General features: G+C 60.6%; 59 protein-coding genes, 1 tRNA gene, 1 pseudogene and 1 riboswitch (2 of these 62 cut by a window edge). Of the genes and pseudogenes, 28 read left to right on the plus strand and 33 right to left on the minus strand.

Annotated elements, in window-relative coordinates:
• Nucleotides 1-414, minus strand: partial view of an ABC transporter substrate-binding protein gene (locus tag AC1D35_RS01815; RefSeq protein ID WP_113310661.1) — the beginning only. It extends 669 nt beyond the left edge of the window; 414 of the gene's 1083 nt are visible here — the first part of the coding sequence; the start codon lies at nucleotides 412-414; its stop codon lies off the left edge, out of view.
• A gap of 172 nt (nucleotides 415-586) precedes the next feature.
• Here AC1D35_RS01815 and AC1D35_RS01820 point away from each other — a divergent pair, with 172 nt between their 5' ends.
• Nucleotides 587-1081: a flavin reductase gene (locus AC1D35_RS01820; RefSeq protein WP_113310660.1), complete on the plus strand. Its 495-nt coding sequence runs from the start codon at nucleotides 587-589 to the stop codon at nucleotides 1079-1081.
• Between the two features lie 31 nt (nucleotides 1082-1112).
• A complete protein-coding gene (locus tag AC1D35_RS01825) occupies nucleotides 1113-1430 on the plus strand; it encodes a TfoX/Sxy family protein (RefSeq protein WP_113310659.1) in 318 nt (105 codons plus the stop codon).
• Here the strand turns inward: AC1D35_RS01825 and AC1D35_RS01830 are convergent, their stop codons facing one another.
• The 5 genes from AC1D35_RS01830 to AC1D35_RS01850 form a co-directional block, all read right to left on the minus strand.
• Entirely contained in the window at nucleotides 1431-1853 is a 423-nt protein-coding gene (locus AC1D35_RS01830; protein ID WP_477938195.1) for an NUDIX domain-containing protein, read from the minus strand.
• A 7-nt stretch (nucleotides 1854-1860) separates the two neighbouring features.
• Complete coding sequence (locus tag AC1D35_RS01835; RefSeq protein ID WP_477855456.1) at nucleotides 1861-3426, minus strand: DEAD/DEAH box helicase; 1566 nt, start codon at nucleotides 3424-3426, stop codon at nucleotides 1861-1863.
• Between the two features lie 97 nt (nucleotides 3427-3523).
• Nucleotides 3524-4846, minus strand: coding sequence for a peptidoglycan DD-metalloendopeptidase family protein (locus AC1D35_RS01840; protein ID WP_113310691.1), 1323 nt, complete (start codon nucleotides 4844-4846; stop codon nucleotides 3524-3526).
• 106 nt (nucleotides 4847-4952) lie between these two features.
• Nucleotides 4953-5771, minus strand: coding sequence for a ferritin-like domain-containing protein (locus AC1D35_RS01845; protein ID WP_113310657.1), 819 nt, complete (start codon nucleotides 5769-5771; stop codon nucleotides 4953-4955).
• A complete protein-coding gene (locus AC1D35_RS01850; protein WP_113310656.1) occupies nucleotides 5768-6241 on the minus strand; it encodes a peroxiredoxin family protein in 474 nt (157 codons plus the stop codon). The genes AC1D35_RS01845 and AC1D35_RS01850 overlap by 4 nt, the downstream gene beginning before the upstream one ends.
• A 119-nt stretch (nucleotides 6242-6360) precedes the next feature.
• On the opposite strand from AC1D35_RS01850, the gene AC1D35_RS01855 reads away from it, so the two are divergent.
• Nucleotides 6361-9753, plus strand: a complete 3393-nt coding sequence (locus AC1D35_RS01855) for a DUF3971 domain-containing protein (RefSeq protein ID WP_113310655.1) — start codon at nucleotides 6361-6363, stop codon at nucleotides 9751-9753.
• Between the two features lie 173 nt (nucleotides 9754-9926).
• Here the strand turns inward: AC1D35_RS01855 and tyrS are convergent, their stop codons facing one another.
• The gene (gene tyrS / locus AC1D35_RS01860; RefSeq protein WP_113310654.1) at nucleotides 9927-11183 is read right to left on the minus strand and encodes a tyrosine--tRNA ligase; all 1257 of its coding nucleotides are present in this window, start codon (nucleotides 11181-11183) and stop codon (nucleotides 9927-9929) included.
• 120 nt (nucleotides 11184-11303) lie between these two features.
• On the opposite strand from tyrS, the gene AC1D35_RS01865 reads away from it, so the two are divergent.
• Complete coding sequence (locus AC1D35_RS01865) at nucleotides 11304-12428, plus strand: anhydro-N-acetylmuramic acid kinase (protein WP_113310653.1); 1125 nt, start codon at nucleotides 11304-11306, stop codon at nucleotides 12426-12428.
• The gene (locus AC1D35_RS01870; RefSeq protein ID WP_113310652.1) at nucleotides 12425-12952 is read left to right on the plus strand and encodes a GNAT family N-acetyltransferase; all 528 of its coding nucleotides are present in this window, start codon (nucleotides 12425-12427) and stop codon (nucleotides 12950-12952) included. Before AC1D35_RS01865 ends, AC1D35_RS01870 begins: the two co-directional genes overlap by 4 nt.
• On the opposite strand, the gene AC1D35_RS01875 is transcribed toward AC1D35_RS01870, so the two are convergent.
• On the minus strand, nucleotides 12945-13622 hold the full coding sequence (locus AC1D35_RS01875) for an alpha/beta hydrolase (RefSeq protein WP_025668882.1): 678 nt from the start codon (nucleotides 13620-13622) through the stop codon (nucleotides 12945-12947). The two genes, AC1D35_RS01870 and AC1D35_RS01875, sit on opposite strands and share 8 nt — an antisense overlap.
• 216 nt (nucleotides 13623-13838) lie before the next feature.
• On the opposite strand from AC1D35_RS01875, the gene AC1D35_RS01880 reads away from it, so the two are divergent.
• The 9 genes from AC1D35_RS01880 to AC1D35_RS01920 all read left to right on the plus strand — a co-directional run bounded on the left by AC1D35_RS01880 (nucleotide 13839) and on the right by AC1D35_RS01920 (nucleotide 21852).
• Nucleotides 13839-15005: a cysteine desulfurase family protein gene (locus tag AC1D35_RS01880; protein WP_113310651.1), complete on the plus strand. Its 1167-nt coding sequence runs from the start codon at nucleotides 13839-13841 to the stop codon at nucleotides 15003-15005.
• Between the two features lie 144 nt (nucleotides 15006-15149).
• Nucleotides 15150-16619: a Fe-S cluster assembly protein SufB gene (sufB, locus tag AC1D35_RS01885; protein WP_113310650.1), complete on the plus strand. Its 1470-nt coding sequence runs from the start codon at nucleotides 15150-15152 to the stop codon at nucleotides 16617-16619.
• A 1-nt stretch (nucleotide 16620) separates the two neighbouring features.
• Nucleotides 16621-16866: a hypothetical protein gene (locus tag AC1D35_RS01890; protein WP_113299413.1), complete on the plus strand. Its 246-nt coding sequence runs from the start codon at nucleotides 16621-16623 to the stop codon at nucleotides 16864-16866.
• Nucleotides 16867-16946: 80 nt separating this feature from the next.
• Complete coding sequence (gene sufC / locus AC1D35_RS01895) at nucleotides 16947-17702, plus strand: Fe-S cluster assembly ATPase SufC (RefSeq protein WP_113310690.1); 756 nt, start codon at nucleotides 16947-16949, stop codon at nucleotides 17700-17702.
• A 23-nt stretch (nucleotides 17703-17725) separates the two neighbouring features.
• Nucleotides 17726-19000: a Fe-S cluster assembly protein SufD gene (gene sufD / locus AC1D35_RS01900; RefSeq protein WP_113310649.1), complete on the plus strand. Its 1275-nt coding sequence runs from the start codon at nucleotides 17726-17728 to the stop codon at nucleotides 18998-19000.
• Nucleotides 19001-19012: 12 nt separating this feature from the next.
• Nucleotides 19013-20254 (plus strand): cysteine desulfurase, encoded by a 1242-nt coding sequence (locus AC1D35_RS01905; protein WP_477938196.1) that lies wholly within the window; start codon nucleotides 19013-19015, stop codon nucleotides 20252-20254.
• A gap of 10 nt (nucleotides 20255-20264) precedes the next feature.
• Complete coding sequence (locus AC1D35_RS01910; protein WP_113310647.1) at nucleotides 20265-20639, plus strand: SUF system Fe-S cluster assembly protein; 375 nt, start codon at nucleotides 20265-20267, stop codon at nucleotides 20637-20639.
• A 90-nt stretch (nucleotides 20640-20729) separates the two neighbouring features.
• Nucleotides 20730-21125 carry a Fe-S cluster assembly scaffold SufA gene (gene sufA, locus AC1D35_RS01915; RefSeq protein WP_113310646.1) on the plus strand — a complete coding sequence of 132 codons (396 nt, stop codon included), beginning with the start codon at nucleotides 20730-20732 and terminating at the stop codon, nucleotides 21123-21125.
• A 106-nt stretch (nucleotides 21126-21231) separates the two neighbouring features.
• Nucleotides 21232-21852, plus strand: coding sequence for a LysE family transporter (locus tag AC1D35_RS01920; RefSeq protein ID WP_113310645.1), 621 nt, complete (start codon nucleotides 21232-21234; stop codon nucleotides 21850-21852).
• Between the two features lie 15 nt (nucleotides 21853-21867).
• Here AC1D35_RS01920 and AC1D35_RS01925 read toward each other — a convergent pair whose 3' ends face one another.
• Together AC1D35_RS01925 and AC1D35_RS01930 are read right to left on the minus strand one after the other, a co-directional pair.
• Nucleotides 21868-22173 carry a flagellar basal body protein gene (locus AC1D35_RS01925; RefSeq protein ID WP_113310644.1) on the minus strand — a complete coding sequence of 102 codons (306 nt, stop codon included), beginning with the start codon at nucleotides 22171-22173 and terminating at the stop codon, nucleotides 21868-21870.
• A 124-nt stretch (nucleotides 22174-22297) separates the two neighbouring features.
• Nucleotides 22298-22882 carry a TetR/AcrR family transcriptional regulator gene (locus AC1D35_RS01930; RefSeq protein WP_113310643.1) on the minus strand — a complete coding sequence of 195 codons (585 nt, stop codon included), beginning with the start codon at nucleotides 22880-22882 and terminating at the stop codon, nucleotides 22298-22300.
• 135 nt (nucleotides 22883-23017) lie between these two features.
• Between AC1D35_RS01930 and AC1D35_RS01935 the strand changes: the two genes are divergently transcribed.
• The gene (locus AC1D35_RS01935) at nucleotides 23018-23986 is read left to right on the plus strand and encodes an SDR family NAD(P)-dependent oxidoreductase (protein ID WP_113310642.1); all 969 of its coding nucleotides are present in this window, start codon (nucleotides 23018-23020) and stop codon (nucleotides 23984-23986) included.
• 275 nt (nucleotides 23987-24261) lie between these two features.
• Here AC1D35_RS01935 and AC1D35_RS01940 read toward each other — a convergent pair whose 3' ends face one another.
• The 4 genes from AC1D35_RS01940 to gcvT all read right to left on the minus strand — a co-directional run bounded on the left by AC1D35_RS01940 (nucleotide 24262) and on the right by gcvT (nucleotide 29033).
• Nucleotides 24262-24507: a DUF982 domain-containing protein gene (locus tag AC1D35_RS01940; RefSeq protein WP_477836044.1), complete on the minus strand. Its 246-nt coding sequence runs from the start codon at nucleotides 24505-24507 to the stop codon at nucleotides 24262-24264.
• A 138-nt stretch (nucleotides 24508-24645) separates the two neighbouring features.
• Nucleotides 24646-27510, minus strand: coding sequence for an aminomethyl-transferring glycine dehydrogenase (gene gcvP / locus AC1D35_RS01945; protein WP_113310641.1), 2865 nt, complete (start codon nucleotides 27508-27510; stop codon nucleotides 24646-24648).
• On the minus strand, nucleotides 27510-27872 hold the full coding sequence (gene gcvH / locus AC1D35_RS01950; RefSeq protein ID WP_113310640.1) for a glycine cleavage system protein GcvH: 363 nt from the start codon (nucleotides 27870-27872) through the stop codon (nucleotides 27510-27512). The genes gcvP and gcvH overlap by 1 nt, the downstream gene beginning before the upstream one ends.
• Before the next feature lie 24 nt (nucleotides 27873-27896).
• Nucleotides 27897-29033, minus strand: a complete 1137-nt coding sequence (gene gcvT / locus AC1D35_RS01955; RefSeq protein ID WP_113310639.1) for a glycine cleavage system aminomethyltransferase GcvT — start codon at nucleotides 29031-29033, stop codon at nucleotides 27897-27899.
• A gap of 155 nt (nucleotides 29034-29188) precedes the next feature.
• Nucleotides 29189-29280: riboswitch (glycine riboswitch) on the minus strand.
• A gap of 231 nt (nucleotides 29281-29511) precedes the next feature.
• Here gcvT and AC1D35_RS01960 point away from each other — a divergent pair.
• Nucleotides 29512-29967, plus strand: a pseudogene (locus tag AC1D35_RS01960) (copper chaperone PCu(A)C); the annotation flags it as partial.
• A 65-nt stretch (nucleotides 29968-30032) separates the two neighbouring features.
• Here the strand turns inward: AC1D35_RS01960 and AC1D35_RS01965 are convergent.
• A complete protein-coding gene (locus tag AC1D35_RS01965) occupies nucleotides 30033-30296 on the minus strand; it encodes a hypothetical protein (RefSeq protein WP_113310638.1) in 264 nt (87 codons plus the stop codon).
• Between the two features lie 120 nt (nucleotides 30297-30416).
• Here AC1D35_RS01965 and crcB point away from each other — a divergent pair, with 120 nt between their 5' ends.
• The 7 genes from crcB to AC1D35_RS02000 all read left to right on the plus strand — a co-directional run bounded on the left by crcB (nucleotide 30417) and on the right by AC1D35_RS02000 (nucleotide 35987).
• Nucleotides 30417-30794, plus strand: coding sequence for a fluoride efflux transporter CrcB (gene crcB / locus AC1D35_RS01970; RefSeq protein WP_113310637.1), 378 nt, complete (start codon nucleotides 30417-30419; stop codon nucleotides 30792-30794).
• A gap of 96 nt (nucleotides 30795-30890) precedes the next feature.
• Nucleotides 30891-31880 (plus strand): RluA family pseudouridine synthase, encoded by a 990-nt coding sequence (locus AC1D35_RS01975; RefSeq protein WP_113299397.1) that lies wholly within the window; start codon nucleotides 30891-30893, stop codon nucleotides 31878-31880.
• Nucleotides 31877-32524: an HAD-IA family hydrolase gene (locus AC1D35_RS01980; protein WP_477938197.1), complete on the plus strand. Its 648-nt coding sequence runs from the start codon at nucleotides 31877-31879 to the stop codon at nucleotides 32522-32524. The genes AC1D35_RS01975 and AC1D35_RS01980 overlap by 4 nt, the downstream gene beginning before the upstream one ends.
• A 9-nt stretch (nucleotides 32525-32533) precedes the next feature.
• Nucleotides 32534-33319 (plus strand): ATP12 family chaperone protein, encoded by a 786-nt coding sequence (locus AC1D35_RS01985; protein ID WP_113310635.1) that lies wholly within the window; start codon nucleotides 32534-32536, stop codon nucleotides 33317-33319.
• A 68-nt stretch (nucleotides 33320-33387) separates the two neighbouring features.
• Nucleotides 33388-33840, plus strand: coding sequence for a calponin homology domain-containing protein (locus AC1D35_RS01990; RefSeq protein ID WP_113310634.1), 453 nt, complete (start codon nucleotides 33388-33390; stop codon nucleotides 33838-33840).
• Nucleotides 33841-33930: 90 nt separating this feature from the next.
• Nucleotides 33931-35463: an acyl-CoA carboxylase subunit beta gene (locus tag AC1D35_RS01995; protein ID WP_113310633.1), complete on the plus strand. Its 1533-nt coding sequence runs from the start codon at nucleotides 33931-33933 to the stop codon at nucleotides 35461-35463.
• A gap of 128 nt (nucleotides 35464-35591) precedes the next feature.
• A complete protein-coding gene (locus tag AC1D35_RS02000) occupies nucleotides 35592-35987 on the plus strand; it encodes a DoxX family protein (RefSeq protein ID WP_113299392.1) in 396 nt (131 codons plus the stop codon).
• 60 nt (nucleotides 35988-36047) lie between these two features.
• On the opposite strand, the gene sugE is transcribed toward AC1D35_RS02000, so the two are convergent.
• The 8 genes from sugE to lipB form a co-directional block, all read right to left on the minus strand.
• Nucleotides 36048-36362 (minus strand): quaternary ammonium compound efflux SMR transporter SugE, encoded by a 315-nt coding sequence (sugE, locus tag AC1D35_RS02005; RefSeq protein ID WP_113310632.1) that lies wholly within the window; start codon nucleotides 36360-36362, stop codon nucleotides 36048-36050.
• 171 nt (nucleotides 36363-36533) lie between these two features.
• Nucleotides 36534-36977, minus strand: a complete 444-nt coding sequence (locus AC1D35_RS02010) for a YaiI/YqxD family protein (protein WP_113299390.1) — start codon at nucleotides 36975-36977, stop codon at nucleotides 36534-36536.
• Nucleotides 36978-36987: 10 nt separating this feature from the next.
• Nucleotides 36988-37461 (minus strand): GNAT family N-acetyltransferase, encoded by a 474-nt coding sequence (locus AC1D35_RS02015; RefSeq protein WP_113310631.1) that lies wholly within the window; start codon nucleotides 37459-37461, stop codon nucleotides 36988-36990.
• On the minus strand, nucleotides 37461-38588 hold the full coding sequence (locus AC1D35_RS02020) for an S-(hydroxymethyl)glutathione dehydrogenase/class III alcohol dehydrogenase (RefSeq protein WP_113310630.1): 1128 nt from the start codon (nucleotides 38586-38588) through the stop codon (nucleotides 37461-37463). The genes AC1D35_RS02015 and AC1D35_RS02020 overlap by 1 nt, the downstream gene beginning before the upstream one ends.
• A 205-nt stretch (nucleotides 38589-38793) precedes the next feature.
• Nucleotides 38794-40803: an acetyl-CoA carboxylase biotin carboxylase subunit gene (locus AC1D35_RS02025; protein WP_113310629.1), complete on the minus strand. Its 2010-nt coding sequence runs from the start codon at nucleotides 40801-40803 to the stop codon at nucleotides 38794-38796.
• 101 nt (nucleotides 40804-40904) lie between these two features.
• Complete coding sequence (locus AC1D35_RS02030; protein WP_113310628.1) at nucleotides 40905-41609, minus strand: hypothetical protein; 705 nt, start codon at nucleotides 41607-41609, stop codon at nucleotides 40905-40907.
• 97 nt (nucleotides 41610-41706) lie between these two features.
• Nucleotides 41707-42633, minus strand: a complete 927-nt coding sequence (locus AC1D35_RS02035; protein ID WP_113310627.1) for a DMT family transporter — start codon at nucleotides 42631-42633, stop codon at nucleotides 41707-41709.
• A 92-nt stretch (nucleotides 42634-42725) separates the two neighbouring features.
• Nucleotides 42726-43451 (minus strand): lipoyl(octanoyl) transferase LipB, encoded by a 726-nt coding sequence (lipB, locus tag AC1D35_RS02040; protein WP_113310626.1) that lies wholly within the window; start codon nucleotides 43449-43451, stop codon nucleotides 42726-42728.
• A 261-nt stretch (nucleotides 43452-43712) separates the two neighbouring features.
• Here lipB and AC1D35_RS02045 point away from each other — a divergent pair, with 261 nt between their 5' ends.
• Nucleotides 43713-44399 carry a dimethylsulfonioproprionate lyase family protein gene (locus AC1D35_RS02045; RefSeq protein ID WP_477938198.1) on the plus strand — a complete coding sequence of 229 codons (687 nt, stop codon included), beginning with the start codon at nucleotides 43713-43715 and terminating at the stop codon, nucleotides 44397-44399.
• A 349-nt stretch (nucleotides 44400-44748) separates the two neighbouring features.
• On the opposite strand, the gene AC1D35_RS02050 is transcribed toward AC1D35_RS02045, so the two are convergent.
• The 4 genes from AC1D35_RS02050 to AC1D35_RS02065 all read right to left on the minus strand — a co-directional run bounded on the left by AC1D35_RS02050 (nucleotide 44749) and on the right by AC1D35_RS02065 (nucleotide 46777).
• Nucleotides 44749-44833, minus strand: a tRNA-Leu gene (locus AC1D35_RS02050).
• A gap of 174 nt (nucleotides 44834-45007) precedes the next feature.
• A complete protein-coding gene (locus tag AC1D35_RS02055) occupies nucleotides 45008-45379 on the minus strand; it encodes a hypothetical protein (protein WP_113295465.1) in 372 nt (123 codons plus the stop codon).
• Between the two features lie 327 nt (nucleotides 45380-45706).
• Entirely contained in the window at nucleotides 45707-46204 is a 498-nt protein-coding gene (locus AC1D35_RS02060; RefSeq protein ID WP_113310624.1) for a BON domain-containing protein, read from the minus strand.
• Nucleotides 46205-46282: 78 nt separating this feature from the next.
• Entirely contained in the window at nucleotides 46283-46777 is a 495-nt protein-coding gene (locus tag AC1D35_RS02065) for a peptide deformylase (RefSeq protein WP_113310623.1), read from the minus strand.
• A 237-nt stretch (nucleotides 46778-47014) separates the two neighbouring features.
• Between AC1D35_RS02065 and mgtE the strand changes: the two genes are divergently transcribed.
• Nucleotides 47015-48427, plus strand: coding sequence for a magnesium transporter (gene mgtE, locus AC1D35_RS02070; RefSeq protein ID WP_113295468.1), 1413 nt, complete (start codon nucleotides 47015-47017; stop codon nucleotides 48425-48427).
• Nucleotides 48428-48491: 64 nt separating this feature from the next.
• Nucleotides 48492-48884, plus strand: a complete 393-nt coding sequence (locus AC1D35_RS02075; RefSeq protein WP_113295469.1) for a MerR family transcriptional regulator — start codon at nucleotides 48492-48494, stop codon at nucleotides 48882-48884.
• On the opposite strand, the gene AC1D35_RS02080 is transcribed toward AC1D35_RS02075, so the two are convergent.
• Together AC1D35_RS02080 and AC1D35_RS02085 are read right to left on the minus strand one after the other, a co-directional pair.
• The gene (locus tag AC1D35_RS02080) at nucleotides 48885-49904 is read right to left on the minus strand and encodes a heparan-alpha-glucosaminide N-acetyltransferase (protein WP_113310622.1); all 1020 of its coding nucleotides are present in this window, start codon (nucleotides 49902-49904) and stop codon (nucleotides 48885-48887) included. It lies immediately after the preceding gene.
• Nucleotides 49905-50672, minus strand: a complete 768-nt coding sequence (locus AC1D35_RS02085) for a DUF599 domain-containing protein (protein WP_113295728.1) — start codon at nucleotides 50670-50672, stop codon at nucleotides 49905-49907. It abuts the gene before it with no gap.
• A gap of 212 nt (nucleotides 50673-50884) precedes the next feature.
• Here AC1D35_RS02085 and AC1D35_RS02090 point away from each other — a divergent pair, with 212 nt between their 5' ends.
• A complete protein-coding gene (locus tag AC1D35_RS02090) occupies nucleotides 50885-52291 on the plus strand; it encodes an L-serine ammonia-lyase (RefSeq protein ID WP_477938199.1) in 1407 nt (468 codons plus the stop codon).
• 154 nt (nucleotides 52292-52445) lie between these two features.
• Nucleotides 52446-52883 (plus strand): DUF1489 family protein, encoded by a 438-nt coding sequence (locus AC1D35_RS02095; protein ID WP_113310620.1) that lies wholly within the window; start codon nucleotides 52446-52448, stop codon nucleotides 52881-52883.
• Nucleotides 52884-52889: 6 nt separating this feature from the next.
• On the opposite strand, the gene AC1D35_RS02100 is transcribed toward AC1D35_RS02095, so the two are convergent.
• The 4 genes from AC1D35_RS02100 to AC1D35_RS02115 form a co-directional block, all read right to left on the minus strand.
• Entirely contained in the window at nucleotides 52890-53165 is a 276-nt protein-coding gene (locus AC1D35_RS02100; RefSeq protein ID WP_477938200.1) for a hypothetical protein, read from the minus strand.
• A gap of 112 nt (nucleotides 53166-53277) precedes the next feature.
• Nucleotides 53278-54870 (minus strand): serine hydrolase, encoded by a 1593-nt coding sequence (locus AC1D35_RS02105; RefSeq protein WP_113310618.1) that lies wholly within the window; start codon nucleotides 54868-54870, stop codon nucleotides 53278-53280.
• A 119-nt stretch (nucleotides 54871-54989) separates the two neighbouring features.
• Nucleotides 54990-55736: a hypothetical protein gene (locus AC1D35_RS02110; RefSeq protein ID WP_113310617.1), complete on the minus strand. Its 747-nt coding sequence runs from the start codon at nucleotides 55734-55736 to the stop codon at nucleotides 54990-54992.
• A 217-nt stretch (nucleotides 55737-55953) separates the two neighbouring features.
• Nucleotides 55954-55961 carry the 3' portion of a transglutaminase-like cysteine peptidase gene (locus AC1D35_RS02115; RefSeq protein WP_113295476.1) on the minus strand. It continues 598 nt past the right edge of the window, so 8 of the gene's 606 nt are visible here — the last part of the coding sequence; the start codon falls outside the window, past its right edge; it ends in the stop codon at nucleotides 55954-55956.

Below are 55961 nucleotides of genomic sequence, written 5' to 3' on the forward strand. Positions count from 1 at the left end.
ACTATCCTGCGGGCCGAGGCGGAAGAGGGGCCAGCCGTTTTTCAGCGAATCTTCCATCAGGATGCGTGAGCGTACTGATACGGTGATGGCAGGGATACTGGCGTCCTTCAGCTTCGGCAGGGCGCCTTCCAGCGTCTCGCTGCACAGGAAGCCGATCGCGATCTGGACCTTGGCAGCGATCAGCGCATCGGCGATCGCCTGGCCGCTATTGTCCTGGCAGGTCTCGTTGATAGGGACGACCGTATCGCCCGCCTGCTGGATCTGGAAATTCGCTCCTGCGAAGATCTGGGCGCCGAGCGAGGCAAAAGTGCCCCCCTGCGGCGCCACGACTCCGATCGTCACGCCGGCCGCACGGCTTTCGGCCGTCAACGCCATCAGCGACAGAAGGGCGGCTATGACACGCAGGGTCGTCATGAAAGGTGCAGGTCTCTCGTCTTGTCCATGCCCTTTTATCCGCACGGCGACAATCGTCAAAGAAAAACAAGCAGGTTCCGCAGCTTTTCGCGGGTGCCATTGTAGAAAAGGTAACCGATGCCCGCCATATTGGTGAAATAACAAGAACAAGACACCGAACGCGGAGAAGCATGTGTTGAACAGGCAGCATATCGATCCCGGCCTCTATCGCGACGCCATGAGCCGCTATGCCGGCCACGTGCAACTCGTGACGACGGCCATGGGTGAGGCCCGCCGCGGCGTCACCATCACGGCCGCCTGCTCGGTATCCGACCATCCGGCTTCCGTCCTCGTCTGTCTCAACAATACCAATGCGAAGAACGAGATCTTCTTCCGCAGCGGCATCTTCGCGTTGAACTCACTCGGCGCCCATCATCAGGCCGTTGCCGATGCTTTTTCAGGCCGTACGCATCTGGAAAACGAGGATCGTTTCTCGAGCGCCCGCTTCGAAACGCTGGCAACGGGCGCCCCGGTGCTTGCCGATGCGCTTGCCGTCTTCGACTGCCGAGTGACCGACATCAAGGAAATGCCGACCCATAACGTCATCTTCGGCGAGGTCGCCGCCGTTCGTTTCACCGAGATCCACCCGGCGCTTCTCTATTTGAACCGCGGCTATCATTCGATTTAGCTGGCTCGCCACGCAAGAGGAGCGACAGGCCATGGACAATGCCGGCATCGAGGAAATGTTTCAGTCGCTTGGGCCTGTCACCATCAAGCCCATGTTCGGCGGCAAGGGCATCTACCACCTCGGCCGGATCCTGGCACTGGAAGTGCGCGACGAGATCCTGCTGAAGGCCGACGAGAAGAGCGCGGCGGAATTTACGGCGGCCGGCGCCAGCCAATGGTTCTACGAGGGCAAGAAGGGTGCGCCGGTGAAGATGCCTTACTGGAGCATTCCTGAAGAGGCCTATGATGACCCTGACGTCATGGCGCGCTGGGTGCGGCTTGCCTATGAAGCCGCATTGCGGGCTGAATGATCAGCGCAATTGCCCGGCCGGAAGAGATGATATCGCAACCCTGGTAAACGCTGACAGCGGCTCCGGCAGATCGGCAAGGCCGAACCAGCCGAATTCCGACAGCTTGTCCGGTTCCGTGAGCTGCGGCTCGCCCGTCACGTCACGGGSGATATAGAGAAGGGAAATCCAGTGCTGGCGGTCGGCTTCGATGATCTGCTCAGTCGAGCCGATTCGTTCGATGCGACCGATGGTGAGCCCCGTTTCTTCTTCCGCCTCGCGGCGCGCGGCTTCCTCAGCCGGCTCCATATGATCGACCTTGCCGCCGACAATATTCCAGTAGCCGGCTTCAGGTGGACGCATACGCTTGTAGAGGAGGATTTTGCCGTCGCGCAAAATCACCAGGCCTACACCGAGGCCTGGGAAATCGATGCCGGGCGTGCCCATCGGGCAATCAGGCCTTTGCGTAGCCGGCGATCAGCATGAAAGCGGGAATATCGTCACCAAAGCCAACCGGCGTCGGGCCATCATCGTGGTCACGATGGCGACGGCGCTCGCGATTGTCATCGTTCGCCGGATACTGCCGAGCGTTGCGCGCGTTGTTCTGCGGCTTCGGTTCTGCTTTGCGCTCGTTCTTCACGGTTTCGGCCCTTGCTGGTCTTGCTGGTGCTGCTTCCACGACTTCAATGCCATTATCTTCGGCATTGATATCAGATTTATGACTCGCAGGCCGGCGTTCACGCTCGCGGCCACGATCCTTGTCCCGTTCACGGCCCTTGCCGCGGCGGGGAGACCGCTCGCTGTCGCGGCTTTCTTCGGCCGGCGGCAGAGAGGACAGATCGCCACTCTGCCATTCGACCTTTTCGCCGATCAGCTTTTCGATCGCGTCGGCATGTTTCTGGTCGCGGCGGGTGACGATGGTGAAGGAAGCACCCGAGCGACCGGCGCGGCCGGTGCGGCCGATACGATGAACATAGTCTTCCGCGTGGATCGGCACGTCGAAATTGAAGACGTGGCTGACATCGGGAATATCGAGGCCGCGGGCGGCGACGTCGGAAGCGACGAGCAGTTGGATGTTGCCGTCCTTGAAGTTGGCAAGCATGGCCATGCGCGAGCGCTGGTCCATGTCACCATGCAGGGCGCCGACCGAGAAGCCATGACGCTCCAGCGAACGGAAGAGATCAGCGACATCCTTCTTGCGGTTGCAGAAGATGATCGCGTTCTTCAGATCGGTCTGAGCGCGGACGAGGTCACGCAATGTAGCGCGCTTCTCGTAATCCTTGTCGTGAGAGGCGACAAAACGCTGCGTGATGGTGACCGATGCCGAAGCCGGCTTGGAAACTTCGATCCGCTCCGGGTTCTGCAGGAAGCGGTCCGCGAGCTTCTGGATTTCCGGCGGCATGGTGGCCGAGAAGAACAGGGTCTGGCGGGTGAAGGGGATCAGCTTGGCGATGCGCTCGATATCCGGAATGAAGCCCATGTCGAGCATGCGGTCGGCCTCGTCGATGACGAGGATTTCCACGCCGCTCATCAGGAGCTTGCCGCGCTCGAAATGGTCGAGAAGGCGGCCGGGGGTGCAGATCAATACATCTGCGCCGCGCTCCAGCTTGCGGTCCTGGTCTTCAAAGGATACGCCGCCGATGAGAAGGGCGACGTTGAGACGATGATTCTTGCCGTATTTCTCGAAGTTTTCGGCAACCTGGGCGGCCAGTTCACGGGTCGGTTCCAGGATCAGCGTGCGGGGCATGCGGGCCCGGGCGCGGCCCTTTTCCAGAAGCGACAGCATGGGAAGAACGAAGGAGGCCGTCTTGCCGGTGCCGGTCTGCGCGATGCCGCAGATGTCACGACGTTCAAGCGCGAAGGGGATTGCCCCAGCCTGAATGGGAGTGGGGATCGTGTAGCCCGCATCGGTAACAGCGGAGAGCACTTTGGGGCTCAAACCAAGATCAGCAAATGTCGTCAAAGGGAAAACTGTTTCCGTTCCGTTCGGCCGGTCTCTGGCGAGTCGGCGGGATTGCATGCCGCAATGCTGCGCGACATAGTCCGAAACGGCCGGCAAGTCAAGGAATAGCGGCTTCACCCCGGGGTTGAGGTGAAGTGTTCGTTACCCAGATCGGCTATTTTATATAAGTGGCAAGTTTAAGGCCGGCATTCATGAAATAGATCGGGTCGACGGCATGCCCATCCTGACGCACCTCATAATGCAGGTGCGTGCCTGTGGAGCGGCCCGTGCTGCCGGCCAAACCTATGACATCGTTGCGGTCGACCGTGTCGCCGACCTTCACCAGAATCTCGGACATATGGCCGTAGCGTGTCGAAATGCCGTTGCCGTGATCGACCTCGACCATGTTGCCATAACCGCCGGTCCAGCCGGCCGCGACCACCTTGCCGGGCGCGGTGGGGCGGATCCTCTCGCCGGGCGAGAAGCGGAAGTCGATGCCGGAATGAAGGGCAAGCCGGCCGAGGAACGGATCGCGCCGGTTGCCGAAGGGGCTGGTGACTTCCTTGCCTATGGCCGGGTTACGGAAGGGCAGGGCTTCGGCGGTGCTGCGCACGGCTTCCAGACGCGTCAGCGCGCCATCAAGCTGGACGAGCGAATTGTTGAAGTCGTCGTTGCTTTCAGGTTCCACATAAGGACCGCCGACGGCGCTGTCCTCGTCTTCCTTGGCGGCAATGGTCTCTGCCGGGATTTCGATATGGAAACGATCGAGCACGCCTTTGATCGTATCGGCGGCATTGCCGGCATCGCTCGTCAGCTGCTCGATGCGGCTCTTCTGGTCCTGCTCGACGGTCTTCAGCGAGAGTGTGACCTTGGAAAAGACACGGTCGGCGCGGTCGCCGACGGTTTCCTCCGATGGAACATAGGCGAGGGTGGAATTATCGGGTGCCCCGGCATCGGCTGGCTGATTATCGCCCGCCAGAAGCTTTTCAATTGCTTGTGCGCCGCCGGTCAGCGAAGCGCGCTTGTCCTTGATATCAGGCGCATAGGATTGTGCAGGCACGTCCGCGGCGGGCGCATCCTTGCCGGTCAGACCGGAGCTTTCAGCACGGTCGAGCAGGTTGTCGAGCTTTCCGTGACGCGAGGTCAGCGCCATCTGCTGCTCCATCAGCTTGTCAACCTTGTCCTCGACGACCTGCTGGTCGAGAAGCTGGCGGGAGGTGATGCGGTCGACCTGTGCGCGGAGCGCTGCGATGCGGTCTTCATAATCATGCTGCATGCGGGCCTGGCGGGCCATGGTCGCGCCAATCAGATCGTCGCGCAGCACGAGGTAGGAGGTGGCAAGCAAATAGCCTATGGAAAAGACACCGACGAAGCAGAAGGCGACGGCAGCCATCCACGGCTTCACCGTCATGTGGCGCACTCTGTCGCCACTTGCGAGAATGAGGATGTGTTCTTGTGCCCTCTTGCCGAATACCCGACTGTGATGTCCGCTCGTCACGGAGGGCCCCCCAAAGATGCGCGGTTCCAGCGCCCGCGTCATTGGGATTAATTACATATAGTTATGGTTAATAAGTGGTTTACGCAACGTTAGGGAACTTTGCCGTTCAGCTTTGGCTCGTCGATGTCAGCGCGCGATAAAAGGAGGGCGTCAGCCCGGCTTCGGCGCGCGCCACATCGTTGAACGGCGCCTTCAGCGGACCGCGGAAATTAGCCCGCACCAGCTCCTGAAACGTCCTTGCCGGATCGCGCTTTTCCCGGGCGCAGAGGAAGCGGAACCATTTTGCGCCGACGGCGACATGACCTTTCTCGTCGTTGTAGATGACGTCGAGAACGGCAGCACTTTCGAGGTCGCCGGTCTCGCGCATCTTGGCCTGCAGTGCAGGCGTCACATCAAGGCCGCGCGCTTCGAGAATCAGGGGCACGACGGCAAGCCGGGCCGTCAGGTCGTTGCGGGTCGAATGTGCCGCCTGCCAAAGACCGTCATGGGCGGGAAGATCGCCATAATCGGCGCCGAGATCATTCAGCCGCTTGCGCACCAAGCGAAAGTGCTTGGCCTCTTCGAAGGCCACCTGCATCCAGCCATCGAAGAAGGAGTTCGGCACATGTGCCGAGGCGAATCGCGCAACGATATCGAGCGCCAGATCGACAGCGTTGAGTTCGATATGGGCGATCGCGTGCAACAGGGCGACGCGGCCATGCACGGTATGGAGCGAGCGTTTTCCAACCTGGGTCGGCGGCACCAGCAGCGGCTTTTCCGGCCGGCCGGGACGTTCCGGAAGGGGTGCGTCGAGCGGCGAGCGCAGCGAGATGCGCCGCGCGAACCACCTGTTAGCGCTTTCCTGCGCCAGATCGGTCTTGCGATCGAGATCGGCGGAGCGGATCGCATCGATCGCGCCGCCGCGCAGCGAAGTGATGGTCGTCACGCGGCAAGATTCCTGACGGCTGCCAGCACCGTTTCGGCATGGCCCGCGACCTTCACCTTCTGCCAGATGGTGGCGATGGTGCCGTCCCTGCGGATCAGGAAGGTCGTACGCTCGACGCCCATGAAGGTGCGGCCATACATCTTCTTTTCCTTCCACACACCATAGGCCTGCAGCGTCGTCCTGTCCTCGTCGGAGGCAAGGGCAACCGTCAGCTTGTGCTTCTTGACGAAGCGGTCGTGGCACGTCGCCGAATCGGGCGACATGCCGACGACGATAACTCCGGCAGCCGCGAACTCATCGGCAAGTGCTGTGAAATCAAGTGATTCGGTGGTGCAGCCCGTGGTGTCATCCTTGGGGTAGAAGAACAGGACCACCGGCTTTCCCTGAAAATCCGAGAGTGAAATGCGGCCGCCGCCATCGCGCGGGAGGCTGAAATCGGGAGCAGCAGAACCAATACCGGGAGCAGTCATTCTCAAAACTTTCTTTTGCCGGGTTTAGGAGAGATACTATATCAGACGGGTTATATAGTGGACGAAACGGTGTCCCGCCCAGAGTGATTCAAATCAGATCCAGGAGTTTCCCAAGGCGCATGTCAGCCATCCGCGGCGAAAAAGTCACGTTTCGCAAGAAGGATATCGTCGCCTTGCACAACCTGCCTTCCGCGCAAGCGGAGGATCCCCTCATCGTGCATTGCCCGCCGCCGCGCTCACGCATGCGCGGCACCGCAAAAGCCGCCAGCGGCTTCTGCGCAGTGATCCTGTTCATCCTGGCGGCGATCGTCTTCACCATCGAAAGCGGAATTATCGACGCGCCGCTGTCACAGCAGGCGCAAGCGGCGCTGAACGGTGCACTGGGGCCGCGCTACCGGGCCGAAGTCGGCTCCACCGTCATCCGCTTCACCTCCGGCCTGCGGTTGGCGCTCGAAGCGCGCGACGTCAATATGATCGACCAGCAGAGCGGCCAGCATCTTTCCACCACATCGTCGATGCGCATGGCGCTGGATCCGCTGCAGCTCTTCCGCGGCCGCATCGCCGTGACGTCGGTCGAGGCGGACGATATCGCGCTCGACACCTCACTGCTTCCCTCGGGCGATCCGGTAAAGCTCGACAATCTGCGTGTGGATGCGATTCCGGCGGCAATGGAGGCGATCTTTTCGCATCTCGACATGTTCCGGACCTTCGTCGAGCGCGGCGGCACGGACTCGGTGCGCATCTCGGGTATCGACATAAAGCTCGCAGACACGGCAAACGGGCCGGTCTCGCTGGTGGTCGACAACCTCGCCTTTGAACATGCCGGGCCGAGCTCGCTGCAGCTGAGCGGACAGATCTCGATCAATGGCGAGACCGCCGATCTCAACGTCATCACCGAGGAGGCGGGCGGCCATGCATCGCGGCTCGTCGCCACGCTGACGCATGTCGACCTGGCGCCTTTTGCGCTGAAGCGCAACGAGCAGGGGGATATCCGCCAGGGCCTCAACTCATTCGGCAACCTCACCCTGTCCGCCGTGCGGGCCGCCGATGGCGTCAAGCCGACGCTCAATGCAGCGCTCAATCTCGACCCCGGCCTGATCTATGTCGATGGCGATTCGCAGGAACTGACGGACGGCCAGTTCAATCTTGCCTATGACTTCGACAGGCAGACACTGGAGATCGCCAAGTCGCGGTTGCATCTCGGCCCGACCGTGCTGCCGATCAGCGGTGCAGTGATCGACCTCGACAAGCTCGATCCCAATGCAGGCAAGGGGTTCGGCATCGATGCGCTTATCAGTGGCGGCACGGCGGCGCCAAACTCCGGCGAGCAGCCGCTGTCCTTCGACCTGCAGGCGACCGGGCGCTATCTCGTCGCCGGCCGCGAGTTCCAGTTTTCCAACATGGTGGCTTCCTCGCCGCTCGGTTCGCTCTACGGCGCTCTGCATCTTCGGCTGAACGACAAATCGCCCGAAATCAGCTTTGTCGGCCAGTCGCAGCAGATGCAGACGACAGCGATCAAACAGCTCTGGCCCTATTGGATGGCGTCCAAAGCGCGGGTATGGGTGCTTGCAAACCTCTTCGGCGGCGTGGTGACCGACGCTTCCATTTCCGTCTTCATTCCGCCGGGCCGGCTGGATGAGGCTGCGAGAGGACGCGGCCTGCGGCTCGACGAAAACCAGCTCCGCATCGCCTTCGACATCGCCGGGACGCGCATGAATGTCGCCGGCGAAATCCCCCCGATACGCGATACGGCGGCGCATTTCGACCTGACAGGCGGGCGGGCGGCGATCTCGCTCAAGAGCGGCACCTCCTATTTCCCGTCCGGGCGTTCAGTGGCGGTACAGCCGGGCACCTTCGTGCTGCCGTCGGTCTATGACAAGCCGCTGATGGCCGTTGCGGACATTTCCGTTTCAGGTTCTGCCGATGCGGTGGGCGAGCTTCTGACCTACAAGCCGATCAAGGTGCTGCAGCGCGCGGGCTTCGTGCCCGACGACCTCAAGGGCAATATCGACGCGCATGTGCAGGCGCAGTTCGGGCTTCTGTCCTCGCAAAATCCGCCGCCGCCTGAGTGGACGGCGCAGATGAAGCTCACCGACATTGCGCTTGCCAAACCGTTCTCGGGACGCATCATCACCAATCTCGACGGTACGCTCGACGCCGATCCGCAGCAGGTGAAGGTCAAGGGCAAGGCCGACATCGACGGCGTATCCGCCGATATCGATATGCTGGAGCCCGTCGACAAATCTTCCGGCATCGAGCCGCAGCGCGTGATTACGGCAACACTGAACGGCGACCAGCGCGACAGGCTGTTGCCTGGCCTGTCCGGCATCCTTGGCGGCAGCGTCAAGCTGGTCCTGACGCGCCTCGACGAGGATCGTCAGGACGTGCAGCTCGATCTCGGCAAGGCATCGCTCGAACTGCCCTGGATCGGCTGGTCGAAGGGCAGCGGCATTCCCGCCAATGCCGAATTCGAGGTTTCCGGCCCGCCTGACAATACGCAAGTCAGGAATTTCCGCCTGAAGGGTGATGGCTTCGGGGCAACGGGCGCACTCGTGATCGGCAAAAGCGGCCTGATGTCGGCGGATTTCGACAGCGTGAAGCTTTCCTCCGTCGATGATTTCGCGCTGTCGCTGAAGCGCGGGAAGGGCAGCTACGATATCTCCGTCTCCGGCGCCAGCGCCGACGTGCGGCCGATCATCGACCGGCTGAAATCGGACTCCGGGGGCGATGGTGACGGCGGCGATGCCACTGGCGTGAGCGTGCGGGCGAAGCTGCAGAACATCATCGGCTTCAACGACGAGAAAATCAGTAATTTCCAGGCGCAGATCGGCTTGAGCGGCAGCCGGCTGCAATCATTGAATTTCTCCGGGATCACCGACAGCGGCGAGGCTGTCGTCAGCCAGATGCAGGGTGGCGGCGTCATCAACGTCACCAGCGGCGATGCCGGCTCGGTGTCGCGCTTTGCCGATCTCTACCAGCATATGCAGGGCGGCCTGCTCAATCTGGCGGTCCGCCTCAATGCAGGCGGCGGCTGGGATGGTTCGGTCGATGTACGCCGTTTCTCGATCGTCAACGAGCAGCGCCTGCGCTCGATCGTTTCCACACCTGTCGGTTCGGACCAGCGCACGCTGAACGAAGCCGTCAAACGCGATATCGATACCTCCTCGCAGCGCTTCCAGCGCGGCTTTGCCCGTGTCGTCTCGCGCGGCGGGGCGATCTCCATCGAAAACGGCGTGCTGCGCGGCGACCAGATCGGCGCGACCTTCCAGGGCGTGGTGCGCAATGCCAAGGGCAACATGGACATGACCGGCACCTTCATGCCGGCCTATGGCCTCAACCGTCTCTTTGCCGAGTTGCCGCTGATCGGCATCATCCTCGGCAACGGCTCGGACCGCGGCCTGATCGGCATTACCTTCAAGCTGACCGGTAAGTTCGACCAGCCGAACCTGCAGATTAACCCACTGTCGGTGATTGCGCCCGGGGTCTTCCGCCAGATCTTCGAATTCCAGTAAGGAATTGGAAAGCCGAGACAGGCGCCCGCTTCAAACTGCTGACAAGATCGGCCAACTCCTCTTTCGTCATGCTCGGGCTTGTCCCGAGGATCTGCTGAGGAAAAGACGAAGTTTGTCTGCAAAGAAAAAGCCGGCGCGAAAGCCGGCTTTTTGGATCCTATCGCTTGCGCGGTTTACGCTGCACGGCGGATCAGGATGTGCTTCTTCTTGCCGAGCGACAGCTTGATGACGCCATCGGCGGTGATTTCCCCGCTGCCGATCATCCGGCGCTCGTCACTGACGGCCTGGTCGTTGATGCGCACGGCGCCACCCTGCACGTGACGGCGGGCTTCACCGTTCGACGCGGCGAGGCCGGCACGGACGATCAACGACAGAAGGCCGATGCCGGCGTCGAGCTCGGAGGCGGGAACCTCGACGGACGGCAGGTTGTCGGAGAGGCCGCCTTCCTCGAAGGTCTTGCGTGCCGTCTCGGCTGCCTGTTCGGCAGCTTCGCGGCCGTGCAGGATCGCGGTGACCTCGGTCGCCAGGATCTTCTTGACCTCGTTGATCTCGGAGCCGCCGAGTGCGGAAAGGCGGGCGATCTCGTCCATCGGCAGCGTCGTGTAGAGCTTGAGGAAGCGCTCGACGTCGGCGTCCTCGGTGTTGCGCCAGTACTGCCAGAAATCATAGGCCGAGAGCATGTCGGCGTTCAGCCAGATCGCGCCGGTCGCAGACTTGCCCATCTTGGCGCCCGAAGATGTGGTCAACAGCGGCGAGGTCAGCGCATAGAGCTGCTTCGTCCCCATGCGGTGACCGAGGTCGATGCCGTTGACGATGTTGCCCCACTGGTCCGAACCGCCCATCTGCAGGCGGCAATCGTAGCGCTTGGCAAGCTCGACGAAGTCATAGGCCTGGAGGATCATGTAGTTGAATTCCAGGAAGGAGAGCGACTGCTCACGGTCGAGGCGGGTCTTGACGCTGTCGAAGGCCAGCATGCGGTTGACCGAGAAATGCCTGCCGACATCGCGCAGGAACTCGAGGTAGTTCAGCGAGCGCAGCCATTCGGCATTGTTGATCATCAGCGCGTCCTTCGGACCGTCGCCGTAATCAAGGTAGTTCGAGAAGACGCGCTTGATGGAGGCGATGTTGCCTTCGATCGTATCGACGGTCATCAGCTGGCGGGCCTCTTCCTTGAAGGAGGGGTCGCCGACCATGCCGGTGCCGCCGCCCATCAGCGAGATGGCGCGATGGCCGGTCTTCTGCATCCAGTGCAGCATCATGATCTGGATGAGCGATCCGGCGTGCAGGCTGGGTGCGGTCGGATCGAAGCCGATATAAGCCGTCACGGTTTCCTTGGCGAAGAGATCGTCGAGGCCGCTTTCATCGGAAATCTGATGAATGAAGCCGCGCTCTTGTAGCGTGCGGAGGAAATCGGACTTGAACTCGGGCATGGGCTTCGTCTCTTGAACGTCGAACAGGAATGGGATTGACGCTTGTTGAACCGTCGCGGCGCGTTTAGCACTGTTTTTCCAAAAGTGCATCCGGGAATCGCATGAAAGGCGCGCGGCGCAATGGATATCGTCAGGACTGCGATCGGCTTGATGAGCGGCACCTCGATGGACGGCATCGATGTGGCACTGCTCAGAACCGACGGGCGAGGCTTCATCGAGCGCGGTCCGTTCCTGGGTGTGGCCTATGATGCCGGTTTTCGCGAGCGGCTGAAGCGTGCGCTCGACCTGGCGCGGCCGCTGAGCGATCGCAGCGCACGGCCCAATGAACTTCGTGAGATCGAAATTGAACTCACCCTACGTAATGAAGATGCCGTTACGGCATTTCTCCAGAAATTCGGGCTCGCTAGCGGCGATATCGACGTGCTCGGCTTCCACGGCCAGACCGTGCTGCACCGACCAGGCGATGCGCTGACGATCCAGATCGGCGATGGAGAGTTGCTGGCGGAACGCACCGGCATTCCCGTCGTCTACGACATGCGCGCCAACGATATGGTGCATGGCGGGCAGGGTGCGCCGCTGGTGCCGGCCTATCATGCAGCCCTTGCCGGCCGCTTCCAGCAAGAGGGACAGACGGTCTGCTTCGTCAATATCGGCGGCATTTCGAACCTCACCTATATCGGCGTGGATGGGCGCATCGCAGCCTTCGACAGCGGCCCCGGCAATACGCTGATCGACCAGTGGGTTGAGATGCAAACCGGCAAGACTTACGATCCCGGCGGAGAGATCGCCGGGCGCGGGCAGGTGGTGGCTGATATCGCCGCCCGTTATCTCGGCAGCCCTTTCTTCCAAGGCAATATCCGCCGCTCGCTCGACCGCGGCGATTTCAAGCCGCTTGTCGATGGCGAGGCGAGCCTTGAGGACGGCGCGCGCACGCTTGCGCATGTCGCCGCCGCCTCGATCGTCAAATCGGCCGGCTATCTGCCGGAAAGCCCCTCCGTCTATATCGTCTGCGGCGGCGGCCGGCTGAACGGCACCATCATGGCGGAATTCGCCGACATGGCCGGCGAGAGGGGCTCGGCAGTCATGAGCGCCGAACAGGCGGGTTTCGATGGCGATGCGATGGAGGCAGAGGCGTGGGCCTATCTGGCGGTACGCTCGCTGGAGGGGCTACCGCTCACCTATCCCGGCACGACGGGCGTCAGCCAGCCAGTGACCGGCGGCGTGTTGGCGGAGCCGGCGAGATGACGGACGGGATTATCTTCGAAACGCCGCGCCTCATCGCGAAAATGTGGGACGACGGTGATGCGGGCCTGATTTTCGACCTGCATTCGACGATCGAAACGACGCGATACATGTCTGGCGCCGCCCCTTGGTCGCGAGAAAAATGCGAAGAGCGGTTGGCGACATATCTTGCCGAGCAGGGGCGCGACGGCACGACGAAATACAAGATCGTCGGCCGCGAGGATGGCCGCTTCATCGGCCGTGCCGGGATCTCGCTCTACCACACCGGCGAATATGAGATGGGCTATGCCCTTTACGCTCGCGAATGGGGCAAGGGATATGCGACGGAAATTGCCGGAAGCCTTGCCGACTGGTTCTTTTCCAGGGATTTTCCGCCGCATTTCATCGCCTTCACGCACCCGGACAATCTCGCCTCGCAGCACGTATTGAAAAAGATCGGCATGCGGGTGCGCGGGCCGATCTTTATCGAAGGTATCAAGGGCGTTGAATTCGAGATGACGGCCGCCGTGCGGCAGGCCGTTACCTGATCCGCTTGGCTGCCGGTTCCGGCACCAGCTCGCCGTTGAGGCGGCGGTCGAGATAATCCTCGCACTCGGCCATCAGCGTGTCGACCTGACCGTTGAAGAAGTGGTTGGCGCCCGGCACGGTGCGGTGGGTGATGAGAATGCCCTTCTGGGTCTTGAGCTTCTCGACGAGACCGTTGACGTCCTTTTCAGGTGCCACCTTGTCCGCCTCGCCATTGATGATCAGGCCGGAGGACGGGCAGGGGGCAAGGAAAGAGAAGTCGTAGGTGTTCGGCTGCGGCGCGATCGACATGAAGCCTTCGATTTCCGGGCGGCGCATCAGAAGCTGCATGCCTATCCAGGAGCCGAAGGAGTAACCGGCGACCCAACAGGTCTTCGAATCGGGATGGAGGCTCTGCACCCAGTCGAGCGCGGAAGCCGCATCCGAAAGCTCACCCGCGCCATGGTCGAATTCGCCCTGGCTGCGGCCGATGCCCCGGAAATTGAAGCGCAGTGTCGTAAAACCGCGCTTCTGGAACATGTAGAAGAGCTGGTAGACGATCTGGTTGTTCATCGTGCCACCAAACTGCGGATGCGGGTGCAGAATGACGGCGATCGGTGCGCTTTTTTCCTTGGAGGGCTGGTAGCGGCCTTCAAGACGGCCGGCTGGGCCGTTGAAAATAACTTCGGGCATCGGTACTCCGGGTTTTATTTCGCGTTCACGCTACGTTTGGTGACAACATGACTTGACGATTGTTGTCAGCTTTTCTAAAACGCAGTTTAGAACAATTCGAAACTTGCATGGCGATCCACGCAGCGTGGAATGTGTCATAAGGCAAGCCCGGCGGAAATTTCAAGAAAAATGCGCCGCCGCGCCTGAGCAAGCTCGTCAAGCGCAGGACCGAAGACAATGGCGCCGCCACGCCTTTATCTCGATTGGAACGCAACATCGCCGATGCACCCTGCAGCGCGTGAAGCGATCATGCGCGCCATGGACATCTTCGGCAATCCTAATTCCGTTCACGGCGAAGGCCGTGCTGCCCGTGCGGCCATCGAGGGCGCGCGCCGCAAGATCGCACTGCTGACCGGTGCCGATCCCTCCAATGTTATCTTTACCAGTGGCGCCACGGAAGCTGCCAATATGGTACTGACGGCGGAATTCAGCATGGGCCGCACGCCGATGAAGCTTGGCCGTCTGTATCATTCCGCCGTCGAGCATCTGGCGGTCCGCGAGGGCGGCCGCTTCCCGAAAGACAAGACGACCGAGATCCCGGTGACCGATGCCGGCATCGTCGATCTGAAGGCGCTCTCCGAACTTCTCGATGCCCACGACAAGGCGACAGGCCTGCCGATGGTGGCGATCATGTTCGTCAACAACGAGACGGGCATCGTCCAGCCGGTCGAAGAGGCGGGCAGGATCGTGCGCGCCCATGGCGGGCTCTTCGTCGTCGATGCCGTCCAGGCGGCCGGCCGCCTGCCGACCGAGATCGATCGGATCGGCGCGGATTTCATGATCATTTCGTCGCACAAGATCGGTGGGCCGAAGGGTGCGGGCGCACTGATTGCCCGTGGCGAAGCGCTGATGCCGAAGGCGCTGATCCGCGGCGGCGGCCAAGAGAAGGGTCACCGCTCGGGGACACAGAACTCGCTGGCATTGATCGGCTTCGGGGCGGCGGCGGAAGCCGTGCTGCAGAATCTTGAGGAACGCAATGCCGGCATTGCCGTGCTGCGCGACAGGCTGGAAGCCGGCATGCGCGTTGCGGCGCCCGATGTCATCATCCACGGCGCCGGTGGCCCGCGCGTCGCCAATACCATCTTCTTCACCCTGCCTTGCATGAAGGCGGAGACCGGGCAGATCGCCTTCGATCTCGAAGGCTTAGCCCTTTCAGCGGGCTCGGCTTGTTCTTCAGGCCGGGTCGGTGAAAGCCATGTGCTGACGGCGATGGGCCGCGATCCGAAGCTCGGCGCTCTGCGCATCTCGCTCGGGTTTTCGACGACGGCTGATGACGTGGACAGGGCGATTGCCACCTTTACGAAAATTGCCTCCCGGCGAAAGCTGGCGGGCGAGGCGGCCTGACCGCCTCACAAACTTGCGGAAACGCAAATTTCTACTTGCCAACAGGGCTGAAAAGTCCCTTTTGGCCGCTTATATCAGGGGCAAAAGAAAATTGCCCGCACGACAAGCTGCCGGACCTTTTCTCCGGCAAGATTGGAGAACGACATGCCTGCTGTCCAGGAAACCGTCGATCGCGTCCGCCAGATCGACGTGGACCAGTATAAATACGGCTTCGAAACAGTCATCGAGATGGACAAGGCACCCAAGGGCCTTTCCGAAGACATCATCCGCCTGATCTCCTCCAAGAAGCAGGAACCGGAATGGATGCTCGAATGGCGCCTCGAAGCCTACAAGCGCTGGCTGACGATGGACGAGCCCACCTGGGCCCGCGTCGACTATCCGAAGATCGATTTCAACGCGATCCACTATTACGCGGCGCCGAAGAGCACGCCGGGTCCGAAGTCGATCGAAGACGTCGATCCTGAAATCCTCAAGGTCTACGAGAAGCTCGGCATTCCGCTGAAGGAGCAGGAAATCCTGGCCGGCGTGCAGAAGCCGAAGATCGCGGTCGATGCGGTGTTCGATTCCGTTTCCGTCGTCACGACCTTCAAGGAAGAGCTGAAAAAGGCCGGCGTGATCTTCATGTCGATCTCGGAAGCGATCCGCGAATATCCCGAGCTGGTACAGAAATACCTCGGCTCGGTCGTTCCGACCACCGACAACTATTATGCGACGCTGAACTCCGCTGTCTTTACCGACGGTTCCTTCGTCTTCGTGCCGAAGGGCGTGCGATGCCCGATGGAGCTTTCCACCTATTTCCGCATCAACGAGAAGAATACCGGCCAGTTCGAGCGCACCCTGATCATCGCCGAGGAAGGCGCTTACGTCTCCTACCTCGAAGGCTGCACCGCACCGCAGCGCGATGAAAACCAGCTGCACGCCGCCGTGGTCGAGCTCGTTGCCCTCGACGATGCCGAAATCAAATATTCGACGGTCCAGAACTGGTATCCGGGCGACAAGAACGGCAAGGGCGGCATTTACAACTTCGTTACCAAGCGCGGCGATTGCCGTGGCGACCGTTCGAAGATCTCCTGGACGCAGGTCGAAACGGGCTCTGCCATCACCTGGAAGTACCCGTCCTGCATCCTGCGCGGTGATGATAGCCGCGGCGAGTTCTACTCAATCGCCGTTTCCAACGGCCATCAGCAGATCGACAGCGGCACCAAGATGATCCATCTCGGCAAGAACACGTCGAGCCGCATCGTCTCCAAGGGCATTGCCGCCGGCGTTTCGCAGAACACCTATCGTGGCCAGGTCTCGGCCCACCGCAAGGCGTCCAACGCCCGCAACTTCACGCAGTGCGACTCGCTGCTGATCGGCGACAAGTGCGGCGCCCATACGGTGCCTTACATCGAAGCGAAGAATTCGACGGCGCAATTTGAACACGAAGCGACCACCTCGAAGATTTCCGAAGACCAGCTGTTCTACTGCCTGCAGCGTGGCATTCCGACCGAGGCGGCGATCGCGCTGATCGTCAACGGCTTCGTCAAGGAAGTGCTGCAGGAGCTGCCGATGGAATTCGCCGTCGAGGCGCAGAAGCTGATCAGCATCTCGCTGGAAGGCTCAGTCGGCTGACATGAGCGAGGCGGACAAGAAGCGAATTCTTGAACGCCTGACGAATATGCGCGGAGAGATCCTGTCGAAGATAGGCCCCCGCGAGCAAAGATACGAGACGGAGATGCCGCCGGAGCAGCCCTATGTGTTTCTCCGGCAGCGCATGGAAAAATCGGCAAAGATGTTTCCGGATATCCCGGAATTTCTCAAATGGCCTTGGCTCATCGTGGTCGCGTTTGTCCGTGTCATTCGTTTCTTCTGGCCATAGCACAGAGCACAACGTGTCAATGCCCTTAGAAATTACGCGAGGCTCCGATGAGCTACGCAGAGAAAACGCAGGAACCAAAGATGCTTGAAATCAAGAACCTCCATGCCCGCATCGCCGAAGACGGCACCGAAATCATCCGTGGCCTGAACCTCACCGTGAAGGCTGGCGAAGTTGCCGCCATCATGGGCCCGAACGGCTCCGGCAAGTCGACACTCTCCTACATCCTCTCCGGCCGCGAAGATTACGAAGTGACCGAGGGCGATATCCTCTACAACGGCGAGAGCATCCTCGAGCTCGACGCTGCCGAGCGCGCCACCAAGGGTATCTTCCTGGCCTTCCAGTACCCTGTCGAGATCCCCGGCGTTGCGACCATGCAGTTCCTGAAGGTGGCGATGAACGAGCAGCGCAAGGCACGCGGCGAAGCCGAACTGACGACGCCCGACTTCATGCGCCGCGTCAAGGACGCTGCGGGCAAGCTGCAGATCAACACCGAGATGCTGAAGCGCCCGCTGAACGTTGGTTTCTCCGGCGGCGAGAAGAAGCGTGCCGAAATCCTGCAGATGGCGCTGCTCGAGCCGAAGCTCTGCGTGCTCGACGAAACCGATTCCGGCCTCGACATCGACGCGCTGAAGATCGTGGCCGACGGCGTCAACGCGCTGCGGTCGCCCGATCGTGCCGTCGTCGTCATCACCCATTACCAGCGCCTGCTCGATTACATCGTGCCGGATACGGTCCACGTTCTCTACAAGGGCCAGGTCATCAAGTCCGGCGACAAGACGCTCGCCCATGAGCTGGAAGCCAACGGTTACGCCGATATCATCGGCGCCGCAGCCTGAGCGTGGCGGAAAGGACGACGTCCATGAACATGCAAACGACGAGCCGCCTGACCGCGGCCGAATCGGCGCTGATTGAAGCGTTCAACCACCAGATCGGCGAATTGCCGGGCAATGGCGCGGTCACCGCGTTGCGCGACCGGCTGCTCGACGACCTGAAGAAGGAAGGCCTGCCGACGCGCCGCGTCGAGGCCTGGCACTATACCGATCTCAAGAACCTGCTGCGCAGCGTTCCGGCGCAGGCGGGTGACGCCGGCTCGGAAGCGCTGCCGCCGCTGGTTGAGGGTTCTCCGGTGCTTGCCGTCATTCAGGGCAGGGCCGCCAACAAGGCCGCAATCGGAGATCTCTCGGTTTCGGTCTATTCCGAAAAGCTGACCGACGGTTCGGCCGCTGCCAATCTCGATGCGCTCGGTCGCGACGACGCTGTCGGCCGCATCAATGGCAGCTTCGTCAAGGATGGCTATGTCGTCGACGTGCCCGATGGCACGGAGCTCGAAGAGCCACTGGAAATCCAGTTCGTGCATGCCGGCGGCGACATTCATACCCGCCTGCCTGTAACCTTCGGCGCCAATGTGAAGGGTGTCGTCATCGAGCGTCACCAGTCGGTGACGGGTGACGCCGCGCTCGTGTCGCATGTCAGCGACATCACGGTGGGTGAGGGCACGGAGCTCACCTGGATCATTCTGCAGCAGCAGGGTGGCGAAGATACGCATCTCGGCCAGATCCGCATCGATCTCGGCGCTGACGCCAAGCTGAAGCTCTTCGTCATCAATGCCGGCGGCAAGCTGGTGCGCCAGGAGCTGAATATCAAGGTAACGGGCGAGGGCGCCGATCTGACGCTGCGCGGCATCAACCTGCTCGGCGGCGAGACACATACCGATGTGACGATGGTGCTCGGCCATGACGTGCCGCATACCGGCTCGACGGAAGTGATCCGCAACGTCGTCTTCGATCGCGCCAGAGGCGTCTTCCAGGGCATGATCCGGGTTGCGCCCGATGCCCAGAAGACCGATGCCAAGATGGCCTGCAACACGCTGCTGATGTCCGACGATGCCGAATTCTCGGTCAAGCCTGAGCTCGAAATCTTCGCCGACGACGTGCAGTGCGGCCATGGTGCGACGGTCGCCGATATCGACCACAACCATCTCTATTACCTGATGGCTCGCGGCATTCCGGAGAACAAGGCGCGCGCCATGCTCGTCAACGCCTTCGTTGCCGAGATCGTTGAGGAAATGGAAGACGAAGCCCTGGTCGAGGCGCTGGAAGGCGTCATTTCGGCCTGGCTGGAAAAGCACGCCTGATCGGATAGCGCCATGGACAAGATCGTGCCGGCAACCACCTATGATGTCGAAGCCATCCGCAGGGATTTCCCGATCCTTGCGGAGAAGGTGCACGGTAAGCCGCTGGTCTATCTGGACAACGGCGCCTCCGCCCAGAAGCCGCAAGCGGTGATCGACGCGATCTCGCATGCCTACAGCCATGAATATGCCAATGTGCATCGCGGCCTTCACTACCTCTCCAATGCGGCCACGGAAGCCTATGAAGCGTCGCGCGAAAAGGTTCGCCGTTTCCTGAACGCACCTTCGGTTGATGATATCGTCTTCACCAAGAATTCCACCGAGGCGATCAACACAGTTGCCTACGGTTGGGGCATGCCCAAGATCGGCGAAGGCGACGAGATCGTGCTGACGATCATGGAGCATCACTCCAATATCGTGCCCTGGCATTTCATTCGCGAGAGACAGGGTGCCAAGCTTGTCTGGGTGCCCGTCGATGACGAAGGCGCCTTCCATATCGAGGATTTCGAAAAGAGCCTGACCGACAAGACCAAGCTCGTCGCCATCACCCATATGTCGAATGCGCTCGGCACCATCGTTCCGGTCAAGGAAGTCTGCCGCATCGCCCATGAGCGCGGCATTCCCGTTCTGATCGACGGTTCGCAGGGTGCCGTGCATCTGCCCGTCGACGTGCAGGATATCGATTGCGACTGGTACGTCATGACCGGTCACAAACTCTATGGCCCGTCGGGCATCGGCGTGCTCTACGGCAAGAAGGACCGGCTGAAGGAGATGCGGCCGTTCCAGGGCGGTGGCGAAATGATCTTCGAAGTGAGCGAGGATATCGTCACCTATAATGATCCGCCACATCGTTTCGAGGCCGGCACGCCGCCGATCGTGCAGGCGATCGGGCTCGGTTATGCGCTCGACTATATGGACAAGATCGGCCGCGAGAATATCGCAGCCCATGAGGCGGATCTGACGGCTTACGCAGAAGAGCGGCTGAAGGCGGTCAATTCGCTGCGCGTCTTCGGCAATGCTCCCGGCAAGGGCGCCATCTTCTCCTTCGAATTGGCCGGTATTCACGCCCATGACGTCTCGATGGTGATCGATCGCCAGGGCGTTGCCGTGCGGGCCGGCACGCATTGCGCCATGCCGCTCTTGAAACGCTTCGGCRTGACCTCCACATGCCGTGCATCCTTCGGCATGTATAATACCCGCGCCGAGGTGGATGCGCTTGCAGATGCGCTCGACTATGCGCGCAAGTTCTTTGCTTGAGGAAGAAGCCATGAGCCTGAATGAAGAGAAGATCGACGTGCGCGAAGGCATCGTGCATTCCAGCATTCCCCAAGAGGAGCTGGCGCGTCTCAGCGACGACGTGATCGGCGCTCTCAAGACCGTCTACGATCCGGAGATTCCGGCTGACATCTTCGAGCTCGGCCTCATCTACAAGATCGATATCGAAGACGACCGGATGGTAAAGATCATGATGACGCTGACCGCACCCGGCTGCCCGGTTGCCGGCGAAATGCCGGGCTGGGTGGAAAATGCCGTCGGCGCTGTCGAAGGCGTTTTGGGCGTCGAGGTTTCAATGACCTTCGATCCGCCGTGGACGCCGGAACGTATGTCCGAGGAGGCGCAGGTCGCAGTTGGCTGGTACTGACCGGCTGGTATTGATCGATTAAGGTGATCACCTTACATTGATTCATGAAGCGCCGGATCTTGACCCCGGTTTCGGAAGGAGATTGAGCCCATGGGCTTTGCAGTAATGAGCATGACGGAAGCCGCCGCAGAGCGCGTGAAGGCGCTCGTCAGCAACGGCGGCCCGGATGCCAAGGGCATTCGCGTCGGCATCAAGAAGGGTGGTTGCGCCGGGATGGAATATACCATCGACATGGTGACGGAGCCCAATGCCAAGGACGACCTGATGGAGCGCGACGGCGCGAAAGTCTGGATTGAGCCATCGGCCGTTCTCTACCTGCTCGGCACCGAACTCGGCTTCGAGACAACGACACTTCGCTCCGGCTTCATTTTCACCAATCCGAACCAGACTTCATCCTGCGGCTGCGGTGAGTCTGTCGAGCTGAAGCCTGCCGATCTGGCAGCGCTGGCCGCGCGCGGCGATGCCGTGGTGCCGGCACAGCACTAACCGCTTTTCGTTGAATATGCCTGATGGCCGCCATAGTTGGCGGCCTTTTGATTTAGACGAGCCTGTCCAAAGACCGACAAGCGACCAAGAAGAAGAAAAGCGGACAATGCTCCTTCTGTTCCTGAAAGGCGCCCTGCTGGGCGTCATCATCACAGCGCCGCTTGGGCCTATCGGAACGCTCTGCATCAACAGAAGTCTCGAGAAGGGCTTCTGGTTCGGCTTTTCCGGCGGGCTGGGGACGGCATTGGGAGACGCGAGTTATGCACTGGTCGCAGTGACGGGGATTGCGGTCTTCTCCGAAACCATGTCGATGGCCACCATTCCGCTGGCACTTGGCGGCGGGCTGATGTTGTTGTGGCTCGGCTTTCGGGGACTGAAGAACAAAGGGAAGATGAAGGCGGCGAAGATCGATGCGGCCGACTTCCTGCACACGACCGTCTCGACCTTTCTGCTGACCATTTCCAATCCGGCGACAATCCTCTCCTTCGGGGCGCTGTTTGCCGGGCTTGGCCTGACCGAGGAGACACGGCGCTTCAGCTCGGCTGCCATCGTGTCGGGCGTTTTCATGGGATCGCTGCTCTGGTGGTTCTGCTTGAGCGGTGCCGTCAGTCTCGCGAGGGAGCGGCTGTCGGCCGATTTCGCGGCCAAGGTCGGCCGCGCGACGAGCTATATGCTGATCGCCTTCGGCGCGGTGGCGCTCGGTTCGGTGGCTTATTCGATCGTTTGAAAAGGTGAGGTGCGATCAGTCGCGCTTGATGCTCATCAGCACGTCCCAGAGATCGGCACCGGTCTCGAAGACCGCGGCATTCGCCTTGTAGCTCTGTTCGGTCTCGATCAGGTCGGTGAGCTCGGTCGCAAAATCCACGCCCTGATCCGTCGCGCTAACGCTTGCCCGAACGCCCGAGGGTTCGACGGACTGAAAGCTGGTGTTCAGGCGGCCATAGCCCGGCGTGCTTGCATTGGCGACGTTGTTGGCGATCGCGCTTGCGCGCGTCGTCTGCGCCAGCATTCCCGAAAGAGCCGTATGCGTGACTGCAGAAATGCTCATCGACCGTTTCCCTGTTTCCGGACCTCCACGGTTTTACCGGCAAGGGTTTAGGGAAAGCTGAACGGTTTCGGTTAGCGAAAGGCGAGGGGGCCTGCGGCGGCTGTACCGGAACGGCACGTATGCCTCATCGACCGGGCCTCATACCTGCAATCAGGATATCGATAAGCTGCCGTGCCGCAACCCGCCAAGCCGGGCCACAGCTGATGCTCGCGCCACCGGCAAGTGCCCGCAGAAGATCGAGCGGGTCCATCGTCAGGCGGATTTCGCCGGCTGATGTAGCGCGGTCGATAAGCAGATGGATGGCGTCGGTGATCGGGGTAACAGAATCAGCATAGAGCTCGGACGTGCCTCCAACAAGCGAATCCAGCAGCTCGGACATGCCGTGTTTCGTCACGACATAATCAACGAACTGCACCAGCCACAGGCGGAGCGCTTCAACAGGTGGATGCGTTTCAGACAGGCTCCTGGCCGCAGCGGCAAGCTGCGTCGTCTCGTTGCGATAGACGGCGGAAACCAGCGCATCGCGCGTCGGAAAGTGGCGATAAAGCGTTCCGATGCCAACGCCGGCTGCGCGGGCAATTTCCTCCAGACTGGCGCCGGAACCCTTGCCGGCAAACACGGTCTTTGCGGTTTCCATCAGCAAAAGACGATTGCGTTCGGCATCCGCACGCGGCTTTCGGACGGTGGACCCGTCACTTTTTCCGGCCATTTCCGAGAAGTCCCCTTGATAAACGGAGGTGCCCTCCGTATTTATCTGGAGGCATCCTCCTTTTATTCCATTAGAGGCCGGTGGGCAATGGTCCACCAGCCCGGAGCGGTGCGTCCATTGATCTAGGAGATAATCATGAGTGGAGTTTTTGGCGCGAAATCGACTACGGATGAGGTGCTCGCCGGCGTCGATCTCAAGGGCAAGCGTGTTCTGGTAACCGGTGTTTCGGCCGGCCTCGGCGTCGAGACCGCGCGGGTACTGGCAGCCCACGGAGCACAGGTGGTGGGGACGGCCCGCGACCTCGAAAAGGCGAGGGCGGCCACGGATGTCGTGCGTGCCGATGCGGCCGATGGCGGCAGCCTTGATATCATCGAGCTCGATCTTGCTTCGCTCGCAAGCGTGCGGGCCTGTGCCGATGCGCTTATCAAGGACGGCCGTCCATTCGATGTCGTCATTGCCAATGCCGGCGTGATGGCGGCCCCCTTCGGCCGTACCGCCGACGGTTTCGAAACGCAGTTCGGCACCAACCATCTCGGCCATTTCGTGCTGGTCAACCGCATCGCACCGCTCGTCAAATCGGGCGGCCGTGTTGTGATCGTTGCATCGTCAGGCCATCGCATGGCGCCCTTCAGCCTCGACGACCTCAATTTCGAGAACAGGGCTTATGAACCCTGGGCGGCCTATGCGCAGTCGAAGACGGCTAACATTCTTTTTGCTGTGGAACTCGACCGGCGTCTCGGCGAGCGCGGCATCCGTGCTGTGGCGCTGCATCCCGGCGGCATCAGCACCGAACTCGGACGTCACCTTGACCCCGGCATGATCGAAGGCATGATGGCGCAGATCAATGCAGCACTCGCCGCCGAGGGCAAGCCGCCCTTCCAGTGGAAGACGATCCCGCAGGGTGCGGCTACCTCCGTCTGGGCAGGTTTCGTCGCTCCGGCTGATGTGGTCGGCGGCAGATATTGCGAGAATTGCCACGTTTCCGAAGTGACGGATGCCGCGATCAGCCCGATTTCCGAAGGCGTGCGTTCCTACGCGCTCGATCTCGAGACGGCCAGGGCATTGTGGGCCAAAAGCGAGGATATGGTCGGCGAGCGCTTCTAAAGCATGTCGCGCCAGGAGCGTCTTTTCCCTATGCCGGATATGACGTTCGCAAACTCGTTGCTATGAGACTGACAAAGGAGAAGGGCGCCCGGTACAGGGGCAGGCAACCCTTCTCCTGCTGGTTTTGCAGTATCCAGCAAAGATGATTACGCAGCGAACCGAAATTGGTTCACCGTTCCCAATGAAAATTCCGAAAAGTCTGGCGGCTTTCTTTCATCGTCGGGAATGCGTCGTCGCGTATTATCCATCTGCGGCTCTCGGCCAACAGCCGCAATTCACGCCTTGATATCGAGGCCCGCTTCGACTGCAGCGGCGATGAATGCCTTGCGCGCATCCTCACCGGTACGCTTGCCCTTGATGACATCGGCGCAGACCAGCAGTGCCTGGTCGAGTGCGGCACCATCTTCCGTCGGCCAGTCCTCGATCATCGCCCAGGAAGCCGCCTGGGTATTGTCGATGGTCTCATATTGGCCGGGCTCTTCGAGGGCGACGAGCACAGGCTTCGACCAGGGCGCCTGCATTCTTGCTTCGCTTTGATCCTGAGACATGGTGTGACCTCCTTCGTGTATTTCTATCAGAATTAGGAAAGCCCCTCCCGTGAAGGAAGGGGCTTTGATTGTCCAGCCCTTTGCTTGCGCTTCGGGCGTCCGGCCTGAGCTTTACTCAGCAGCCTCGGCGTAAGCCTCGACCGGCGGGCAAGTGCAGATCAGGTTGCGATCGCCATAGACGTTGTCGACGCGGTTGACCGGGGACCAGTACTTGTCCACGCGGAAGGCGCCGGGCGGGAAGCAGGCCTGTTCGCGCGAATAGGGGCGATCCCATTCGCCGACGAGGTCTTCCACCGTATGCGGGGCGTTCTTCAGCGGGTTGTTGAGCTTGTCCGAACGTCCCTCTTCGATGTCGCGGGCTTCCTGACGAATCGCCAGCATCGCTTCGCAGAAGCGGTCGAGTTCGGCCTTGGTCTCGGATTCCGTCGGCTCGATCATCAGCGTGCCGGCAACCGGCCAGCTCATGGTCGGCGCGTGGAAGCCGCAGTCGATGAGGCGCTTGGCAACGTCATCGACGGTCACGCCGCAGCTGTCGACCAGCGGACGGGTATCGATAATGCATTCATGCGCCACGCGGCCGGCAGCCGACTTATAGAGCACGTCGTAAGCGCCCTTCAGGCGAGCCGCGATATAGTTGGCGTTGAGGATCGCCACCTTGGTTGCCTGCGTCAGGCCTTCGCCGCCCATCATCAGGCAGTAGCTCCAGGAGATCGGCAGGATGGAGGCCGAACCGAAGGCTGCTGCCGAAACCGCGCCCGAACGACCGTCCGTTTCCGGATGACCCGGCAGGTGGGGCGCCAGATGAGACTTGACGCCGATCGGGCCCATACCGGGACCGCCGCCGCCATGCGGGATGCAGAAGGTCTTGTGCAGGTTGAGGTGCGAGACGTCAGAGCCAATGTCACCGGGACGGGACAGGCCGACCATGGCGTTCATGTTGGCGCCGTCAAGATAGACCTGGCCGCCATGCTGATGCACGAGATCGCAGATTTCCTTGACGGTTTCCTCGAACACGCCGTGCGTCGACGGATAGGTGATCATGCAGCAGGACAGATTGTCCGCATACTGCTCGGCCTTGGCGCGGAAATCGTCGAGGTCGATATCGCCGTTTTCGCGAACCTTGACGACGACCACCTTCATGCCGACCATCTGGGCCGAGGCCGGGTTGGTGCCATGCGCCGAGGTCGGGATAAGGCAGACGTCGCGGTGACCCTGGCTGTTCGCGATGTGGTAATTGCGGATGGTCAGCAAGCCTGCATATTCGCCCTGTGCGCCGGAATTCGGCTGCATGGAGAAAGCGTCGTAGCCGGTGACGGCGCAGAGCTTTTCCGTCAGGTCATCGATCATTTCGCGGTAGCCCAGCGCCTGGTCGGCCGGCACGAAAGGATGGATGTCGGAAAATTCCGGCCAGGTGATCGGCAGCATTTCCGCTGTCGCATTCAGCTTCATCGTGCAGGAGCCGAGCGGGATCATCGAGCGGTCCAACGCCAGATCGCGGTCGGAGAGCCGGCGGATGTAGCGGGTCATTTCGCTCTCGGCGCGGTTCATGTGGAAGATCGGATGCGTCAGGTATTCGCTCGTGCGCAGCAGATCTTTCGGCAGGCGATAGGACGGCTCGAAATCGGCGATCTGGAAATTGCCGCCGAAGGCACGCCAGACAGCCTCAAGCGTTGCCGGACGCGTGCGCTCGTCGAGCGACATGCCGATCTTCGTCTGGCCGACCTTGCGCAGGTTGACGCCTTCGGCGACGGCCGCGCGCAGGATGAGGCCCTGCATGTGGCCGACATCGACGGTGATCGTGTCGAAGAAGGTTTCCGGTTCAACCTTGTAGCCGAGCTTTTCCAGACCCTTGGCCATCAGCACGGCCTTCTGATGGACCTGCTGGGCAATTGCCTTGATGCCCTTCGGGCCGTGGAAGACGGCGTACATCGAGGCCATGACGGCGAGCAGAACCTGCGCGGTGCAGATGTTCGACGTCGCCTTTTCACGGCGGATATGCTGTTCGCGTGTCTGCAGCGACAGGCGGTAGGCGCGGTTGCCGCGGGCATCGACGGACACGCCGACGAGACGGCCGGGCATGGAGCGCTTGATGGCATCCTTGACCGACATGTAGGCGGCATGCGGGCCGCCGTAACCGACCGGAACGCCGAAGCGCTGCGAGGAGCCGATGGCGATATCGGCACCCATTTCACCCGGTGACTTCAGAAGCGTCAGCGACAGGATATCGGCGGCGACGACGGCGATGGCGCCCGTCTGGTGCAAGCGGGAGATCAGGCCGGTGAAATCGCGCACATGACCATGGGTGCCCGGATACTGGAAGATCGCGCCGAAGACATCGACAGGATCGAGATCCTTGAAGGGGTCGCCGACGATGACGCTCCAGCCGAGCGGCTCAGCACGGGTCTTGATCAGCTCGATCGTCTGCGGGTGGCAGTCGGCATCGACGAAGAATGCCTTGGCCTTCGACTTGGAGACGCGTTCGGCCATGGCCATGCCTTCGGCAGCAGCCGTCGCTTCGTCGAGCAACGAAGCGTTGGCGACATCGAGGCCGGTCAGGTCGCAGATCATCGTCTGGTAGTTCAGGAGCGCTTCGAGGCGGCCTTGCGAGATTTCCGGCTGGTATGGCGTGTAAGCCGTGTACCAGGCCGGGTTTTCCAGGATGTTGCGCTGGATGACCGGCGGCGTGATGGTGCCGTAATAGCCCTGGCCGATCAGCGAGGTCAGAACCTTGTTCTTGTTGGCGGTTTCGCGCAGCTTGTCGAGCGCCTCGCGCTCCGTCATCGGTGCGCCCCAGAGGAGCGGCGCCTTCTGGCGGATGGCGGGCGGCACGGTTGCGTCGATCAGCGCATCGAGGCTCTTGTAGCCGATGACGCCGAGCATATCCGACATTTCAGACGGCGAGGGGCCGATATGACGACGGTTGGCGAAGTCATAAGGCTGATAGTCGGTGAACTGGAATTCGGTAGGCGTCGTCATTACGCAGTCAGCTCCTTATAGGCTGCTTCGTCGAGCAGGCCATCGGCATCGGAGAGGTTCTTGAGCTTGAGCTTGAAGAACCAGCCAGACCCTTGAGGATCGGAATTGACGAGCGACGGGTCGGCGACAATGGCCGGATTGACTTCGACGATCTCGCCATCGAGCGGACAATAGACATCCGAAGCAGCCTTGACGGATTCGACTGTCGCAGCATTGCCATCCTTGGAGAAGGTAGCGCCGACTTCAGGCAATTCCACGAAAACGAGGTCGCCGAGCTGCTCGACAGCATAGGTGGTGATGCCAACGGTCGCGACATCGCCTTCGAGCTTCAGCCATTCATGTTCAGCAGTAAATTTCAGCATGGAAAAATCCTCTCGCAATAAGGGTCAGCGTTTGTAGGTCGGCGTGATGAAGGGAAGGGCAGAGACTGTGACGGGCAGGTACTTGCCGCGCACTTCGGCATAGACCTGCGTGCCCGCTGCAGCGTGGGAAACCGGCAGGTAGCCCATGGCGACGGGGCCTTCGACGGAAGGGCCGAAACCACCCGAGGTGACTTCGCCGATCTCGGTCTTGCCTTCGGCATCGGCATAGAGCTTGGCATGGCCGCGCACAGGCGCCTTGCCCTCGGGCTTCAGGCCGACGCGCTTGCGGGAAACGCCATTGTCGAGTTCGCCGAGAATGCGCTCAGCACCGGGGAAACCGCCGGCGCGGGCGCCGCCCGTACGGCGAGCCTTCTGCATTCCCCACTCGATGGCGGCTTCGACAGGCGACGTGGTCGTGTCGATATCGTTGCCATAGAGGCAGAGGCCGGCTTCGAGGCGCAGGCTGTCGCGCGCTCCAAGGCCGATCAGCTCGACATCGGGATGCTCGAGCAACCGGTTGGTGACATCCTCGGCCTTGTCGGCGGGAATGGAGATTTCGAAACCGTCCTCGCCGGAATAGCCCGAGCGCGAGACGAGACAGGAAACGTCGTGCAGGCGGCAGTGGCGTACGTCCATGAATTTCATGGCGGCGACATCGGCCCAGAGTTCGGCGAGCACGTCGACGGCGCGTGGGCCCTGCAGGGCGATCAAGGCGCGGTCGAGGACGGTGATCTCGCAGGTATCGGAGAGATGCTTCTGCAGGTGCGCGAGATCGGCTTCCTTACAGGCAGCGTTGACGACGACGAAGAGGTGGTCGTCGAGATGTGTAATCATCAGGTCGTCGAGGATGCCGCCGTTCTCATCGGTGAAGAAGCCGTAACGCTGGCGTCCCTCGGCGAGGCCGAGGATATCGACGGGCACGAGGCTTTCGAGCGCAAGCGCCGCATCCTCATACGTGCCGGACTTCGCCTTGATGATGACCTGGCCCATGTGAGAGACATCGAAGAGGCCGGCGGCAGTACGGGTCTGCAGATGCTCCTTCATGACGCCGGCAGTATATTGCACCGGCATGTCATAACCTGCGAAGGGCACCATGCGGGCGCCGAGCGACAGGTGCAGCGCGTGAAGCGGGGTTTTCTTAAGGGCAGCAGTATCGTCCAAACGACGCCTCCGGGGTTTGCGCCGGATATTCCGGGCGCGGGCTCAAAACTGAAGGCGCGGTTGCGCCTTGTCTCCTTGAGCCCCCTCTGTCCCTGTGCCTGAGATTGTTATCCCTTCGGCGGGCGTTTCGAGAACGCCTCTCTCCAGAGTTCCGTCTGCCCCTTGTGGTCCTTTTGCCTGAGAGTTTCCGGGGCGGTTGCTCCTTCGGCACCGGCATCACGTACCGGCTTCTCCCAACAAGGTTGCGGCAATTATCCGGGGGCGGCGGGCCTTGGCAAGCGAAATGTCGTAGCTGCACAAATTTTTGTCGCGGCTCAAAGAAGCCGGTTGCGATGCGTGGCAAATGGGCTTTTGCATTTGCGGGCAAAATTGGCTAACGCGACGCAAAGCGAGGAGATATTCGATGAACATTGTCAGGACGTTTGGTTTTACAGCTTTCCTTTGCGCTTGCGGCTTCGCCGGATCAGCACTCGCACAGGATCATCATGACATGAAGGGCATGGATATGGGCAGCATGGGCTCCATGAGCATGTCTACAGGTGGTGACGTGGTGAAGGCTGGCGATCTCGAAGTCTCCGGCGGTTTTGCCAAGGCGATGCTGCCCGGCCAGCCTGTCGGCGGCGGCTTCTTCACCGTGAAGAATAATGGCTCTGCCGATGACCGTCTCGTCTCGGTCACGTCGCCCAATGCCGGCGAGGTGCAGCTTCACGAGATGGCCATGAAAGACAATGTCATGAGGATGCGTGAACTGAAGGACGGAATCGCCATTCCCGCCGGCCAGACCGTCGAGCTTGCGCCCGGCAACCTGCATCTAATGTTCCAGAAGGTGAAGACGCCCTTCAGGCAGGGCGACAAAGTGCCTGTTACCCTGACCTTCGAAAAGGCCGGCAAGGTCGACCTGGTGCTGAACGTGCTGTCGGCACAGGGCAAATAAGCGGTGAAAAACAAAAAAGCCCGCGACAATGCGCGGGCTTTGCTCCTCCCAGCAAAACTTAAATCTCAGACATCCTCATAAGACTGCAGGGCCTGCTGCAAGCCGGCCTGCGGCTGGCGATACCCCTTGGTCATCAGATCGAGCGCAACTTCGGTATTCTGGATGATATTGGTAGATTCTTCCCGATCGTCGCCGCTCGGACTGAGCTGGCGTTCCGCAATCTTGCGAGCTTCGCGCGCGGCCGTGCCCGTCGCCACTCGCTGCGGGATGCGCAGGGAATCGAAAGCGAAGGCAGCGGTGTTCGCGGATATGGAAACAAGCTGTGTCATGCGCCTGTCATACCGGGACGATCTTCGCGTTCGGCTTAAGAAAATCATTCGCATTTTACCGGATGGTAAGAATTCTGCAGATGCGATTGGAATCAGGACGGAATCGCAATAAACCGGGGCATGTTCCAGGCTCTGCTCGTCGCCGTCGGCGGCGCAATCGGTTCACTTCTGAGATATTATGTCGGCCTGGGCTCCCTGCGGCTCATGGGGCCTGGCTTTCCCTGGGGAACGCTTGTCGTGAACGTCGTCGGCTGCTTCATCATCGGTGTCTTTGCCGAGATGATTGCGCGCCGTTTCAACGCATCGGTGGAGCTGCGTCTCCTGCTGATCACGGGCTTCCTCGGCGGCTTCACCACGTTCTCCGCCTTCTCGCTGGATGCGATCTCCCTCTTCGAGCGCGGCGAGGTTTTTGCCGGCGGCATCTATATCGCAGCAAGCGTCGGGCTTTCGATGATGGCCGTCATGGCCGGCCTCGGCCTGATGCGCGTACTGCTCTGATTTCGATTCCGATTTCCGTTTTGTGAAAAATGCTCTAAAGGCAGCGGCAAGAGAGGCGCCGGCTTCGATCGCGCCCGTATTTTCCGAAAGATATCCATGGCAGGCATAGAACACATCAAGGTGGAGCCCGATGAAGCGGGCATGCGGCTCGACCGCTGGTTCAAGATCCATTATCCGGGGCTTGGCTTCGGCCCACTGCAGAAGCTGCTGCGCTCCGGCCAGGTGCGCGTCGACGGCGGCCGCGTCAAATCGGATGCCCGTGTGCAGCCCGGCCAGATGGTGCGCATCCCGCCGCTCGATGTCGATGCCAAGCTGAAGGGGCCGATCGCCGGCAAGGATCTCAAGCATTCGAGCGATTTCGAGCTTTTATCCCGCATGGTGCTACATGAGGACGAGAAGGTCATCGTCCTCAACAAGCCGCCAGGGCTTGCGGTGCAGGGCGGCTCGGGTGTTGCAAGACATATCGACCAGATGCTCGAAGCCTGGACCAGCCCGAAGGGCGAGAAGCCGCGCCTCGTGCATCGCCTCGACCGCGATACATCAGGCGTGCTCGTCATTGCCCGCACGCGGGGTGCTGCCCAGAAGCTGACCGCCGCCTTCCGCGAACGCGACACCAAGAAGACCTACTGGGCGCTGGTCAAGGGTGTACCGCGCAAGCACGAGGACAGAATCTCGACCTGGCTCGTCAAGGAGCCGACGGCCGACGGCGACCGCATGCGCATCGCCAAGCACGGCGAAGACGGCGCCGATCATGCGATTTCCTTCTACCGCGTGCTGGAGACGGCGGCGCAGAATCTCGCATGGCTGGAGATGGAACCCTATACGGGGCGTACTCACCAGTTGCGCGTCCATGCGCTGCATATCGGCCATCCGATCATCGGCGATCCGAAATATTTCGACGACGATATAAACTGGCCTTTCCCCGGAGGCATCCAGAAGAAGCTGCATCTGCACGCACGCCATATCGATATCCCGCATCCCGCCGGCGGGCGCCTGCGCGTCAGCGCACCGCTGCCGCCGCATATGGTGCAGACCTGGAACCTTCTCGGTCTCGACCTTGCCGGCGCTGAGAGAGACGACGAATGAAACTCGCGCTTTTTGATTGCGACGGCACGCTGGTCGACAGCGCCGGGCTGATCCACGAAACCATGCRCCGCACCTTCGAAAAATTCGGCAAGGCAGAGCCGCGCTTTGAGGATACCAAGGCGATTATCGGCCTGTCGCTGGATATCGCCATTGCCCGCATGCAGGGCAAGCAGCATGTCGAGCAGCAAGACATCGACATGACGGCGCATTACAAATCGCTGTTCTCGGTGGTGCGGCAGGATCTCGACTACCGGGAGCCGCTGTTTGCCGGCATTCGAGAGATGATCGATGCGATCAGTGGGCGCGAGGATCTGCTGATCGGCGCCGTCACCGGCAAGTCCCGGCGCGGGCTAAAGCTTGTGGCGGAAACGCATGGTTTCAACTTCATCGTATCGCGCACCGCCGACGATTGCCCCTCCAAGCCGCATCCGGCCATGGTGAGCGAATGCTGCGATGAAACCGGCATCGTTGCCGCCGACACCATTGTCATCGGTGATGCGATTTACGATATGCAGATGGCAAAGGCTGCCGGCGCCAAGGCGATCGGTGTTGCCTGGGGCTATGCCAGCGTGGATGAACTGATCGCCAATGGCGCCGATGCGATCGCCTATCATCCGAATGAGATTTTGCGCCATTTTTCCTGAGGTGAGCCCATGCGCGACCTGCTGAACGACCTTTCCGAAGACCTGAGCCATCCCGATCCGATCCGCCGTGCGCAGATCCAGATGAAGAAGCCGCTGCCGAAGCGCTTCTATCAGGCGGTTTCCACTGCACCACACGAAGATGGTTTCGCGATCGAGCTGGACGGCAAACTCGTGCGCACGCCGGCCCGCCAGATACTGGCAGTGCCGAGCGAAGCGCTGGCAAAGCTCGTCGCTGCCGAATGGGACGCACAGAGTGAGGTCATCGATCCCTCGCTGATGCCGATGACGCGTCTTGTCAACACGGCGATCGACGGCGTTGCGACCGACACGCAGGCCGTCTTCGAGGATATTCTGCGCTTTTCATCGAGCGACCTGCTCTGCTACCGCGCCGACGACCCGCAAAAGCTGGTCGAGCGACAGACGGAGCGCTGGGATCCGGTGCTCGACTGGGCAGCCGCCGAATTCGGTGCGCGCTTCATCCTCGTCGAAGGTGTGATGCATCACGAGCAGCCGCGCGAGGCGATCGCCGCCTTCGGTTCGGCGCTGCGCCGGCATGACAGCGCACTCACGCTCGCCGCTCTCCACACGATGACGACGCTAACCGGTTCGGCGCTTCTGGCGCTTGCGATTGCCGAAGAGCGGATCACGCCAGACGAAGCCTGGTCGCTCGCCCATCTCGATGAGGACTGGACCATCGAGCATTGGGGAAGCGACGAAGAAGCCGAGCAGCGCAGGGCCAAGCGTTTCGAGGATTTCAAGGCCGCAACGGATGTTTTTTTCGCGCTAAGGGCCTGAATCATATTGCCTTGACGGGCTTTATGACCAAATCTGCGACTCCAGACGGGGATATGCGGGAATTTGGAATGAATTGGCAGACGTGGAAATTTTGCCTGATAGCGCTTGTTTGCATCGCGCTGACGGCCTGCGCCAGCCTCATGCCGAAGAAGGAGGAAAAGCCCGTCTACGACGTGCGAAGCGCCGTCGTGCTTTCGAGCACGACCCTGTCGGCGGAACTGCTTTCCGGCATCAGCGACCGCGTCAACTCCGCCATCCGCGCGACGGTCCGCACGAGCGAATTGCCGCGCGTGGTGCTGACGATCCGCATCGTTTCCGTCACAAAGGGCCTCGGTTTCCAGAAGGACCGCAATGTCGCGAAGGTGAGGATCGATGCGGCCTCCGTGGAAGACGGCTCCGTGATCGCCGTAACCTCCTTCGAAGTTACAAGCCTGACCGCCGATCCTGACCTTGCCGACGACATTCTGGCGGAAGATATCGCTGCACGCGTGCGCTCCGCCTTTTCACTGAGCGGACGCTAGGGCATTTCTGTTTCTAAGCAACTCCGGACACAAAACCGCGCATACTTTGCTGAAATGCTGCATAACCGCTGAAAGCGGCGAGGGGGGATCATGAAGGATATTCTGGAAGAGCTCGAACGCCGCCGCAAAATTGCCCGTCTCGGCGGCGGCCAGGTGCGCATCGACGCGCAGCATCAGCGCGGCAAGCTGACGGCGCGTGAGCGCATCGACCTCTTCCTCGACGAAGGCTCCTTCGAGGAGTTCGACATGTTCGTCGAGCACCGCTCTACCGATTTCGGCATGGACAAGAGCCGCATCGCCGGCGACGGCGTGGTGACCGGCTGGGGCACTGTCAACGGCCGCACCGTCTTCGTCTTCGCCAAGGATTTCACCGTCTTCGGCGGTTCGCTTTCGGAAGCCCATGCCGAGAAGATCATCAAGGTGCAGGATATGGCGCTGAAGAACCGCGCGCCTATCATCGGCATCTATGATGCAGGCGGCGCGCGCATTCAGGAAGGTGTCGCGGCACTCGGCGGTTATGCCGAAGTCTTCCAGCGCAATGTACTGGCGTCTGGCGTCATTCCGCAGATCTCCGTCATCATGGGGCCGTGCGCCGGCGGCGACGTCTATTCGCCTGCCATGACGGATTTCATCTTCATGGTGCGCGACACGTCCTACATGTTCGTGACCGGTCCCGATGTCGTGAAGACCGTCACCAACGAGACGGTGACATCGGAAGAACTCGGTGGCGCGAGCGTGCATACGACGCGCTCCTCGATAGCCGATGGCGCCTATGACAATGATGTCGATACGCTCTTGCAGGTTCGCCGCCTCATCGATTTCCTGCCGCAGTCGAACACGTCGCCGGTGCCGGAAATCGAATCTTATCAGTCGGCGACCGATGCCGACAATTCGCTGGATACGTTGATCCCGGCCAATGCCAACAAGCCCTACGACATCAAGGAATTGATCCAGAAGGTGGCGGACGAGGGGGATTTCTTCGAGATCCAGGCGAGCTTTGCCAAGAATATCGTCTGCGGCTTCGGGCGCATCGAGGGCTCGACTGTCGGCTTCGTCGCCAATCAGCCAATGGTGCTTGCCGGCGTGCTTGACAGCGACGCCTCACGCAAGGCGGCGCGCTTCGTGCGCTTCTGCGACTGCTTCAACATTCCGATCGTCACCTTCGTCGACGTGCCGGGTTTCCTGCCGGGCACGGCGCAGGAATATGGCGGGCTCATCAAGCATGGCGCCAAGCTGCTCTTTGCCTATGCGGAAGCGACGGTGCCGAAGCTGACGGTCATTACCCGCAAGGCCTTCGGCGGCGCCTATGACGTGATGGCGTCGAAACATCTGCGGGGCGATTTGAACTATGCCTGGCCGACGGCCCAGATCGCCGTCATGGGCGCCAAGGGCGCCGTCGAGATCATCTTCCGCAAGGATATCGCCGATCCCGAAAAGATTGCGGCGCACACGAAAATGTATGAGGATCGCTTCCTGTCACCCTTCGTGGCGGCCGAGCGGGGCTATGTCGACGAGGTGATCATGCCGCATTCGACACGGCGCCGGCTGGCTCGCGGACTGAAGATGCTGCGGAACAAGGATCTCAGCAATCCCTGGAAGAAGCACGACAACATCCCGTTGTGAACGAATAAAGGAGCCTCTTCAGGTGTTTATCCACTGTCGAAGTTGTGAACGCCTGTCAGCAAACTGTGTCTTCAATCCCTGTTAGAGACACGGTAACGCTCGGCAGTACACCCTTAAGGAGAGTCTTTATGTCAACTTTCGAGCGTCTATCCGCCTACCGCCCCTATGGTCTGGCCGCTCTCAGAATCATGACCGCGCTTCTGTTCATCGAGCACGGAACGATGAAGCTTTTCGGCTTCCCGGCAGCGCAGGGCGACGGCCCGCTGTCCACTTTGTTCCTGATTGCGGCACTGCTGGAAACCTTTGGCGGTATCCTCATTCTCATCGGCTTCGCAACACGGCCGGTTGCCTTCCTGTTGGCGGGCGAAATGGCGATCGCCTATTTCATGGCGCATATGCCGCACAGCTTCTTCCCGGCTCTCAACCAGGGCGATGGCGCGATCCTGTTCTGCTTCGTCTTCCTCTACCTGTTCTTTGCCGGCGCCGGTGCATGGTCCGTCGATAACAGAAACGCGGCTGCCTAACAGAAGAGGCTGCGGGTGCTTCATCGCCGCAGCCTCTTCTTCATTTCAGATATTTCTTTTTCAGGCCGTCAGCTTGAGGCCGGCAATGCCGGTGACGATCAGCGCAATGCAGATCAGGCGCGAGGCGCTTGCCGCATCCCCCAGAAGCCAGATACCGAGCAAGACGGTACCAACAGTGCCTATACCGGTCCAGATCGCGTAAGCCGTGCCGATGGGCAGGGTTTTGACGGCAAGACCGAGCAGGATGACGCTCACCACCATGCAAATGACTGTGAGGATCGTCGGCATCGGACGGGTGAAGCCGTCGGTATATTTCAGACCGATTGCCCAACCGCATTCAAAAAGGCCAGCGAGAAAAAGCAGGAACCAGGCCATCATACTCTCCTTGTCAAGAGCGAGGCCGTCCCCGCGACTTTTGCGCCCCGGGCAGACCCGAGCGCCGCAGTCGTCTGCGTCACGCTTGATATGGACGAGGGAACGGCTGAGTTCAAGTTAGGAATTGGCATAGCTGCCATGCCACCCGATTCCAGCGGGCAGGCCTGGCAATCAGGCGTTCTTCGCGCGGCGGCAGAGACGATCGAAGGTCTCGAGGAAACGCGAACGATCCTTGGGGCTGAAAGCGGCATTGTAGCCCTTGCTTTCGCCGGTCTCTCGCAGATGAGCGCCGAGATCGCGCATGGCGCTCGCCATGCCGATGTTGGTCTGATCAAAGACACGTCCTGTCGGGCCTGTCACGAAGGAGCCCTTGGCGACGCAGCGAACCGCAAGCGGCACGTCGGCAGTCACCACGACATCCGTCGGGCCGGTATTGTCGGCGATCCAGTTGTCGGCGGCGTCAAAGGCATTCGAGACAATGACGTTGCGCACCATCGGGTCACGGGATGGGCGCAGGCCGGAATTGGCGACGAAGGTCACCTCCATGCCGAGGCGTTCGGCCACTTTCAGGATTTCGGGTTTGACCGGGCAGGCATCGGCATCGACATAGATCATGGGAAAACCCTCATGCCGGCTCTCCGGCCAGCTGGCGGACCATATCGATATGGGGAATGCCGTCTTCCAGATATTCCTCCGAGGTCTTCACGAAACCGAAGGATTCGTAGAAGCGACGCAGATGGGCCTGCGCCGAAAGCGCGATGGGATTTTCGGGAAAGAGCCTTTCACAGACGATGATCGATTCCTTCATCACCGCATCGCCGAGCCGCCTGCCGCGATGGGCGGGTGAGACAACGACGCGGCCGATCTTTGCGGGATCCTGTGCATTATAGGGCTTCAGGAGCCGCGTGGAGGCAATGAGTTCAGTGCCCTCCAGCAGCCGCAGGTGCAGGGCATCGATATCCTTGCCGTCGAGTTCCGGATAGGGGCAATTCTGCTCGACGACGAAGACATCCACACGCATTCTCAAGAGGTCGTAAAGCTCCCGCGCGGAGAGCTCATCGAGGCCCTTCAGATCGACGCTGTAGGCAATAGCAGTCATCAATAGACCACGACGCCGCGGATGCTTTCACCCTTGTGCATGAGATCGAAGCCCTTGTTGATGTCTTCGAGCGGCATTGTGTGGGTGATCATCGGGTCGATCTGGATCTTGCCCTCCATGTACCAGTCGACGATCTTCGGCACGTCGGTGCGACCGCGGGCACCGCCGAAGGCCGTGCCCATCCAGTTGCGGCCAGTGACCAGCTGGAAGGGACGCGTCGAGATCTCCTGGCCGGCGCCGGCGACGCCAATGATGACGGACTTGCCCCAGCCACGGTGGCTGGCTTCCAGCGCCTGGCGCATGACCTTGGTGTTGCCGGTGCAGTCGAAGGTGTAATCGGCGCCGCCGATCAGGTCGCCATGGCGCTTCGTCATGTTGACGAGATAGGGCACGATGTCGTCGCCGACTTCCTTCGGGTTGACGAAATGCGTCATGCCGAACCTCTCGCCCCATGCCTTGCGGTCAGGGTTGATATCGACACCGATGATCATGTCGGCACCGGCAAGGCGCAAGCCCTGGAGAACGTTGAGACCGATACCGCCGAGACCGAAGACGATGGCCGTCGAGCCGATCTCGACCTTGGCGGTGTTGATGACCGCGCCGATGCCCGTCGTGACACCGCAGCCGATATAGCAGACCTTGTCGAAGGGGGCGTCGGGATTGATCTTGGCAAGCGCGATCTCCGGCAGAACGGTGAAGTTCGCGAAGGTCGAGCAGCCCATATAGTGGTGGATCTTGTCCTTGCCGATCGAGAAGCGCGAGGTGCCGTCGGGCATCACGCCCTGGCCCTGGGTCGCGCGGATCGAGGTGCAGAGATTGGTCTTGCGCGAGGTGCAGGAATAGCATTCGCGGCATTCCGGCGTGTAGAGCGGAATCACGTGATCGCCCTTTTTCACGGACGTGACGCCGGGGCCGACATCGACGACGATGCCGGCGCCTTCATGGCCAAGGATCGCCGGGAAAAGACCTTCCGGATCGGCACCGGAAAGCGTGAAATCATCAGTGTGGCAAATGCCGGTCGCCTTGACCTCGATCAGCACTTCGCCTGCCTTCGGGCCTTCGAGCTGAACGGTCATGACCTCAAGGGGTTTTCCTGCCTGAACGGCAACGGCGGCGCGAACATCCATCTTCGATCTCCTCTGATTTGCGTGGCGGACTCTTGCACGCTCGGCGAGGATGGCTCAAGCACAAAAAGGGCTTAGAACGCCATTCGAAAATCGGCTTCGCCTAGGTGAATTCCATATCGGCTTCGCCTAGGTGAATTCCATATCGGCTTCGCCTAGGTGAATTCCATATCGGCTTCGCCTAGGTGAATTCCATATCGGCTTCGCCTCAGGCAAATTCCATGATGACGGCATCGACCGCGAGGCTTTCGCCAGGAGCGGCCGTAATCTTGCCGACGACGAGATCGCGCTCGGCACGCAGCACGTTTTCCATCTTCATCGCTTCGACGACAGCGAGCGTTTCGCCTGCCTTGACCTCCTGGCCTTCGGAGACGGCGATCGAGACGACGAGGCCGGGCATGGGGCAGAGCAGGAGCTTGGAGGTATCCGGCGGCAACTTGACGGGCATCAGGCGATCCAACTCGGCATGACGCGGCGTAAAGACACGCGCCTTGACCGAAAGACCCTGCCAGTCGATTCGCAGGCCATTCAGGATCGGACGGATCTGCGCCGTCACCGGCCGGCTGGCAATCCTGCCATGCCAGACCGGATCGCCCGGTCTCCAATCGGTGACAACGGTTTCGGTGCGGCCACCGACCTCCATTTCCATCTCGAAGGGAATCGTGACGAGGCCATCGATCAGTTTGACAGGCACATAGGTGCTGCCAAGCTTGACGGCCCATTCGTCACGCAAGGAGCCGCTCGCCTGGCGCAAGCGGTCGGCAAAGTCCTCGCGGCGGCCGGACTCGATCAAGGAAACGGAAAGCGCGATGGCGGCAAGCGCTGCCTCTTCCGCCGCGTCAGGCGCCATCGGGGCGAAGCCTTCAGGATATTCTTCAGCGATGAAGCCGGTGGAAAGGCGGCCTTCGCGCCAGCGCGGATGCTTCATGAGCGCCGAGAGGAAGGGAACATTGTGTTCAATGCCATCGACCACGAACGCGTCGAGCGCCTGGCCCATGGCTTCCACCGCCTGCAGGCGGCTCGGCGCCCAGGTGCAGAGCTTGGCGATCATCGGGTCGTAATACATGGAGATTTCAGCGCCTTCGAAGACACCGGTATCGTTGCGGATGATCAGATCGCCAGTCCGGCCCTCTGCCGGTGGTCGGTAACGCGTCAGGCGGCCGATCGAGGGCAGGAAGTTGCGGTAGGGATCTTCGGCATAGAGACGGCTTTCCACCGCCCAGCCATTCAACCTGATGTCCTTCTGGGCGAAGGGCAGCTTCTCGCCTGATGCAACGCGGATCATCTGCTCGACGAGATCGATGCCGGTCACGAGTTCCGTCACCGGATGCTCAACCTGCAGGCGAGTATTCATTTCGAGGAAATAGAAATTGCGGTCGCGGTCGACAATGAACTCCACCGTGCCGGCGCTCTGATAGTCGACAGCCTTTGCGAGCGCCACCGACTGCGCGCCCATGGCTGCACGGGTCTTCTCATCGAGGAAAGGCGAGGGCGCTTCTTCGGCGACCTTCTGGTTCCGGCGCTGGATGGAGCATTCGCGCTCGCCGAGATAGACGACATTGCCATGCGCATCGGCCAGTACCTGGATTTCGATATGGCGCGGATCGACCACATATTTCTCGATGAAGACGCGGTCGTCGCCGAAGGAACTCTTGGCTTCCGAGCGGGCGCGGTCGAAGCCGTCGCGCACCTCCGCCTGATTCCAGGCAATGCGCATACCCTTGCCGCCGCCGCCGGCTGATGCCTTGATCATCACGGGATAGCCGATCTCAGCGGCGATCTTTTCGGCATGCGCCACGTCATCGATCACCCCGAGATAACCGGGTACGGTCGAGACCTTGGCGGCATTGGCGAATTTCTTCGATTCGATCTTGTCGCCCATCGCCATGATCGCCCTGGGCTTCGGGCCGATGAAGATGATGCCTTCCTTCTCCAGCGCCTCGCAAAAGGAAGCGCGCTCCGACAGGAAGCCATAGCCGGGGTGCACGGCTTCGGCACCGGTCTCTTTGCAGGCAGCGATTATCTTTTCGGCAACGAGATAGCTTTCGGCAGCCGGGGCAGGGCCAATGTGGACGGCCTCATCGGCCATTTCGACATGCAGGGCATCCCGATCCGCATCCGAATAGACCGCAACGGTGGCAATGCCCATGCGGCGCGCGGTTTTGATCACGCGGCAGGCAATCTCGCCGCGATTCGCGATCAGGATTTTCTTGAACATCGAGACTCCACCCAGGAAATGCGTTCCGGAGTTTTACGCATAAAAAGCCGGAACGTACAATTGGGCTGAAGAATCAGGGCGGGCTGAGATATTACAGACGATCAGGCAACCGCAGCAGCGACGACCGGCTCTTCGTCGATGATGCGCAGCCAACGGCTGCGTTTCGGCTCGGCATAATCTCTGATTTCGACCGCAGCCATGATCTCGCCCCAGCGCTGATGATTCGCGCCTGGTAGCGTTGCCGCCTCGATGCGCTGCAGAACGCCATATTCGACCGGCGAAACGCCGATGACGCCGCCTTCGCTGACGCTTCTCAAAACGCGCATGACGTAGTCGACATCCTGGCGTGCGATGCTCTTGCGGTCGATAGCGCGGGTCAGTTTGTAGCCGCCGATATCCTCTGATAGCGCCAAGCGGAGCTGATCGAGCGCGAGCGCCCGCAGCTCATCGGGCACATGGGCGCTGAGTTCCATGACGTGCAGGACGAGCTCAAGCTCGAGCGCGGAATTGACAACGCCGTCGGTCGTGAACATGCGCATGATCCATGCGACATTTATTTCGTCCAGTGAGCCCTGCGGATAGGTATAATCGACGATGAAGCCTGCCAGCTGTTCCACGAAGAACGCGTTCCATTCCGAGCATTTTTCGGGGCAGGAATTATTGAGCGCCAACATCACCACGACATCATCGGATGTCCGGATTCCCTCCGGAAAGGTATGTTTGCGCAGCAGCACAATGTCCTCGGCCGTCAGCCGATGCTTACCGGCGATGACACACGCCGGAAAAGCGAGACGGAACTCACTCATCTTTTATCTCCAGACTTCATCATGAAGCCGGAAGTGGTTTTATCGATGCCGAATTGAAGATCCCTCAAGAAGGAGGGTTAACCTTGGATTGGCCGTTTCATTCGGATTTTAACGACCGTGCCTGCAAACGCTCGCGCCAGATGATAAAAAGACCCGATGCAACTATGATGGCGATGCCGATCCATTTGGAAACATTCGGAAAATCGCCGAAGAGGGCGTAACCGAGCACGGTCGCCGAAATGATCTCGAAATATTGGAACGGCGCAAGCAGCGACAGCGGCGCCAGGCGGAAAGCCTTAACAACCAGCATGTGCGCATAGCCCGAGATCGTGCCGAGAATGACCAGCAGCGCGAGGCCGAGCCAGGAGGCGGGCAGGGAGGGGATGAAGTCGGCATTGCCGATGCTGCTTCCGACAAACATTGCGCCCGCCATGAAGATCGTACCGCCGATACCCGACATCGTTTGCATCGTCAGCGGCGAATCCGCCTCGCCGATCGCACGGTTGAGGAAGAGATAAAGCGAGAAGAGGAAGGCGCAGAAAACCGGCAGCAGCGCCTTCAGGCCAAAGATCTCATAGCTTGGCTGGATGACGATCATCGCGCCGCTGAAACCGACGACGATTGCCATCCAGCGGCGCCAGCCGACCTTGTCTCCCAGAAACAGTGCCGAGAGCGCTGTCAGCATGAAGGGCTCGACGAAGTAGATGGCGAAGACATCGGCGAGCGGCATGTATTTGACCGCGACGAAGAAAAGCAGGCTGGCTGCGCCATGCAGCGCACCGCGCAGGAGGTTCATCCACGGGCGCTTGGCAGACAGCGCCTGCATGCCGAACATGGCAAAGAGGATCGGCAGAGTGCAGACCAGCTGGAAGAAGAAGCGGTAGAAGGTTACCTGTCCAGGCGACATGCCCTCGAAGGTCGCCATGTATTTGGCGATCGCATCCATCGTCGGCAGGATGGCCATGGCCCCAGCCATGATAGCCATGCCCTGGAGCGGATTCTGTGCGGAGGGAGATTGGGACATGAGGGCTGCTTCTTGCGGATGACGTCATCAACCACAGGAAGGTCATTCAATCAAGGACTGGCAATCAAGCACCGGCAATCAAGCACTGGCAATCAAGGACAGTGCCCCGTATCGTTGACGGTTTCGCCGAAGATCTCTTCGAAGGCAGCACGCAGGCGGATATCGGCATCGGCCATCATCACCGGCAGGCCGAGATCGACGAGGCTGGTAACGCCGAAGGCCGAGATGCCACATGGCACGATGCCGGTGAAATGATCGAGATCAGGATCGACGTTCAGCGACAGGCCGTGGAACGTCACCCATTTGCGCAGGCGGATGCCAAGTGCGGCGATCTTGTCTTCCGCCATGGTCCCGTCAGGCAAGAGCGGCCTCTCCGGCCGGCGGACCCAGACACCGACACGATCCTCGCGCCGTTCACCGCGCACATTCATCGAATCGAGCGTCCGGATGATGACTTCTTCCAGTGCTGCGACGAAGGCGCGGACATCCTGCCGGCGGCGCTTGAGATCAAGCATGACATAGGCAACACGCTGGCCCGGACCGTGGTAGGTATATTCACCGCCGCGGCCGGTGGCGAAGACCGGAAAGCGATCCGGCTCGACGAGATCCTTGGCATCGGCACTGGTGCCGGCCGTATAGAGCGACGGATGCTCCAGCAGCCAGACAAGCTCGTCGCCGCCTTGGGCAATATCAGCTACCTCCCGCTCCATCGTCTCTACCGCTTCCACATAGGGCACGAGTTCATCCGAGATCCGCCAGCGAACGGGGCGCGAACCAAGTTTCGGGAGCATAGAGAAATCGAGATCGGTGCGTAGCATGACAGTCCTTGGCGCCATCACGCAAAGAGGGGCGCGGCGCGGGCTTCTATATGGACTCGGGCGAAGAGTGATTCAATTGTTCTTTGCTGCAGGCGGCTTTTCAGCACGGAGCTTCTGCGCGCCAATCAGTCCATGATGAAATGCGGAACGAAGCGGGAGACGGAACGCTATGCCGCCGATCATGGTCTGGCGGCAAATCGATCAGAGTCCTTGCAGGAGCTGGACCCGGCACTGTAGGGAAGGTTCTGCACGGAGAAGGTAATGGGCAGGATAATCAAGCGGGCAGCAGATCTGCTCATCACCGATGAGAATGAGCCGGTAAAAAGCAGGCTTCGCGAACGCGGCGCTGCGCAGCGCCCAGCGATGCTCGACAACTTCCTGAACTTGCTGGTCCGGGCGATGCTGAATCCCTCGGCTTCGACGATGGCGAGCTTTGTCGCGGGTAAGGTCTTTCAAAAGCTCGAGCGTACAGGAACGCTGCGCGACACGCGGCTCCAGGATACCGGAACCCCTTCAGGCCTCGAGGCGGCACTTCAAAACGCAATCGCGACTGGCGACTTATACTCCGAGATAGCGCAGTGCGTTTGGCGCCTTGCCGAATCACTCGTGTGGATCAGAGGCAGAAGTGGACCGTTTGCCAGCCTCAACTTTGAGAAGGCCCATGCACATAGCGTGATTGTTGGGCCAGGTGGCCTGGAGGACCGGACGGATATCCGGGTTGGCCTTACATATATGGAACCCTACAGCCGTTTCCCGGATCACATCCAACGGTTTTCACGGGCCTTCCTGCTGCTTTCCCCATGCGAACTTTCAATAGCCGGAGAGAACTGGTTTTCGACCGGAATAGGCGGTGTCTTCGCTGCTGAAGCCGGACAGTCGTTTGCCATGCGTTGCACCACTACTCCGCTTCTCGCGGTCTGGTGTCACGTTGAAGAGGCGGGAAGATAAAGTGCCGGAGGACCGCGCCGATTCCGGTGAAGGGCGATATGGGATGAGTCGCGTATCAGTGATGCTCAAAGAGGCAGCACAGTCTCTTTGTCAGATCGGAGATTCGAGGGGCGTTCGAAAAGCAAACCGTCACGCCGAGGACTCAGTCTTGGAGGGATTGAACTGAGATGATCACGGGAGCTGCTTAAGAGAGGTGCGAACGTTGAACATCGATCAAATGGGTTGCTTTTTTCGCGACCACACAAACAGAACCAATAAAAGTATGGTTCTGGCGTAACTAAAATCGCGCGGAGAAATATTCGCACTCGTCCAAAAAAACATAATCAAAATAATACCCCTGAGAGGGGAATGGTGCGGTCGAGAAGACTCGAACTTCCACGGGTTACCCCACAGCGACCTCAACGCTGCGCGTCTACCAATTCCGCCACGACCGCATCGTGGTAGGGCCGATTTGCGTCGGCGAGGCAGCATGTAGCAAAAGCCTCAGAGGTACACAAGCGCGATGTGACAGTTTTTTTTAAAAGCTTGTCCGAGGTGTGGATTACGCCGCAGGAGACATTGAAATTACAAAAGAAAAGGGCCGGAAACCGGCCCTTTCTCGGATTATGTCAGTGCATTGCGCGGCATGCTTCGGTGCGGCTTGCTCCGCTATCGGCGCCTTTCTGGTGGGAGCCCTTCGGGCCGACCATGCTGTGGCAGTCCGGCAGCGGCTTGATGCTGGCGGTCGCGGTGTTGTCGACTTTCGCCGGCTTCGTCATCGCTGTCGGCGAGAAGCCATCGCTGTCATTCGTGTAGTCGCTGGAATAGGCAGGGGCGGCCGCATGGGTCGGATAGTGCATGGGCTTGGCCGGTGCGACCGGGGTCTGGTAGAGGCCGTCGCCATCGTTGGAATAGTCGTCATTGTACTTCGTCTGAGCGAAGGCTGCACTGGCCAGGCTGACGGCAAACAGGGTGGCGGCGGCGGCGATTTTCATGCGCATGGGTCATCTCCTCAATCTCTTGTTGCAAGCAACAACACAAAACCAACCCTCGGCAAGCTCAGTTCGCTCCCCAATTCGGGCAAATTTGTGAGAAAGATGACGGCCATGTTGCGACGTTTTGTCCGAATGAAATCACATATTTGTCAATGTTTTTGAGGGGTACGTTACCTTAGCCGGCACAGTTAATTGCCTGAGATGTCAACGCTTTCATCCGAAGGGCAATTTTGCAATCTTTAATTGATTAACTATTTGTAATTTTAGAGACGGAAAAACCGGAAAGCAGGGAGCTTTCCGGTCCTGAAATGTGGCGATTTCGTGTTTTCGGCCTTAGTCTTCATTCGGGATGTGGGCATCGACACCTGTCATCTGCAACCGGTTACGCACATGGTGGACACCGTCCACCGACAGAGCGCCGAGCTCGACCTTGCGGGCGATGCCGATCGTTTCGACCGAYCCGTCCAGCGTCACGGTATGCCCGTCGGCGTGAACCTCGACGCTGTCGATATCTACCTCGGGGATATTTTCCAGATTTTCGGTCACGCGGGCCTCGAGATCGTCGCTCTCGCCGCGGTCGATGGTATCAGGCTCGAGCGAATCCTTCAGACGATTTTCATTGCCGTCCTCGTCCGTCCCGTCGATGCGGAAGCCGCCGTTGCGGTCACGGTCGAAATTGGCCGAGGTTTCGCCATAGGCACGGTTTTCGGTTGCTGCGGCTTTCGCACCGCTGCCGTCGGCATAAGGCCAGCCGTCGTCCAGATTGCGCTCCTCGAAGTCGCGATAATCCTCTTCGCGGGAAAGCGAGGTCTTGTCAGTGATCTTTGGCATTTCCGTCTCCTTCCGGTTCCATTCTGCAAGGCAAACGCAGGAAGGGCGCTGTTGGTTCGACCGATTGCGGCGCTACCCTCAGCTTTTCATTCTATCCCACTTTTTGACCAGCCGGTCACGCTTCAGCCGCGACAGGCGCTGCAGCCAGAAAATGCCGTCGAGCTGATCGACCTCGTGCTGGACGCAGATGGCGAGGAAGTCCGATGCCTCTTCTTCGTGGTGATGGCCCTGGAGATCCTGATAGTGAAAGCGGATCGCCTTCGGGCGTGTGACCTCGTCCGTCGCACCCGGCATCGAGACGCTGCCCTCCATATGGATCATCGTCTCGTCCGAAAACCAGGTGATGTCGGGATTGACATAGATGCGCACGCCGTCGGCCTTGTCGAGTTCCAGCACCGTCAGCCGCTCAAAGACGCCGATATGGGCAGCGGTGATGCCGACACCGGGTGCCGCCCGCATCGTCTGCAACAGGTCGTCGGCAAGCCCTGACAGGGCCGAATCGAACGACATTACCGGGGCGCAGACCGTCTTCAGGCCGGGATGCGGATAGCGGAGAATGGGGCGGATCGGCACAGCTAAGCTTCCTTTCGGCAAATGGCAGCGGAAACTATAGCCGGCCACAGGCATTGTCATCAGAAAGCATGTGTTTGAGCTTTACGGCAGAAATGCTTTGGGCTAGCAGGTCGATAAGGAATCCCGCGGCCGCAAGGGCAGGGCGGAATTCGCTTATCCGCTTGTTGACAATGCATTTTCAGCCGACATTTTCCAATGCGGCTCGATAGTCTTTGAAATCAGATGCGAGGGCGGCATATGACGACGACCGATACCGAAGACCGCCGCAAGCGTCCGACCGACGAAGAAGTCGATATCTATAATGAAGATGGCAATGTGCGCAGCGATTTCCTGGCGCGCCTGGGTGCAGCCATCGCCGATCGCGATACGCTGTTTCTTCGCCAGAACGTCGCGCGCCTGCACGAATCGGAGATAGGCGACCTCCTGGAATCGATCCAGCCGGATCAGCGCCTGGCGCTGGTGCGCCTGCTCGGCGACGATTTCGACATGACGGCGCTGACCGAAGTGGACGAGACGATCCGCCGCGAGATCGTCGACCAGCTGCCGAACGAGCAGATCGCCGCGGCCATCGGCGAACTGGATTCGGACGACGCGGTCTACATTCTCGAAGACCTCGACAAGGAAGACCGGGAAGAGATCCTCGCGCAGCTGCCGTTTACGGAGCGGGTGCGCCTTCGCCGCGCGCTCGATTATCCCGAAAGCTCGGCCGGCCGCCGCATGCAGACGGAATTCGTCGCCGTGCCGCCGTTCTGGACGGTCGGACAGACGATCGACTACATGCGCGACGAGGAGGATCTGCCCTATTCCTTCTCGCAGATCTTCGTCATCGACCCGACCTTCAAGTTGCTCGGGGCCGTCGATCTCGATCAGATCCTGCGCACCAAGCGGCAGAACAAGATCGAAGCCATCATGCGGGAAACGAACCATCCGATCCCCGCCGAGATGGACCAGGAAGAGGCCGCCCAGCTCTTCGAACAGTACGACCTCCTGTCTGCAGCTGTCGTCGATGAGAACGAACGGCTCGTCGGCGTGCTCACCATCGACGACGTGGTCGACGTCATCCACGAAGAGGCGGACGAGGACATCAAGCGTCTCGGCGGTGTGGGCGACGAAGAACTGTCCGACAACGTGATCTCGACCGTGCGCTCGCGCTTCCTCTGGCTGTTGATCAACTTGGGCACGGCGATGCTGTCTGCAAGCGTCATCGGCCTCTTCGACGGCTCGATCGAGAAGATGATTGCGCTTGCAGTGCTGATGCCTATCGTTGCCTCCATGGGCGGCAACGCCGGCACGCAGACCATGACCGTGACCGTGCGTGCACTCGCAACCCGTGACCTCGATATCTACAATGCCGGCCGCATCATCCGCAGAGAGGCGGGCGTCGGCATCCTGAACGGAATGCTCTTCGCCTTGCTGCTGGGCTTGATCGCCGGCACTTGGTTCCACAATTACCAGCTTGGCGCCGTCATCGGGGCGGCGATGATCATCAATCTGATTGCAGCAGCCCTTGCCGGCATCCTGCTGCCGCTGCTGCTCGACAAGATGGGAGCGGACCCTGCGATCGCCTCGTCCGTCTTCGTCACGACCGTCACCGACTGTACCGGCTTTTTCGCCTTCCTCGGCTTAGCGACATGGTGGTTCGGCATCTGAACAGATGCCTAAATTGACTATTACGTAAAAGTCAATATTATGTCAGGCGGATGACGGGGATGCCATGCTGGTGAACAAGTACTATACCATAACGGAGCTGACGCGCGAATTCGGAGTATCGACGCGCACGCTTCGCTTCTATGAAGACGAAGGTTTGATCCAACCGGAACGCCGCGGACGCACGCGGCTGTTCCGTCCTGCCGACCGGCGGCTCATTCAGGAAATCCTGCGCGGCCGGCGCATCGGCTTCACCATTGCCGAAATCCGCGAGATCATTCAGGTCTACAAGGAGCCGCCGGGCGAGCTCGGCCAGCTCAAACTGTTGATGAAGCGTGTGGACGAGAAGCGCGAAGACCTGCGCCAGAAGCGCAAGGATATCGACGAAACGATCACCGAGCTCGACAATATCGAGGAGTCCTGCCTTGGCCGCCTCGCCGAGATCGGCGTCACGACCTGATCACTGTTGGGGCTCGGGCTGCGACTGCGGCGCGGGTTCTATTTCGGCGCTGCACTGGGTGGCAAGCACCATAATTCTCTCATCATCCGCCTTGACCGCGCCTGTCTGGAACGGCGTCAAGAGCTGTTGTGCCTGCAACTGGTCGAGCGTGCACTGGCAAAAGCTGCGGCAGAGCGCTTCGCCCTGTTCGACCGTGCAGGACGTATTGCACTGGCGCAGATATGTCGCTGCCGGATCGGGTTTCGGCGGCGCGATGATGAAGGTCAGRCCATAAGCGATGGCGATCAATACCGGCTGATGAATGAGGTAGAAGGCGAGGCTGTGGCGGCCGAGGCGCGCAAGCCATGTTCCACCCGTGCCCAATGATGCCAGTCTCTGGGGCAGCTTCGTGCGGAAGGAAAGACGGGCGAGGCTCATGCCCAGAAAGAAGGGCGTCGCCCAGGGAAAGAGCGGCACAAAATCGTTCGACCGGTCTGGGGTGGCCGCAAAGCCGAGCCAGGCCAGATATTTCGGGTCGAAAAGGTGCGTATCCAGCACGCCGGGCATGACGAAGGCGTCGACAATCCAGGCGACGAACAGCGCCAGCGTGACGAGCAGCGTCACGGGCAATGGCAGGCGCAGAAAAACCACGCCGATGAGGCTCAGAGCCGCAATGGAATGCAGGATGCCGAAATAGATCCATTCGCCGGGCACGAAGTAGCGTGTCGCGGCGGATATGACCACGGCTGCGCCGGCGACCATAGCGAAACGCTTCCAGAAGGAAGGCCAGCGGATTTCGGGCCGGCTTGATAGCACCAGGCTGATGCCGACGATGAAGAGGAAGGTGGTGGCGATCGCGCGGGCATAGATCTTCAGCCAGCCGGTTTCGGCGGTCCCGGGCTGCAGATAGCCCATGAATTCCAGATCCCAGCTGAAATGGTAGGTGGCCATGGCAATAAGCGCGGCGCCGCGCGCCGTATCCACAAGGCCGATGCGCGGTGGCCTCTGCGGGGCCGTCGCTTCCGTTGCCGACACTATCATTCACAATCCCTCGGACAGCTCATCACCGTCACTCGCTGACGGCTTGTTGCGCTGAACAGGAGAAAGGTGGAGATTTGGTGGCGGGTTTGCGTCCATGATGGCGAGGCGCGCTTCCGAAAAGAACTGCCGTCGGGTCAGGACCACAATGACCATGGCCGTCGTACCCATAAAAACATAGGGGTTGATGAACCAGCCGAGATAGCCGATCGACAGGAAGATTGCCCTGAGCCCTTCGTTGAAATGGCCGCCGGCGATGACATTCATGCGGATGACACGCTCCGCGGCGCGCTCGGCGGCGATCATGTCCTTCTCCGAGTCATGCACCATCGGAATGCCGCCGAAGAGAATGGTGCAATAGTTGAAGAGGCGATAGGACCAGCCGAACTTGAAGAAGGCGTAGCCGAAGAGGGCAGCAAGGCCGCCGACCTTCATTTCAAAGACGGCATGTCCGCTGTGGAAGACGAAGGGCAGGTCGGCGAAGACGGCATCCACCTTTTCCGTGGCGCCGAGCAGCGCAAAGCAGCTGCCGACCGCGAAGATGGATGTCGAGGCGAAAAAGGCCGTGCCGTTCTGCAGCCCTGCCATGATCTGGGTGTCGATCATCTTCAAATCGCGACGCAGGGAGTTATATATCCATTCACGCCGCCGCTCCGCCATGGCGTGGGTCAGGCTGGTGCGCCCGAAGAAGGTCTGACCGTGCAGCAGCCAGGAATAGCCCATCCAGATAAAGATAAAGAAGGCAAGCGCGATATAGTCCGCCGTCGTCATCATCAGCGAGTCAGTTCCCATATAAATGCGGCCACTCTATAGATGCATTCGAATGCTGCAATGACCGGCAAGATGAGAATTGCTGGCAAGATGGTCTGCTTTTAACTAGTGTCCGGCCGGATGTCGCACCGGTTCAAGGCGATGTCGGTCCGTCACGCGGATACCGAGCCTGGCTCGCATAGTCTGCATCGTGAATTTTAGAAGGCGCCCTCATGTTTCTTTCGGTATTCGATGTATTCAAGATCGGGGTGGGGCCGTCGAGTTCGCACACGATGGGGCCGATGACGGCTGCCAATCGGTTCCTTGACCTCATCCTGTCCAACGAATGGCCGCGTCCTTCCATCGGCGCGCAGGTGACTGCCATCAAGGTCAGCCTGCACGGTTCGCTCGCCCATACGGGGATCGGCCACGGAACGGGCAGGGCGGTCATCCTCGGTCTGATGGGCGAAGCGCCCGACAAGGTCGATCCCGATCAAATGGACGCCATCATCGATGAGGTTGAAAAGAGCGGCCGGATCACGCCGGAGGGGCATCCGGCCTATCAGTTCCAGCCGAAGACGGACCTGATCTTCGACAAGAAGCAGCCGCTGCCGGGCCATGCGAATGGCATGACCTTTTCCGCCTATGACAAGGACGGACGGCTTCTCGTCAAGCGCATCTATTATTCCGTCGGCGGTGGCTTCGTCGTCACCGATACGGAGCTGGAGCAGATGCGGGCGCGCAAGAAAGCATCGCAGGGCAATTACAAGGTGCCCTATCCCTTCGCCAGCGCCAAGCAGATGCTGGAAATGGCCGAACGTTCCGGCCTGTCAATCGCACAGATGAAACGCGCCAATGAGGAAAGCCAGCGCAGCCGCGAGGAGCTGGATTCCGGCCTCGACCGTATCTGGGAAGCGATGCGCTCCTGTATCGAGCGCGGACTGAAGGTAGAAGGCATCATGCCCGGCGGTCTGAACGTCAGGCGCCGCGCAAAGCATATTCACGACAAGCTGCAGGAGGAGTGGCGCAGCAACCGCGTCAACCCGCTGCTCGCCAATGACTGGCTGAGCGTCTACGCGATGGCGGTCAACGAGGAGAATGCTGCCGGCGGGCGTGTCGTGACGGCGCCGACCAATGGCGCGGCAGGCGTCATTCCCGCCACGATCCGCTATTACGAGCATTTCCACGAAGACTGGGACCAGAAGGGCATCCACGACTATCTGCTGACCGCAGCGGCGATCGGCGGCATCATCAAGCACAATGCGTCGATCTCGGGCGYGGAGGTCGGCTGTCAGGGCGAGGTCGGCTCGGCCGCCGCCATGGCAGCCGCCGGCCTCGCAGCCGTCATGGGCGGCACGCCGGCTCAGATCGAAAATGCCGCGGAAATCGCGCTCGAACACCATCTCGGCATGACCTGCGATCCGATCGCCGGTCTGGTGCAGGTTCCCTGCATCGAACGCAATGCGCTGGGTGCGGTAAAGGCGGTCACGGCCGCATCGCTCGCAGTGAAGGGCGACGGCCAGCATTTCGTCCCGCTCGACGCCTGCATCGAGACCATGCGCCAGACCGGCTACGACATGAGTGAGAAATATAAGGAAACCTCGACCGGAGGTCTGGCCGTCAACGTCGTCGAATGCTGAGTTTGCGGACGGCTGATGTTAAAGCGCGTCGCGATCTTTCAGATTTCGCGCTTTAGCTCTTTGCCTCATGTCGTTATCGCAAAACCGCTGCACAGTTTTGCGAGACATGCTTTAGCCGCTTGACGCTGCCGGTCAAAAGGATTTCAACGGCAGCATGGCACTAAATCTCATCAAGCTCTGCGTCGGCTGCGACTCGATCGAAGACCTGCGTGAATGGGTGGCCGAGCGCTCGTTGCGCGCCATGGCTGCCGGACTGGAACCACACTCAGTCCACACGACCCGCATGGTGCCGAAGCGCGTGGAAGAACTGATCGACGGTGGTTCGCTCTATTGGGTGATCAAGGGTCAGGTCCAGGCTCGCCAGAAGATCCTCGACATCCAGACGTTTACCGATGGAGAAGGGATCGGCCGCTGCCATCTGATACTCGGTCCGGAGGTGATCGAAACCTCGGTTCAGCCGAAGCGGGCCTTCCAGGGCTGGCGCTACTATCCGACCGAAGATGTGCCGCGCGATCTCGACAGCCTCGGCGTCGGCATTGCAGAACTGCCCGCGGATCTTCGCCGTGAGCTTTCGGAACTCGGCCTACTCTAAAATACTTCAGCGCAGGCGCAGCACGACCGGCGAATGGCCGTCAGGCGAAGTGATGTGCAGATGGATATACGCCTCAGGCTGCGAATAGCGCCAGGCGCGCGCACCATGGCACAGCAACAGGTTGATCAGATCACGGGTTTTCGGCGACTTCGCCCTCGGGCGCTGCAGGCCGATTTCGGCAAGCCGGAGCGCTGCTTCGTGCAGCGGATGCAGGCCGGAGCGCCCCTTGTTAACCGCCMGGCGCCCCGCAGGCGCATTTGGAACATTCTCGTTGATCGACATCATCTTCCTCGTACGCAATACAAATCGAACTAGAATCGACTGCCGGCAGCGCGAACACCGCAGCCGGCAGGCAGGTACGCCGCCAAATCAGTCATAGGCAGCGCTGGATATCTCATTGGGCAGCCGCCCAGCACTTCACACCGGCCTTCTTGAGAGCCTTGCAGGCATTGACTGCATCACGCTGGCCATCGAAACCGCCAAAGCGGGCGCGATAGATCTGATCGCCGTCATTGGCATAGGCAACAGCGAAGGGCTTGGCGGAGTTCAGTGCCCTGCCGCCCTTGGCCTTGGCGTTTGCCAGAAGGTCCATCGCCAATTCACGGCTTGACGAGACGCCAATCTGGACAACCCATCCCGACGGCTGCGGCACTTCCTTCGCGGCAACCTCCTTGGCCGGCGTCGCCTTGGTGGAAGCAGTCGTCAGATCGTCGACGGAAGTATCGCCCTGTTCCGGCGGGATGTAGGCGGGAGCCGGTGTCGGCACGGCGACCGATGCCTGTTCCTGCTGCTTGACCGTGGCCGTCTTGATCGCGACCGTCTTGACCTTGGTCGGGGACGGCATCGGTTGCGTCAGCAATGGATTATCGGTCTTAGGTGCTGCGGTTTCCGCATAGGCAACCTCGGTGCTTGCCTGCTGATAGCGGCTGTCCGGAAGCGGTCCCTTATGCGGCAGGCCGAGGTCGGCTGCGGCCGCCGTCACCGGCACCTGATCTGCGGTAATCGTCTTCTTCTGCGCCACCTGGGCAACCTTGGCCGGGGAAACCGGAGCAGGCGTCTCAATCATCTCGGGTACCGGCTTCGACTGGGCGACAAGCGCGCCGCTCATGGAAGCCTTCGGCATGTAGGTGGCGAGCAGCTTGCGCATCTGCGAGTCGCGGGCAGGAGTGGATGCACCGCCGAGAACCACGCCGACGATCGACTTGCCGTCGACCTGCAGCGAACTGACCAGATTGAAGCCGGCAGCGCGGGTGTAACCGGTCTTGATGCCATCGACGCCGCGGACGGAGCCGACGAGGCGGTTATGGCTGCGGATCACGCGATTGCCGAACTTGAAGGCGCGCGCAGAGAAATAGCCGTAATATTGGGGGAAATGCTGGCGAAGGGCGATGCCCAGGCGGGCCTGGTCGCGCGCCGTCGTCATCTGCGCGGTATTCGGAAGGCCGTTGGCGTTGCGATACGTCGTGCGCGTCATGCCGAGCGCATGGGCCTTGGCCGTCATCATCTGGCCGAAACGGTCTTCCGTGCCGCCGAGCATTTCGCCGAGCGCGGTCGCGGCGTCATTGGCAGACAACGTCACAAGGCCGAGGATACCCTGCTCAACGGTAATCGTACTGCCGGCGCGCACGCCAAGCTTGGTCGGCGCCTGGGCTGCGGCGTGAGCGGAGAAGGGGACAGGCGTGTCGAGGCGGATGCGGCCCTGCTCAAGGGCCTCGAAGGTCATGTAGAGCGTCATCATCTTCGTGAGCGATGCCGGGTACTGAAGACGGTCGGCATTCTCGCTGTAGAGAACATTTCCCGTCCGGGCGTCGACGACGATACCGGCATATTTAGGATTTGCAGCTTCCGCTTCGGCATTGACCGAGTCGACCGCGACGATCGCGATAGCCATCGAAAGGATCGTCAGCACCTTTGCGAGGAAACCGGCAGACCGCGGCGATGATACGGAGGAGATTGACCTTGACACTATTCCACTCTTCGCTTGCATTTCTGATGTTTGGCGGGCCACGCACCCCCTGCTGCGCAACCGGCCGTCTTCGAAGACTACCGGTTCAGCGTTACCAATCCGTTTATGATGAATCGTTTCTTCAGACATTGGAGGGGATTTTAGTGAGCTGTTGCAGTCCGGCTCACCAGACGAGCCTCGACAAAACTCCTGATCGCGGCATCAATGTGGTCCCAGTCAGCCAAATGACGGCTCGAGAACCGGTAAAGCACACTTAAATCCTTGCCGACCTTGATATCGCGCTGGCAATCTCCGCTGGTCGCCGTTTCCGCAGACGAGGGCAGGACGCAGCGAACGACATAATCGGCGGCGCCTTCGCGCGGCGCAGCCAACAGCACTTCGCCGTTGTAACCGGCATCGGCACGCAGGCGGTGCAGTGTCAGGCCATGCGCAAAGGCTTCCGGCGCGCCGTCCATTAGATGCGAATAGATCGGCTCCAGCCGGCCCGACATGTCCCGCGACATCGTTCCTTGGGTGATCTGCAGGAAAATCAGGCCCGAGGATTGGACGACATCATCGAAACGCTGGCGCGTTTCCTTGCTGTAGCCCTGCATTTCCGGCCAGGTAAGGTAGAGATCAGCCCGTTCGGCCGCGCCGTCATGACGTTCACTGGGGAAGCGAATCGTATTGGCGGGCAGGCCGATCGTATCGCGGCCGATTGTCAGGGTAATGCCTGTGGTGCCTTCCGTATTGCCGGCAAGAGAGATGTGACGGCCGAACCAGCGGCCGGCAACGCTGATGGCAACCGTCAGCAGCGCCAGAACCGCAATCGTCGCGGTGACACGGACCAGGAAGCGGGTCGAAAGAAGGGGTTGCTCACCAGGATGGCCCGCGGCGGAATGGCTCATCATCGTCCTCGGATATCGGGCCGCCGCAGGAAGGACGCGAGTCGTCGGGTGCCGGTTGTGAATCTCTCCATGATGATGAGATGACGGGGTTAACGAGGCGTTAACCCTATCGAGCAGAACAGYCACAAAAGAAGCGAGCCGTTCCCGGGACAGCGGGAACGGCTCTGGGCGCCGGTCGGGACGGGGATGCGGGGACTGACCGGGGCCGGTATGCCTGTTACTTCA

Source organism: Rhizobium sp. P1_E6 (assembly GCF_056405875.1).

Coding starts and splice junctions, on each gene's coding strand:
- AC1D35_RS02055 (WP_113295465.1), bottom strand. CDS start 45,379: ATGCGCATGAAAATCGCCGCCGCCGCCACCCTGTTTGCCGTCAGCCTG.
- sufA (WP_113310646.1), top strand. CDS start 20,730: ATGGGCTTTGCAGTAATGAGCATGACGGAAGCCGCCGCAGAGCGCGTG.
- AC1D35_RS01995 (WP_113310633.1), top strand. CDS start 33,931: ATGAAGGATATTCTGGAAGAGCTCGAACGCCGCCGCAAAATTGCCCGT.
- AC1D35_RS02085 (WP_113295728.1), bottom strand. CDS start 50,672: ATGACGACGGCGGACTATATCGCGCTTGCCTTCTTTATCTTTATCTGG.
- tyrS (WP_113310654.1), bottom strand. CDS start 11,183: ATGCCCGAGTTCAAGTCCGATTTCCTCCGCACGCTACAAGAGCGCGGC.
- AC1D35_RS01825 (WP_113310659.1), top strand. CDS start 1,113: ATGGACAATGCCGGCATCGAGGAAATGTTTCAGTCGCTTGGGCCTGTC.
- AC1D35_RS01890 (WP_113299413.1), top strand. CDS start 16,621: ATGAGCGAGGCGGACAAGAAGCGAATTCTTGAACGCCTGACGAATATG.
- AC1D35_RS01975 (WP_113299397.1), top strand. CDS start 30,891: ATGGCAGGCATAGAACACATCAAGGTGGAGCCCGATGAAGCGGGCATG.
- gcvH (WP_113310640.1), bottom strand. CDS start 27,872: ATGCTGAAATTTACTGCTGAACATGAATGGCTGAAGCTCGAAGGCGAT.
- AC1D35_RS02025 (WP_113310629.1), bottom strand. CDS start 40,803: ATGTTCAAGAAAATCCTGATCGCGAATCGCGGCGAGATTGCCTGCCGC.
- AC1D35_RS01875 (WP_025668882.1), bottom strand. CDS start 13,622: ATGCCCGAAGTTATTTTCAACGGCCCAGCCGGCCGTCTTGAAGGCCGC.
- AC1D35_RS01880 (WP_113310651.1), top strand. CDS start 13,839: ATGGCGCCGCCACGCCTTTATCTCGATTGGAACGCAACATCGCCGATG.
- AC1D35_RS02035 (WP_113310627.1), bottom strand. CDS start 42,633: ATGTCCCAATCTCCCTCCGCACAGAATCCGCTCCAGGGCATGGCTATC.
- AC1D35_RS01920 (WP_113310645.1), top strand. CDS start 21,232: ATGCTCCTTCTGTTCCTGAAAGGCGCCCTGCTGGGCGTCATCATCACA.
- AC1D35_RS01855 (WP_113310655.1), top strand. CDS start 6,361: ATGTCAGCCATCCGCGGCGAAAAAGTCACGTTTCGCAAGAAGGATATC.
- crcB (WP_113310637.1), top strand. CDS start 30,417: ATGTTCCAGGCTCTGCTCGTCGCCGTCGGCGGCGCAATCGGTTCACTT.
- AC1D35_RS01925 (WP_113310644.1), bottom strand. CDS start 22,173: ATGAGCATTTCTGCAGTCACGCATACGGCTCTTTCGGGAATGCTGGCG.
- AC1D35_RS01965 (WP_113310638.1), bottom strand. CDS start 30,296: ATGACACAGCTTGTTTCCATATCCGCGAACACCGCTGCCTTCGCTTTC.
- lipB (WP_113310626.1), bottom strand. CDS start 43,451: ATGCTACGCACCGATCTCGATTTCTCTATGCTCCCGAAACTTGGTTCG.
- sufC (WP_113310690.1), top strand. CDS start 16,947: ATGCTTGAAATCAAGAACCTCCATGCCCGCATCGCCGAAGACGGCACC.
- AC1D35_RS02075 (WP_113295469.1), top strand. CDS start 48,492: ATGCTGGTGAACAAGTACTATACCATAACGGAGCTGACGCGCGAATTC.
- AC1D35_RS02010 (WP_113299390.1), bottom strand. CDS start 36,977: ATGATCTATGTCGATGCCGATGCCTGCCCGGTCAAACCCGAAATCCTG.
- AC1D35_RS02020 (WP_113310630.1), bottom strand. CDS start 38,588: ATGGATGTTCGCGCCGCCGTTGCCGTTCAGGCAGGAAAACCCCTTGAG.
- AC1D35_RS02105 (WP_113310618.1), bottom strand. CDS start 54,870: ATGCAAGCGAAGAGTGGAATAGTGTCAAGGTCAATCTCCTCCGTATCA.
- gcvP (WP_113310641.1), bottom strand. CDS start 27,510: ATGACGACGCCTACCGAATTCCAGTTCACCGACTATCAGCCTTATGAC.
- AC1D35_RS01930 (WP_113310643.1), bottom strand. CDS start 22,882: ATGGCCGGAAAAAGTGACGGGTCCACCGTCCGAAAGCCGCGTGCGGAT.
- AC1D35_RS02030 (WP_113310628.1), bottom strand. CDS start 41,609: ATGAGTGAGTTCCGTCTCGCTTTTCCGGCGTGTGTCATCGCCGGTAAG.
- AC1D35_RS01870 (WP_113310652.1), top strand. CDS start 12,425: ATGACGGACGGGATTATCTTCGAAACGCCGCGCCTCATCGCGAAAATG.
- AC1D35_RS01935 (WP_113310642.1), top strand. CDS start 23,018: ATGAGTGGAGTTTTTGGCGCGAAATCGACTACGGATGAGGTGCTCGCC.
- AC1D35_RS02000 (WP_113299392.1), top strand. CDS start 35,592: ATGTCAACTTTCGAGCGTCTATCCGCCTACCGCCCCTATGGTCTGGCC.
- AC1D35_RS01990 (WP_113310634.1), top strand. CDS start 33,388: ATGAATTGGCAGACGTGGAAATTTTGCCTGATAGCGCTTGTTTGCATC.
- AC1D35_RS02045 (WP_477938198.1), top strand. CDS start 43,713: ATGGGCAGGATAATCAAGCGGGCAGCAGATCTGCTCATCACCGATGAG.
- AC1D35_RS01985 (WP_113310635.1), top strand. CDS start 32,534: ATGCGCGACCTGCTGAACGACCTTTCCGAAGACCTGAGCCATCCCGAT.
- AC1D35_RS01835 (WP_477855456.1), bottom strand. CDS start 3,426: ATGCAATCCCGCCGACTCGCCAGAGACCGGCCGAACGGAACGGAAACA.
- sugE (WP_113310632.1), bottom strand. CDS start 36,362: ATGGCCTGGTTCCTGCTTTTTCTCGCTGGCCTTTTTGAATGCGGTTGG.
- sufB (WP_113310650.1), top strand. CDS start 15,150: ATGCCTGCTGTCCAGGAAACCGTCGATCGCGTCCGCCAGATCGACGTG.
- sufD (WP_113310649.1), top strand. CDS start 17,726: ATGAACATGCAAACGACGAGCCGCCTGACCGCGGCCGAATCGGCGCTG.
- AC1D35_RS01910 (WP_113310647.1), top strand. CDS start 20,265: ATGAGCCTGAATGAAGAGAAGATCGACGTGCGCGAAGGCATCGTGCAT.
- mgtE (WP_113295468.1), top strand. CDS start 47,015: ATGACGACGACCGATACCGAAGACCGCCGCAAGCGTCCGACCGACGAA.
- AC1D35_RS02095 (WP_113310620.1), top strand. CDS start 52,446: ATGGCACTAAATCTCATCAAGCTCTGCGTCGGCTGCGACTCGATCGAA.
- AC1D35_RS02015 (WP_113310631.1), bottom strand. CDS start 37,461: ATGACTGCTATTGCCTACAGCGTCGATCTGAAGGGCCTCGATGAGCTC.
- AC1D35_RS01865 (WP_113310653.1), top strand. CDS start 11,304: ATGGATATCGTCAGGACTGCGATCGGCTTGATGAGCGGCACCTCGATG.
- AC1D35_RS02110 (WP_113310617.1), bottom strand. CDS start 55,736: ATGAGCCATTCCGCCGCGGGCCATCCTGGTGAGCAACCCCTTCTTTCG.
- AC1D35_RS01940 (WP_477836044.1), bottom strand. CDS start 24,507: ATGCAGGCGCCCTGGTCGAAGCCTGTGCTCGTCGCCCTCGAAGAGCCC.
- AC1D35_RS01850 (WP_113310656.1), bottom strand. CDS start 6,241: ATGACTGCTCCCGGTATTGGTTCTGCTGCTCCCGATTTCAGCCTCCCG.